Source organism: Metabacillus bambusae (genome assembly GCF_017497975.1).
Lineage (GTDB): Bacteria > Bacillota > Bacilli > Bacillales > Bacillaceae > Metabacillus > Metabacillus bambusae.
On record NZ_JAGDEL010000024.1, the window covers coordinates 57,672 to 115,267 of the forward strand.

Sequence of the window (57,596 nt, forward strand, 5' to 3'; positions counted from 1 at the left end):
GAATTAGAACTACTACACCCACTTAAAACCAAGGAAACTAGTAAGAAAAATGCCAGAATTACATGAACCTTTTTCATAAAATGAACCCTCCTTGTAGACTAGTTATTCTTTTTAACTTATTGACAACGCTTACAAAATTGTTTTATTAAACTGTTTTCTTCCCCCTCTTCATATTCTTGTTTATCAAGCAAATTCGAGATGTTTTAAATCTAACTAATGATCTCGAATCATACTTTCAATCAGTTTAAACGTTTAAGTAAAGTGTAACCCTTTCTAGAATATACTAGAAGAGGCCAGTAGGTGGGCAGACAGAATCTCTTTCAATTAATTCACAGCTTAAGGTGGTTTTTAATTTGTTACAATCAGTTGGACTTCCACTTATTAAATGATAAATCGTTTCAATAGCCAATAAGCCCATTCTACGTAGGGGCAGACTCATTGTTGTAAGCTTAGGAGAGTAGTAAGCACCAAATTCTCTATTATCAAATCCGATGATTGAAATATCATCTGGAACTCTATAACCTAAATCGTTGCAAGCACGTATAGCACCAATTGCCATCTGATCATTCATAGCAAGAATAGCTGTTGGGAGATCTTTTGTTTCAAGCAGCTCTTTAGTCAAGGAATACCCTGAATCAAATCGCCAATCCCCAGTCTTAATATAGGATGGATTAAATAAAAGATTATGTTTTTTGATCGATTTATAGTAACCTGAATACCTTGAATGAGAGGACATCGAGTCAATATGACCACTTATTAAGGCTATTTTTTTATGCCCCTTTGAAACAAAGTAATTCGTTGCTTCATAGGCTGCTTGCTCATCATTATAATTGATTGCGCAATGCTCTTGTTTTGTCGTATAACAGTATGTAAACAATATAGGAATATCTGTTTCTGGAATACTTTCAGTTACATCTCTTGGATGTAGGCCAACATAAATGATTCCATCCACTTTTTTACTCACCAATTCATCCATTATTTTTTTTATGATCGGTTTCACTAGATCTGGATCATTTGGGTTGTTGCTTACTCGCTTTTCTAAACGCATATTTGTTAATAAAATGGAAAGACCAAGTTTTTCGGCATTTTCATTTATTCCATCGATTATATTTGGAGCATTGAAAACTGTCATATCTTCAACAATAACTCCAATTGTATTTGTTTTTTTCATTTTTAAGCTTTTGGCAATTAGGTTTGGACGATAATTTAATTCCTTTATGACTTCTAACACTTTCTTTTTCGTATCCTCCCCTACGTTTCCGCTTTCATTAAGAACGTATGAAACAGTAGCTATCGAAACCTTTGCTCGCTCAGCAATATCCTTCATTGTTACCATCAACATCGCCTCTTCAGTTTAATCGTTTAAGTTAATTTGATCATAAACTACTAAAAGGAAAAAAACAATAATGTTTTCTGAATTTTCTCTCTACAATAATTGCACTCATAACCTCTATTTTTTAGTATCTTTTTTCTAATAGAATATAATTACTAGTTTAATGTGTTTGCATTCTAATACCTTGCAATGACAATCCTGAGAATTTTTTATTTCGGGAAAATAAGAAAATGACGTATTTTGTAGTTGAAATTGCAATTTATCTTTAGTTTAAAACTACAAAAAAATAGAGATGGAAAAATTCCATCTCTTATCCAACCTCAAGCATATTAAACTGGGCTTTAACAAGCTCATAATAAATCCCTCTTCGTTCCATTAATTCATCGTGATTTCCTTGTTCCATGATATTCCCATGATCAAGTACAATAATATTATCTGCCTCTCGAATTGTTGAAAGTCGATGGGCAATCATTATCGCTGTTCGCCCTTTTAATAATGTTTTCATCGCTTTTTGGATTTTGATTTCTGTCTCTGTATCAATGCTCGCTGTTGCTTCATCTAATATGATAATCGTTGGATTAGCAAGCAATGCCCTTGCAAATGAAATCAACTGGCGTTCACCTACAGATAGAACATTCCCTCTTTCCTCAACCTCTGTTAAGTATCCATTCGATAGGTTTTGAATAAAATCGTCTGCGCCTACTGCTTTTGCAGCTTCTACAACTTCTTGATCCGTCGCTGTTGGACGACCGAATCTGATATTATCAATAATCGTACCTGAGAAAATAAAGGTATCCTGTAGAACGACACTAATCTGTGCTCTCAGATCTTCAATTGAAAGGTCCTTAATCGGAATCCCGTCAACTTTCACCTCACCACGAGTCGCATCGTAAAAACGGCTAATTAAGTTTGCAATTGTCGTTTTTCCCGAACCTGTATGACCAACTAATGCTACAGTTTGCCCGGCTTCGATCGTAAGTGAGATATCGTTAAGTGCCTTTCTTGATGTATCATATGCAAATTCAACTGATTCAAACTCAATTTGGCCTTTCATATCAGACAAGAAAATTGGGTTTTTCGATTCTGCAACAAGCGGTTTTTCATCGATAAATTCGAATATTCTCTCTGACGAAGCCATCCCCATTAATAGCTGATTATATACCTGACCAAGTCTTGAAATTGGCTCCCAAAACATTCCTAAGTAAAAAGCAAAGGAAACAAATGTACCGATTGTTAATGACCCGTCAGCAATGAGTGTAGCTCCGTACCAGATTAAGATTGCTGTACCAATTGCATTGGTCATCTCCACCATCGGCGTAAACATCGCATTTCTTTTTGTCGCATTTCTCCATGATTGAAAATTTTCAGTATTAACACCATCAAAGAATTCAATGTTTTCTGCTTCTTGGGTGAAGGATTGTGTAACACGTATACCTTGGATGGACTCATTTAAATGGGAGTTTAGCTTAGACTGCTTTAGCCTTACTGTCTGCCACGAGCGACGAATTTTTTTCCTTAAGCTAGTCGAAATAAAAAACATAATCGGAACGATAACCAAAATTGCTAGTGTTAGCTCTGGACTCAAAGTAAACAATAGCACAACAACACCAATGAGCAAGAAAAAGTCCATTAATAAATTAATTACTCCACTCGTAAAAAGCTCTTGTAATGAATTTATATCGTTCATAATGCGAACTAATATTGATCCTGCAGATCGTTGATCAAAAAAACGATGTGACAGAGATTGAACATGAGTAAATAAATGTCTTCTAATATCATAAATAACATTTTGTCCAAGCAAATTCATCCACTTTATTCGAAACCTATTTGCAATATAGGATAAAATGTACATTGCAGCAATCGTTATGACGAGTATCGTTAATAGATTCATATCATTATTCTTAATTGCATGGTCAAGCGTATATTTTCCTATTAATATAGGAGCGGTTAATCTTACAACTGCCGATACAATAACGGCAAGAAAGGCCAATGGTAACACGTTTTTTGAATAAGGCTTTAAATAACTCAAAAGCCTCCACATCTGCTTCCAGTTAAAGGGCTTTTCGATGATTGTATCAGTCGAATATTGAAACCTTTCCTTAATAAGTACCTTCTTATCTTGATTTCCCATGATCACACCTACCCCACAGTAGACTGAAGTACAGCCTTCTGGTCTTTATATTGTATATCAAAGATTCTTTTATAATAGCCTTGCTTCGTCACTAACTCATCATGTGTTCCTCTTTCAACAATTGAGCCGTTTTCAAGTACGAGTATTTCATCAGCATGCTTTAACGAAGAAATTCGATGAGCAATAATGAAAGTTGTTCTTCCCTTCATGACTTCTTTTAACTCTTTTTGTATATTAAACTCTGTCGTCATATCAACAGCACTTGTTGAATCATCTAAGATTAAAATGCTGGGATTCATACAAATTGCCCGAGCAATGGAGATTCGTTGCTTTTGTCCTCCTGATAAACCCATACCTCGTTCACCAAGCATTGTATCGTAACCATTAGGAAGCTCCATAATGAATTCATGTGCTTGAGCTCTTTTTGCTGCATCAATAATTGTTTCCATTGTTGAGTCTGGTCGACCATAGGAAATATTTGCTCTAATCGTTGATGAAAACAGAAACGATTCCTGTAACACAACTCCCACATTAGACCGTAGTGTTTTTAAGGGATAATCGGTTATATCCCTACCATCAATAAAAATCTCTCCAGTAGTCGGAGTATAAAACCTTGTCATTAATTGGGTTAAACTAGTTTTTCCTGATCCCGTTGCCCCTATTAGCCCGATCGTTTTACCAGAGCATGCTGTAAATGACACGTTATTAAGTGCTAAGGCGTCTTCTTTTTGGTAGCGAAGACTAACATTCTTAAACGTTACATGACCTTCTAATGTTGGGACCGAGACAGTATTCTCCTTGTTTCTTATCGTTTCATCTGCTTCAAGAATCTCTAATAAGCGCTCACCAGAAGCCTTTGATTGCGAAAACAGATTTATAACAAAACCAAGGTGCATGATTGGCATCATCAAATACCAAACCAAACTAAAAAACGCGACAAGTTCACCTGGTTGTAGTCCTCCTCTCATAACGAGAACGCTTCCATATGCTAATAAAGCAACTACACAAATATTTCCTATTAACTCCATTAGTGGAAAATACTTCGCCCATACTAATGAAGTGGACAGATTCTTTTCTTTATAATGACCATTTGCGTCGTTGAATTTTGAAATTTCGAAACCCTCTCGCGAAAGAGCCTTAACAGTTTGTATCCCACTAATATTTTCTTGCACATTTGTATTCAATTTACCAAAAGACTCTCTTATTTTTCGAAAAGCAGGATGCACCCTTTTGTCAAATTGGTAAACGGCTATTGCTAAAAAAGGTAATGCTGCAATCGTAACCAACGTTAGTGGAATAGAGTAAATAAACATAACTGTTAATGTTCCACAGATTAATAAAAGAAACCGAACAAGCTCGGAGAAACCAAATGATAAGAAAAAGCGGAATCCCTCTACATCTGCAGTAAGCCTTGACATTAAATCTCCCGTTTTTGCATTGTCATAATACGAAAAAGGTAATCGCTGTAATTTTTCATACAATTCATTACGAAGCCGATAGACCGACTGAATTCCAAACATATCCCCTAAGTACTGATGAAAAAATGCAGACACTCCTTTTATCGCCATTAAGGATAAAAAACCAGTAACAATCCATGGAATGTATTCATATTGCTCTTTTAATACAATTTCATCAATAGTTAGCTGTAGAACAATTGGATAAATAACGGTAATCGCTGTAATAAATAAAACAAAGAACAATGACCAAAGGAAATATTTTTTATAAGGCAAATAAAAGGATTTCAACTTTTTAAAGGTATCCATATATACTCCTCCCAACCCAGAAAATAATTTGTTTAATTTTTACATTATCTATACTTATAGTGGCATACCTCTAAATATATCGGGAATCGAAATAATTTTCTAGTTATTTATTTCATTTTTCTAAAAAATCGAACCATTTGATGAAATGCACCTCCTTCTTCTTGATGAACGATCTACTACTTTAGGATGAGAAGAACAAAAGCGCACAACATATCTTGCTGTGGCTTTTCTTTTAAATGAATAAATAGATACAATGTTATACTTTCTTATCACCCAAAAAAGCAACCCTCAAAGCGTTTTTTCCATACCTGTTATCGATATGAAAATACGGCTTTTTTATGAGTTGCTTTTTATAGTTGCTGTTATTTAATTTTTTCTCTACGTGCTTTTTCTAATATTGATTGAATACAGCTTGTTTTTGCACTAGCATATTCATTTCCATTTTCCCATTTCTTTAACGATAGCTCTTGTTTGACTTTTTCATACAATTGACGATCTACAACTGAATTCCTTAAAAAGTCTCGGAATAATAGATGATCGTTCCACCAATCACTGTTATTAGGTACAACATGTATATGTGATTTTCGTTTTCCATGTGGAATTTCAATAAAATTTTCCTTTGTCAAAACGCTAGGAAATGTTTCTTTATCTATTGTTTTCAATCCAATAAAAAATCGGCGAAATGGTAGCGCTGTTCATTATAAATAGGCAAATAAACAAATGACGCCTCGGCCATTCTTGATGCAACAGTATCAAGCAGCGACTCTTCTTTTATACCGATCATGATATCGATAATCGGTTTCGCCGATAACCCACGAATTGATGTACTTCCGATATGTTCAATTAGTGGCTCTAAGTCTCCGATTATACCTGTTAGCTCCTTTTTTTCTTCTTCAAAATCTACTGGCCATTTCGGATTATAGCTAGATAATGTAATTTTCATACTTCTCCCCTTCTGTATTTACATTTTTCACAAACTTAAAATCTGATCTTGGCGATTAATACGTTATATAATAAGCCATCCTAAGGGTGAAACTTATTCACATTATGTATTAAGTTACACTTTCAGGAGATAATTAATAGGACTATATAAATAAAAGAGGACTTGTATGTACTTATTATTAGCTGGGACATTTTTCATCATAATTGCTATTTATTTTGTAGATTGGGCAATGTGGAAAGAATTTAATCCAACAATAAAATTCTACATTATCTGTAACCTACTATATAATTTTATCTTCTATAATCATACATTATGGTCTTACGATGCATCCTCCATAGTATGGATAAAGCATACGTTTATTGAAATTGTATTTTCATTTATTATCATACCAGTCATCATTATGATTTATCTTCGTTTTTTTCCTTCTGGTCGGAAAGGTATAGGTTATATATTTTTATGGATTTTCTGCTTTTGGCTTATTGAGGTTACTTTCAGTAAAATGGGGTATTTTGTTTATGATAATGGATGGAATGAATGGTGGTCACTCTTTTTTAACATGATTATGTTTCCGATCTTAAGATTACATAGTAAGAAACCTTTAATTGCTTTCATTTTATCTGTACCTATCATCCTAATTTTGCTGTTGTTCTTTCATCCTTCCTTAAATGAGATAAAATGACTACAGCACAATAAACCATTTAATAGTACGCAAAACTTATTACTTACTTTTCAAAATCGTTAAAATTAAAACCTAAAAAAAGAGGCAGACTTCTTAAAAAGTGTGGCCTCTATTCTGAGATTTTTTTTTTAGTCTACTTTAAATAATTCTAAGCACCTTTATATTCAGTAACTCCAAATGTGTCGTCTTTTGAGTATCCATTAAAATAAATGTCTAAGTCATGGAACAATCGGTGCAGTTTAATCATTGCGTCACGGTCATCAGATTCAATCACTTGTTTTGCAGTATTCTCGATGCTGATAAAATCCTCTGATAATCGTTTATCCTGTATTTTTACCCCTTTAAATGCTTCAACGATACTTAAAGCTGTTTCTTGTTGATCTTTATAGTCTGCTGTTACAACACGCCCCCAACATAAGGTAGTATTATAAAAATCATGAAACTCCTCTATAAAGTCATGTCCGTTTTCAAACTCACTTGCTGAAAATACGACGATATCCTCTTTTGTCGGTTCATTTACAACCTCTTCTGAGAAGTCCTCACTTTTTTCTTCTATTGTTGTTCCAGGATTAGAGGTTGTATCAGAATTCATTGGTTCAGCTGATTTTCCGGATGAAAACAGCGTCCAACTCACCCAACCTGCTAAAACAAAAAATAAGCATATTATGCTAGACAATAGAATCCATTTTTTATGTTTCATGTTCATTTCCTCCCTTATTGTCATCCAGTACTAATCACGGTAGCAAAAGTATTTCTAATACAATCTCCACCTTAGAAAATAATTCAAAAGGATGATGTGAAATTTTTCAAAAAAGACACTTGAGCTACATACGAAAAACAATAATAATTGCAAAACAGCCTTCAATAAAAATATGTATGCATGAATCTATCTATTATCAATGTTTTCCTACCCTTAATAGGAAATTATACCCAAAACCCCTTATATAAAGAATTGGTTTTCACAAAAAATAGTAAGTGGTTGACTCAAAATCAATGAGTCAGACCCCTGCAACATAAAATATAGCCTCTCGATGAGTTGAAAGATACTATATCCAAGTTGGATGGGTCTGACACTACTGAGTCAACCTCTTACTTTTCGCTTTGTCAGCCTATTTAGTTAAACAACAATTAAGATTGTGCTTCCTTTTGCTTGCGTCTTATTAAATAGATTACACCACCACTAGCAACTAAAACAAAACCAATTGTCATCATATTAAACATATTTGTTGCAGTGATTGGTAAAAAGTTTCCAGCTGAGTCTGTGTTAGAATTAGAACCACTATTCGATCCGTTTCCAGAATCAGAGTTATTTACATCTTCATCTAAACTATCATCATCATTCGACATATCATCACCTGGAACTTCATTTGGGTTTACACCTGGATTTTCTCCTGGGTTTTCTTCCGGTTCTGCTCCAATTGTAATTCTTCCTTCAACTTGAGTTTCAACTATACCTAATTCAGTTAAATATTCTTGAAACACATCATAGTCTGGTATAAACAACTCAGTCATACGTCCATCGTCTTTTGCAGCCTTGAAAGAAGTATATCCATCTCCACCGTCTGCAATGTATGCATTTGTAGCAACTGTGTAACTCTCGTCTAGATTAATTTGTTCGAAGCCTGATTCGGTTTGGACTTCAACACTGTGAACACGGCTACCAGCTGGTTGATCAGGATCATATCCAAATTTCAAGCCTGCTACTTGTGGGAAACGGCCAGCAATATCCTCAACCTGACTAACACCATTTTCTAGTGCATCAATTATTTCTTGACCAGTTAGATCTAGCGTTACTAATGTATTAGCAAATGGTAGTACTGTTAAGACTTCACCTAGAGAAATTTCACCTTGGTCAATTGAAGCCCGAATTCCTCCAGCATTTTGGATTGCAATTGTTGCACCAGTATTTTGTTCCTGTGCTCTCCATAGCATTCCGTCTGCGATCAAGTTGCCTAAGTTTGTTTCTTTCGTACGAACATCATCGCGTTCTCCATTTAAAAATACTGAGGATTCACCAACGATTACATTTTTCAACTCTTCAATCGGCTCTGCTAATTGTGCTAAACGTTCAGAAGCTACTGTATTCTCTTCTATCAAATAATTTCCGTTTTCATCTTGGGCATCTAGGTCAATAAGATTTTGATCCCATGATGTTAGAACACCATCTTTATCAAACGTTACATCAGCATTTCCTAAGAAGTAACTATATTCTTGCGCTGATAAAATAATTGTTGGCTCAACATCCTCATTATAAACAATAGGTTCTTCAAGTAAAGTATGACTGTGCCCACCAACAATTACATCAATACCTTCCACTGATTCTGCCAAAACCTTATCATAGTTATAACCAATATGTGTTAATGCAATAACTTTGTTAATTCCAGCATTTTCAAGCATTTCAACTGTTTCTTCTGCTTTTTCAATGTAGTTCTCAAACACAATGTTTTCACCTGGATTTGCAAGAATTGATGTGTCTTCAGTTGTTAAACCGAATACACCCACCTTCTGACCATTTACTTCCAAAATTGTTGCAGGATAGATATTTCCGTTTTCACCTGGATTTCCAATTTCATCTTTAAAAAGATTATTTATACTTGTATCCTTTGAATAATCAATATTTGCACTTACAATTGGAAATTCAGCTTTTTTGATAAAGTCTGCAAAAACACTTGGACCTTTATCAAATTCATGATTACCAGGTACCATGGCATCATATTTCATCATGTTCATAAACTCTAGATCAGCTTGTCCTAAATATTGATTAAAGAATAATGTACCCGAAAATACATCACCTGCATCAAGCAGGATTGAATTGTCAGCTTCCTCGCGAACCTGCTCAACAGCTGTTACACGACGAGCCACATTATCTAAATGTGCATGTGTGTCATTTGTATGCATTATGGTAAGATTCCAATTATCAGTACTAACATCCAAAGCATATTTGCTAAATCCAGTATCTAATGTTTCAACAAATTTAATGTTATCTGATTGATCAGCTAACGATTTAGCAGATGGTGAAGATTCAAAAGTTACATTAACATCGCCATAGATCGGAGCAATTGACCAGTTGTTATCTGCTGAAGGATTAACTTCGCCTTTTTCCATAATATAATTCATAACAGCTTGGCGATTTTCATCTGGATATTGCTCAATAATTTTAGATGAAAGGTTCCCAGGGAAATTTCCGCCACCAGACGCACGATAATTATTTGTTACGACTAAAAATTCTTGATCTAAGTCGATTGGTTTCCCATCATACATTAAGTCTTTAATTCGAGTTGATTCACTATTAACAACCGTACCTCTTGTATTATACTTTGCAGGCTTTGTTACATCGATTTGATATGTAACACCATCAATGACATCATAGTTATATGTTGGAAACTCTGTATTCACTAAATTTTGTTCTGCTTGAGAAGTAGGATCAATTTGATTAAATTGACCAGCTGACATTTCCAACCACTCTTTTACATCAGCACCTGTTATTTTAACGATTTGGACGGTATTATCATAAAGATAGAGATCTCCAACATTTTTAATAGCTAAATCTCCTTGAGGGATGTTCGTAAAATAATCAGCCCCATTACGCCCACCTGCTTTAAATGGTGCACCAACAGATAATAACGGCATTCCTTCATATTCTGTACCCTTTAGTTTTTCTTCTGCATACCATTTTTGGGCATCTGTCACGATTTGAATGGATGGATCATCTTGAACTAGGGCAAAGAAACTGTTGATAGGAGCTGACGTCGTACCAACACTTTTTCTTACATAGTCTAGAGTAGATTCATGGGCACCCTTAACCGCAGCAACCATCTCTTGATTTTGTTCGGTTACACCTGAAATTGACTCTGCTTTCGATTGAGAATCTACTACTTCCCATTCTTCGTCACCCTCAATGACAGCAGTTCGTTTTAATTCAAGATCAATCAAGCCTAAGTGACTACCCCAGTTTTTCGGCATAACAACTGGTACCCCATTAACAGTACCTTTTACATTATCAATATTTGCAACAGCATTAAATCTTGCATCACCTGGGAAAAGATTATGCTGGTGTCCAGATACAACTGCATCAATATCAGTAACCTGCTTTGTTAAATCAAAAACAGCATTTTCTGCTCCAGAAACACCCTCACTTGAATCTACACCTGTATGTGCCATAACAATGATTAAATCTGCTCCTTGCTCCTTCATTTCAGGAATGACATTTTTCGCAGATTCAACGATATCCTTAGTGACCACCTTGCCGTCTAAATGCTTTTTATCCCATACGTTAATTTGCGGTGGAACAAATCCAGTAAACCCAACCTTAACAGTATGAGTTTCACCATTATCATCAACGAATTCTTTTTCTACGATTTCATACGGTTTAAAATAATAGTCCTCCTGATTACCAGCATGAAACACGTTAGCGTTTACAACCGGATATTCAGCATCATCCATTGTTTCATTTAAAAAGTCTAATCCATAGTTGAATTCATGGTTTCCTAATGTTCCAGCATCATAATCTAATAGATTCATTGCAGATATAATTGGGTGGACTTGTCCATCACTTAAACCTTGCTTGTATACATATTCTCCCAATGGATTCCCTTGAATTAAATCACCATTATCAACTAAAATGCTATTTTCTACTTCAGCCTGGCGCTGCTTTAATAATGTAGAGGTTCGAACCAAACCAAAGTTCGTGACCGACTTGTCTCCGTAATAATCATAATCCATAATATGCGCATGAATATCTGTCGTTTCCAAGAGTCTTACTTTCATTGTTATAGGTGTTTCCTCAGCATTCGCAATGCTAGTTATTGATGAGAATGGTAATACACTAATTGCTAGAGTTGTTGCTAAAGCACCGTGAAATAATTTCCGCTTCATTATCCGTCTAATTCTTCTCCTCAAAACGTTTCCACCTTTCGGATCTTTTTTATTTTTTTCTAATACTTTCTTACTACAAAATCATTGTACTAATTTAATGTAAAGAAACTTGTAATTTTATGTACATTTTTTGTAAACTAATGGAAGCTTGTGTAATAATTTATGATATTTCCACGAAAAGCACAAGGGTCCTTCACACTAAAAAAAGAAAGAAGGATGACTAAATAGTGTTTTCAATACACTTTTTAGTCATCCTTCTATACTATTTATACTTTTGTATACCGTTCGTAAAGATCATTTAATGTTTCACAGCCTTTTTGATGAAGCTTATTAACATAAATACTCCAAAGCTGTGCTGTTAATTTCGCATCATTTAACGCATGATGTCTACCTTTTACTGTAATTCCGTTATACTCACAGCACTCCTCTAGCGTTATTAGCTTTGCATCAGGTTCTGCAATCCGATACAAAAAAGACATGTCAACTAAACGATGCTTAAATGGTGCACGATATAACTTCCATGAGGCATGCTGTAAAAATATTTTTTCATGATTTGCATGATGAGCGACTAGTGTATAGTCTTGAGCAAATTGAAAAAATTGAAAAAGAACCTCAGATAATGGAGGAGCATTTTGTAACTGTGTATCATAAAGACCAGTTAATTGACTAATCTCTTCTGATACGCTTTTTTCTGCTCTAACTAGGGAATAAAATGTCTCATTCTCAATTATCTTTTCACCTTTTACCTTAATGGCTCCAATTGAAATAATTTGATCACCTTGATCTGGATAAAAACCTGTTGTTTCTATATCAAATACAATGACATTTAATTCAGTTAGAGGAATGTTTAATGTTTCTTCAACTCTCATTTCACGCTGTAACTGCCTTAAATATGCTACTTGCTGCTGACTTTGTCCACCTTGAGATGCACCAATTTTCCCTTGGATGCCTTTCATAAAAAAAAACGGGTCAAATGTCATTTATAAACACCCTTTTTCAATAATCCCTTGAACATATTGATGTAGCTTTTTACCACCCTTCAATATGTTTTTTATTTCTCTTCGTTCATATTTTGCTAAATTCCTTATATTCAAGTAATGTACATCATCATAAGATTTGGCATTTGCAAACAAAAGTAGCCTATACTCAAGAAGCTTTTCAAAATTATGCTTATAAGGAGGCAGTTCTTTACAGTAGGCATCATTTTCACAGAGAATATCAATTCGTTTCAGCGTTGATGTCTCAACCAAACCCTCTTTTATCGCTAAAAGTCTAATCGCATTAACGTATGGAAGAAATGCAGCTTTTTTCATATCAATGCAACCTTCATATTTGCCACTAGGCTCAACGTATATTTGACCGAGTGGTCCAACAGATTGCTTAATATGCTGAATATTATCTAAAAACCGTTGTAATAGCTGATGATTTTGTACTTGATAAGAAAAAATAAATTGTTTTAGCTCATCCACATAATCACTTTCACCTATGAGACTGCGAGAATCATAGAAAATTTGCAAATAACGAATCGACTCCCAGCTTTTCTCTTCCATCCACTTAAAAAGCTGTTTCTTCCAATCAACAATTGATTTACACCATAAGGGATTTGAACTCATGATTTTTCCCTCACAATATGGATATCCAATATGATGTAGCCCTCTTGAAAGCTCTTCACCCAACTTTTCAAAATAATCGCTTGCTTTTTTACTGTGATCCTTATAGATTAGCCCATGATCTTGATCACTTATAATCCCTTGTTCTACACGGCCTCCACTTCCCATTACAAACCATGAAAATTCACATGGGGGTAAACCGTACGATTTTTCAAGATGAAAGAGTGCTAATTTACTAGCACTCCTCATCATCTCATCATGAAAATTATTTAATCTTTTTGTATCGAACTCAAATTGATGGATATGTTCATCTTTCCACTTTTTTATTGACTCATACGAATCAAATTCACCATGCATGAGAGACACTCCCTCACCATTTATCAGGTTGTACGTGCTAGACCAAGCTTCTTGCTTATGAGCCAACATTTTGATCTTTAGCTACAAACAACTCAGGATAACCATAACTGCCATGTTCACTCATATCTAATCCCATAATCTCTTCTTCTTCTGAAACACGTAATCCGTTCATAAGTTTTTTCGCAATAGCTAATATCACAAATGATACAACAAATGCGTATGCACCAGAAGCAGCTACTCCCATAAATTGTACGCCAAGTTGTGTAAATCCACCACCATAAAATAATCCTGGTAAGCCAACAGTTGCTAGTTCAGGTGTTGCAAAGAAACCTGTTGATAAAGTTCCCCAAACACCAGCAACACCATGAACTGATAATGCATAGATTGGATCATCAATTTTTCTCTTCTCAAAGAATCTAGCACTATAGAATACAAGAATTCCAGCTATAAAACCAATCACTACTGCTGCCCATGTGTCAACAAATGCACATGATGCCGTAATTGCTACCAATCCTGCTAAAGCTCCATTTAACATTGTTGGAATATCTGATTTACCTAGTACCATCCAAGAAATAATAAGTGCTGATACAGCTCCTGCTCCTGCTGCTAAGTTCGTATTTAGAGCAACAAAACCAAAGAATCCATCATCAACAGCTACAGTACTACCTGCATTAAATCCAAACCAACCAATCCATAAAATTAGGACACCTAAAGCAGTAAACACTTGGTTATGACCTTGAATATTATTTGCCGAACCATCTTTATTGTATTTACCAATACGTGGTTTTAAAAGAATCGTTGCTGCAAATGCCGCCATTGCACCAGTTAAATGGACAACTGTAGAACCAGCAAAGTCCTGTTTACCATGCTCTGCTAACCAACCGCCACCCCAAATCCAATGTGCAATTACCGGATAAATAAGAGCAGAGAATAAAACAGTAAAGACTAAGTAAACTGAAAGCTTAGCACGTTCTGCAAATCCACCTAAAGCGATTGTGATTGAAATACCTGCAAAAGCTAATTGGAATACGAAAAATACAGATGTTGCTAATCCCATATCTTCCACTTGATAACCAGAGTAAAAGAAATCTGATAAACCAACTAAGAAATTTCCATTACTACCAAAAATAAATCCATATCCTACAGCCCAGAAAACTAATGAAGCAAGACCAAAAGTGAAAATGGTTTTACCTGCAATGTGTCCAGCATTTTTCATTCGAGTTGAACCAGCCTCAAGTAAAATAAATCCACCTAACATAAAAATAACTAAAATTGCACCTAGCATGACCCATAAACTATTCATCAAAAACATTGTATCCATTGAACTTCCTCCCCGTGTAGTTTCATAACTTAAGATGTAAGAAAATATAACATCTCGTTCTTATTTACTATTTTATACGATAACAGCAAAGTGTCAACCCGTTTTCAGAAGTTTTTAAAAATTCTATGTTAGATTATCTAACATATTTTTATAAAACATCTTATTTTCTCGCTCAACATCCTTAGAAAAATGTTTTTCAACATAAAAAAAAGCATCCTGTAGGTAAGATACTTAAACTATTTACAATTATTTTGTTTTTTTCTTTAATTTCTTATTGTTTTTCATCTCTATAAAATCGAAAAGGACATCGTAATTAAAACAAACGTTAGCAGGAACGAACTTACAATAATCGCTGTTTGAATCACATTCAAACCAACAGAAAGCATTAGTACCAGTACCACTGCAGAATCTGCTGATGTAACAATAATTAACAAACCACAGTTAACTGAAGCTGTTAATAAATGAAGGCTCTTTTCTAAGAGATTGTTGCTTTTAAAACGAAAACGATTTAAGGTTGATTGGAGCGGAAGTGCGAGACTCCTGCGGGAGCATCTGAAGTGGAAATCAACCACACCGCATTACTTGGTAAATAGCAACAAAGTTAGCGAAAACAACCTAAATGAAAAACAACAATTCTCCAATTCCATTTGGATTGCATTACTAAAAAGGCTATAATAACAATGAATAAGAAGAAATGCTTTTGACATGCAGTTAAAAATACTTAGACAAGAACACTATTGATTTGTTATTATTCAAAAGGTTTCCAAGAAAAGAGGTAATTGAGAAATGAACATCATCGATTCAACAATTGAAAAACTAGAAGATCCATTTAGTATCCTTACAGGTGATCGATATGAAATCTTCCTTACATTAGAAATAGATGAGGAAGATGAGCTTTATAGTGAGCATGGCATTAGACTAAAGCTAATATTTGCAGTCGAAGGCGACAATGCTAAAATTGCCCAATATGATTTTATCGAAAAAACAACTGAACGTTTTTTAGACTTTGCATTGGAAGAGGAAGAAGAAAAGGAAGTCGAAGAATATTGTAAGCAGCTCATCGAACAATTATAGGGATTACATAACAAAAGCTCAGGGCGCCTTTATCAGAGATCTATGAGATAAAAGAAACACGAAGAGCACAAGCGTTCGATGTTGGCTTAGTATTAGGAGAGTGAAGTTGACTAGGCGCTGGTGCTGAATGTCAAAACACTCAACCTCTGTTCAAGAATTTTTTAATTTCATAAACGATAAGAAAAGGATTAACTTTATTAAAGATCCTCAATAAAGTTAATCCTTTTTTCTTTATTAAAATTAGATAGCTTTTTTAACATTAATCAGTTTTTTAACAAAAGACATTTGATTCTGCTTAGGCTGTTTTCTAACAATTAATATCAATTGAAAAACCAATAGAAATAATAATGATTTCTTATAAACAAGATATCGTGGCTTCCAATCTGTTGCAAATTTAGCCTTGTAGCTTCGTAATCCTTTAAAATTGTAAAATTTACAACCGTTCATAAAAGCGTACTTTGCCATTCTCTCTCGATATGGAGCGCCCTTATGTGTTCCTACATTCGATAATGGCGACATTCCTAAACTACAAGATATATACCCTTTTTCCTTCGCCCACAAAATCGTAGAAAGAAACACCATATCCATTGCTCCTGATGGACTATCATTCGTGTACCTCATCAAATCAATACTAAGCGTCTCTGAATCTTTATAATCAGAAGGTAAACTCGCAAAAGCAATCAGGCGTCCAGTTTGATCTCTCAAGGTCGAAATAGGAAAAAGCGCAATATAATCCTCCTGAAACGAACTAACAGAAAAACTTTTTTCTTTTCGATCAGCTAACCATTCATTTGAAACTGCTGTTAGCTCGTTTACAAACTCTGAACGAAATGGGGGATACTCAACAGAAAAAACATATCCCTCTCTTAAGAATTTATTTTTCGTTGTACGCATCTTCGCGCTCTTCTTTCCTTCAATTGAAAAGTTTTCTAAACTAACGTTGGCTTCTTCACCAACTTTAAAGAAATGATAACCGCGATCATGATAAAATGACATAAAACGATCACTCGCTTGATAAAAGATAGGAGTTACTCGTTTATCACTAGCAAATTGAATGAATTCGTCCAGAGCTGCTTCAAATTGAACTTCATCTCCAATTGGATCACCAAGCACAATATATTTATTACCTCTTTTTCTATAGGAAATCAATACAGAGTCATTTTGAGCAGAAAAAACTTGTTTATCCTGTAGAAAAAGGAGATGTGACAACGTGTTCCCACCATATTTTTTTATAAACGACAGTGCAAAGGTATCATCAAATGTTTTTTCATTTCCTTGTTTTTGGTTATTTACTACTAAAATGTAAAAACAAGCGCTGATACAAAGCAAGAAAATGAACATATTTAGCAAATAACTATCCCCCTTAAAACTTTCTACTTATACAAGATACCATAAGAATCACATTGAACAAATAAGTTTTTCTTACCTATTTCTACGTTCTCCTCGAATAGTTTCTTTGAAATTGGACATCGTAAAAGGAGACGTATGTAACGTGAAAGGAGGAGAGAATAAATGAATGTGAATAGAGCAAAAGAAATTTCACAATTAGGTGAGATGGTGAATGTCCACTATCAGAACGAAGGTATTTATATTCAATCTGTTGATGAAGAGCAGGGAACCGCTAGGATTTATCCACTGAATAATCCTCAAGAAGAAAAGAGTGTACCTGTCGACCATTTGATTGAAGGATAAATTCAATCTAAAGAACAAAAGCGCAAGCGCCTTGATCAGCCTCAGGCAAATAAGATGATTTAGAATAGAAGGCGTTCTTTGCCTTCAATTCTAAATTAGCTTATGACCTCAAGGGGCTAGGCGCTGGAGCTGGATGTCGCGCACTTATCCACAGTTTAAGAATTTTATAATTTCCTAAACGATAAAAAAGAGGCTAACCATTATTTAGGATAGCCTCTTATATGCTTATTATAATTTTACAACGTCTTCTGCTTGAGGACCACGGTTACCTTCAACGATGTTGAATTCAACTTTTTGTCCTTCTTCTAACGTTTTGAAACCTTCACCAGTGATAGCACTGAAGTGAACGAATACATCGTTTCCTTCTGCAACTTCGATAAATCCGAAACCTTTTTCTGAATTAAACCATTTTACAGTACCTGTAGTTTTCATGAGAGAAACCTCCAAAGATTTTTTAATATGTTACTTATATATTTACTCGGTAAATAAAATTCACATATTATAGAGAATATCAAAGTAAGGAGTAGATAATCTCTATAATATGTGAATTATATAGCTCCATATTTGGTAATTTGAAATAAACATACAATCTATTTATTTTTATCATTAATTATAGAAATTGCAAAACCTCAAAACAACGAAAGCCCTACCTCTCTTTCGTCCTTACGGCTCCTAGTCCGCGCCAGTGTGAATTGATAAATACGTATCTGTGACTTTTTAAAGACCTTGTATAGGTCACATCCAGAAACCATAGTATTCACATAGCACTATAAAAAGTGAAGCATTAAAAATAAGCACTTCTATTATTCTAAACGATTTATCATTTCTTGTCAATGTAAACACTTTTTTTGTAAAATACTTTTGAGGATTCTATCTATTATAGTAACCTAATATCCTTTCTTATTAAGCATTTGCACAAAGAATAATAAACTAGCAGAAATCAATATCATCGATCCCACCCATTGCCAAGCCATCTCCATATTTCCACTATCAATTGCCACATAGATAGCAGTAGAAACGGTTTGTGTTTTACCAGGAATATTGCCCGCAAACATAAGAGTTGCACCAAATTCTCCTAAAGCCCTTGTAAAACTTAATACAAAACCTGTAATGATATATTTTATTGTTAGTGGTAATGAAATGTAAAAGAAAACTGATGATTCACCTGCTCCATCTACCCGTGCAGCCTCTTCTATTCCAGAATCAACATGCTCAAACCCCGCTTTCGTCACTTGGTACATAAGTGGAAAAGCTACGACAACTGAGGCAATAACACCTGCCCACCACGTAAATATAATCGGGCCATTAAAAAGATCTTGTATCACATCACCAATCGGACTATTTGTTCCAAATATGACAATCAAGAAAAATCCGACAACAGATGGAGGTAAAACTAAGGGTAAAATAAGAATTGTCTCGATTAACATCTTTCCAATGAAATTGCTCTTAGCCATCAATCTCCCTATAAAAGTACCTAGGATCATAACAACGACACTCGCGATTACTGCTATTCTCAGTGATAATAAAATAGGATCCCAAAACTCAATATTCATCCTTACCCCTCAATCTACTACGTTAAACCCATATTTTTTAAAAATACTCATTGCATTTTCATCTTGCAGGAAATGATAAAAATCAATTGCTTCATTTTTATGTTTCGATGTATGGATCACACCAATTGGATAAACAATTGGTGTGTGTAAAGAAGAATCTATTGTTGAAATTCTTTTAATCTTATCCGATATGTAAGCATCTGTTTTATAAACGACTCCTGCAGAAACATTACCTGTTTCAACATATGATAAAACTTGACGAACATCCTTCGCAAAAATAACACCATTTTCAATTTGTTGCCAAAGCTCCAGATTTATAAAGGCTTCCTTTGCATATCTTCCAGCTGGTACCGTTTCTGGAATCCCTATCGCTAGTTTATCTACCTTTTTTATATCTTCGATAGAAGTCAATTTAGAACCTTTAGGCGCTATTAATACAAGCTCATTTTTTAAAAAGTGAATAGCTTCGTTTTTATAGATAAGATTTTTATTCACTAAATTTGTAAACGTTTCTTCATCCGCGGAAAGGAATATATCTACTGGTGCACCTTGCTCGATTTGCTTCCCCAATGTTCCAGATGCTGCAAAATTAAGATGAAGATTGACCTCATTTTCTTGTTCGTATTGTTTCTTAATTTCTTCTAATGCGTCCTTTAGACTTGCCGCTGCTGAAATCGTTAAATCAACTTTTTGTTCTTCAGTAGAAGTAGAAGAACAACCTAAGGTAAAAATAAAGCATACAAAACAGAGAAGATAATATTTCAATTTCATCCGATCATCCACCACTAACTGGGGGAATCAATGCCACAACATCACCTGAATGAATACTATCTTGATCAAGTGCATATTCTTCGTTTACAGCAACCATAACGTGTTCTAAAGAGCCTAATTCATAATTTGTTTCCATTATTTTTCTTAATTCTTTTACAGTTAAAGATGAGTACTCGATTTCTATTATTTCTCGACCTGCTTTATCCTGTAAATGTGCAAACAATAATACTTTAATCATTCGTTACAGCCCCTTAATTGGTTTCCCTTCTGGATAGTGTGTTTTTTCTAATTGATCACCAATCCAGGATTCTCCATTTTCCCATATTTCTTTTTTCCAGATTGGAACGATTTGTTTAATTCGTTCAATCGCATATTCGTTTGCTTCATATGCATCTTTCCGATGTGGTGTTGATACTGCAATAACAACAGCAATTTCTGAGATTTCTAATTTTCCTATTCGATGAGAGATGGCAACCTTTGCTCCATTCCACTTGTCATTTATTTCATTACCAATCTGCTCTAGCATTTTCACAGCCATCTTTTCATATGCTTGGTATTCTAAAGATAATGTTCGCTTCCCATATGTAAATTCCCGAACAGTCCCGACAAAGGTGGTAATTGCACCAGCTTCACTTCGAATAACCTTATTCGTTATTTTTTCAATTGAAATTGGATCCTTTACGATCTCAAACAAAGACTCATTCAATGAGTTCACCTACTTTATTTGTTAATAACCACTCTATGGTATCTCTAGTATTATGAAAGATTTTGTATTTTTTTGTTATATCGTTAGGAAGTTCAATAGTTGTAACGACACAACAGATATTCACGAGTCTATTAAGGATAGACACATCTTCAATTGATCTTATTAGCACGACCTTTGGATAACTTGCTGACTTGTACCCTTCAATAACAATGATATTTAATTGGAACTGATGATACATGAAAACCAACTGCTGGAGAGATAACGATATTTTTTCAGAAGTCATCACAAAGGAACCATTTCCTTCTACTACAGATACATAAGCACCAGCATGACGATGCAGTCCTGAGTCTTTTTGGTGATCATCAATCTTAACTGAGCCTTGATGGCCATGATGTTTAATCGTGCCTACTTTTAGACCTAGTTTGTCAGCTGCTTGAATATACTCAACAACAAAGGTTGTTTTTCCACTATTTTGATAACCAACTACTTGAATGACTCTGCCCATGAGGATTCACTTCCTGTTTGATCATCAATTAGCAATACATCTACATTATCTCCCGCCTTATATCCCCTAGTTCCCCCAGGTAATACGATAAATGCATTTGCATCAGCAAGTGATGTAACAACATTTGATTTGTCTAATCCAACAGGAGAAGCTATCACTTTCCCGGCGGTTAATGAGATCCGACCTCTAACAAAGCGAGTAAATGGGTTCGGCTTTAAAAAGTTCTCTCCTAAGACAGCAGTAACTCTCTGAAGATGAGCACGTTCAGAATTTAAAAACGTTCGAATGATCGGTCTAACAAATAACTCAAATCCAACAAAGCAAGCTGAGGGGTTACCTGAAAGACCAAACAATAATTTACCGTTCACCTCAGCAACTGTTGTGACACTACCAGGGCGCATCGCTACTTTATTAAATAATACATTGGCACCTAATCGTTTATATATTTCTGGTAAATAATCAAAGTCACCAACAGATACACCACCAGTAGTGATTAGAAAATCAACGTTTTCTAATGCGTTTTTTACTGCTTCATAGCATTCTTCAAGATCATCTACAAGCTTACCTAAATAGACAGGTTCTGCACCACTTCTCCTTGCTTGCGCTTCAATCATATATGAATTACTGTTTCTTATTTTTCCAGGTACGAGTGGTTCATCCACATCTAGCAGCTCACTACCAGTTGCAATGATTCCTATTTGTGGTTTTTTCATAACTGTTACTTTCGCATATCCAAAGGTCGCAAGCAGGGCAATAATGCCAGGTGAGATATATGCCCCTTTTTTTACTAATATACTGCCTTCTTGTGTATCCTCGCCTTTAAAAGAAATATTATCCCCTTTATTGAAGGACCTTTTCAAGGACATATAGTTTTGACCTGCCCTTTGAAAAACTTTGGTTAACTCTAGCATCACCACAGCATCACAACCACTTGGTATTTGTGCACCAGTCATAATTCGTACAGCTTGCATTTCCCCAATGGTAAACTCACTAACACTCCCTGCGCCAATCTCGTCGATGACTTCAAATTTAACAGGGTGATCTGCGCTAGCAAATTTTGTATCAACTGAACGGATTGCAAACCCATCATATGGCGAGCGGTCAAATGGAGGAACAGGATGGTCTGCAATAATATCAACAGCTAAAACCCTTCCGTAACTTTGTTGCAAATCAACTTGTTCACTTTCTCCATGAATCGAATACTCTAAAACTCTCTCAATCGCTTCCTTAACAGCTAATGGTTTTCTTTTCTCTACCATCCAATCACTCCGGTCTTATCATTGGTAATCTAGATCTATTTGTTTAGATTCTGATATTTTATCATTAGTTAGTAGCTGTTTGTAATCTTCTTGTGAATTAATGTTACTGAAAATCTTCTTATCAACACCAATTTCTTTTTCAGATACATATAAAACTTCGATTTTATCAAGGAGAGATATGATTCTGTACTCTTGTTTAGTCAACTGCTTTTCAACCAACGAAAAAACAGAACGATGATAAACACCTATTAACGGATGGAGCTTCCCGCTGACTTTAGGAATAACTGCTTTAAAAGTCGGATCCTTCAAGTCTAGCAAGCTGCGAATTAGACGATTCGTTATTAAGGGAACATCACAGGATAAGATAAAATACCATTCAGCTTTTTCATGGTTCATCGCTGTGTAAATTCCAGCTAAGGGCCCCTTACCTTTTACCTCAGCATCATCTTTAATCACCTGACAGGTTGCTGTTTCTTTCATCTTGTCTACTAAATCAGTTCGACTAATGACTAATTGCTGATCTGTTTCTACCTTCAACACTTCATATGAATGTTCCCAAAAAGATTTCCCTTTGTATTTTGCAAATGCCTTAGGCTGACCAAATCTTGAAGATTCTCCACCCGCTAATAACACACCAACTGTTTCATACAAAATTGCTTCCACCCTTTTATATTTATTTTACCTTTAATTAGCATTAGAAGATGTGACAATTTACACAATAGCCATCAAATGGGCTGACAAAAGCGATGTATTGCAAAAAAGCCAGTTACCATTCAAAAGGTAACCGGCTTTTTCTATCATACACTACATGATTATTTATTCAGTGTTTTCAAGCTCTGCTAAAACACGATTCACACGCTTTTCTAGCATTTTCATTCCACTTCCACCAGCCTGGAAGTGACGGAGCTTTCCTTCTTTATCGAAAACATAGTAAGCAGGTACATATTGATTTTCTAATGAATCGGTAAACTTATGCTCGTTGTCAACAAAGATTGGTTGACTAATATTATGCTCTGCTGCAACTTTTTTAATTTCATCAATATTTAAATCATCTTCAGAACGAGGCATATGAACAGCAACAACATTTAATTTATCTTTATATTGATCACGGAATTCATTCACTTGCGGCATTGCTTCTTTACATAAATGACAGCTAATTGACCAGAAATGAATTAGCGTTGGCTTGTCTCCAATTAATTGTTCTCTTGTAACTTCACCATTTAACCATTCAGTTGCACCTATTAACTCTGGCATTGGCTCACGTAATTTCATTGTCTTCCCCCCATATTTCAAAAAAGCTGCAACGCCCTGTCAATCCATTAGAGGGTGCTTGGTGCTGCTGCTTGATTTAAAAACTAAATACATTTTAAAAAAGGGGCTGACATTCTCTTTTGTCAGCCTCTTCCTAATAATTTTAGTATGCTACTTTTTAAAGTGTAGCTTGTCCAGGTTTCCAGTTCGCTGGGCAAAGACCACCAGTTTGAAGTGCTTGAAGTACACGAAGTGTTTCGTCTACGTCACGACCAATGTTATTGTGGTTAACTACAGAATATTGTAATTCACCTTCAGGATTAATGATAAATAAACCACGAAGTGCAATTCCATCTTCTTCAATTAATACGCCATAATCGCGAGAAACAGTATGGTTTGTATCAGCAGCTAAAGGATATTTCAAATCTCCTAGACCGTTGTCTTTACGATCTGTTTTAATCCATGCTAAATGAGTGTGGATTGTATCAGTAGATACACCGATTACTTCTGCATCTAAATCCTCAAATTCGTCAAAACGATCTGATAATGCAGTGATCTCAGTAGGACAAACGAATGTGAAATCCATTGGATAGAAGAAAAGTACTGTCCATTTGTCGTTTTTCATGTTTTCTTCTAAACTTACCTTACCAAATTCTTTGTTTGCGAATACTGCTTCCATTTCAAAGCGTGGTGCTTGTTTTCCTACCATACGTTCTGCCATTATGTATCCCTCCAAATATTTTTTCATTTTTAGGTTTTTCTAATTGAGAATAAATGAATGATTCTTTAGATAAATTTTTCTTGTCTAATACAGTGACCATTATAGGACAAGCATCCTTTTCAGTCAATATTAGATAATAATAATTTTAAGAATGTACACTTTCAAAATTCTCTTTAACAAAATACATTATTCCCTATCCTCCATGTAAAATTCAATTAATTTGCCTTGAGACTATGTACTTAAACTTAGGCTCTGTTAAACTTGGTTATTAATTTACTCTACAGGCGTTCGCTTTCCGTAGGCGGTCCCTGAGCCTCCCATAGGAGACTCACGTTTCCGTTCCAATCAACAAAGTTCCACAATCAACAATGAGCTTCTAAACTTAAAATAAAACAAGTCCCTTCATTTTTGTCTATTTTTTGTTTAACCTATTAGATAAAGGGTATATAAAATTGTTCTTTTTTTAGAGGTAAGATAATGAAGGTATTTTGAAAGAACTCTCAATTTAGAAAGGATGTTGTTATATGGATCTTCTTGAAGGAATAGATTGGTCATACCTTTTAACTAATGCTGGAATTATCATTTTAAAGTTAGTAGGTATTATCATTGCCTTTTTAATTGTTAAAGCAGTCGGGAGCAGAATTGTAAATAAAATGTTCCAACGTTTACAAGAGCGTGATAACATATCAGCTGGTCGAGCATTAACACTTCAAAGCTTATCATTGAACATTTTGTCTTATGTACTTATCTTTATGTTTGTTGTGATGGTATTTGAAGTCTTTAATTATGATGCAACAGCCTTATTAGCAGGTGCTGGAGTTATTGGACTTGCGATCGGGTTTGGTGCACAAGGTCTAGTTAGTGATGTGGTAACAGGTTTTTTCCTTTTATTAGAAAAACAAATCGATGTTGAAGACTATGTTACAGTAGCTAGTTTTGATGGAATTGTCGAGCAGGTTGGTCTTCGAACAACACAAATAAGAGGCTTTGATGGAACTCTTCATTATGTACCAAACAGGGAAATTACAAATGTAAGTAATCATTCGAGAGGTAACATGAGAGCACTAGTTGATATAGGGATATCATATGATGATGACATTGATCGGGCAATTGCGGTTTTGCAGACTGTTTGTGATAAATTTGCAGCTGAAGATGCGAGTATTGTCGATGGTCCAAATGTACTTGGTGTACAAGCACTTGGAGCATCAGATGTCGTCATCCGCATTCTTGCAAAAACGGAAAACATGAAGCAATGGGAGGTTGAACGAAATCTTCGTAAGGCAATGAAGGAAGCATTAGAGGCTAATGGGATAGAAATCCCCTTTCCACATCAAGTGTATGTTGAGAAAAAAATTCAATAATAAGTGCACTAGACATTAGTGCAAAAGTACTCATAAAAAGCGAAAAGAGCACTACTTGGTGCTCTTTTTCGTATGTAGCTTATCGATTTATTTTGCTTTCAACTTGTTGGCAAATTTCATCAGCTGATAAGCCACTTGCTTGAATAACCGATCCAGCAGTCACTGCATTACTAATACCCATCACATTTGCATCTTGTCCAGTAATTACACAACAGTCACAACCTTGTGCATCACTTTCATTGTTTAATTGGACAACATCATAGCCTTTTTGTTGCAGGGCAGCAGTTACGTCAGATAATGATTGTTCTACACCGATTTTTGGCATTGTTTATCCACCTCCTACATGTATTGTGTACATGGATGGATAATATATACATCATTTATTTTTGAGTTGCCTTAAATGTTATATAATTACTCATCAGTTTCACAGCTACATGTATAGCTTCTTCATCAGGCATTAACTTTGCATGATGTAAACCGTATGAAGAATCAACTCCAAGCCAAAACATAAAGCCAGGAATTTGATCAACCATATAACCGAAATCTTCTCCAGTCATTGCTTCTTTACATTCTCGAACAGTAAAATCAGTATTAGCAGAAGTGAATTCCATAAATTCCTTTGTTAACGATTCTTCATTAAAAACTTGGTGATACATAGAACCATAATCAATCGTCGCTTTACATGAGTAGCCGATCTCAACACCTCTAACAAGCGCCTCAATTCGCTCTTTCACTTTATCCATTGATTGTACTGAAAGAGTTCGAATTGTTCCTTCTAGCCTAGCGTTCTCTGCAATGATATTTTGAACGGTTCCACCCGTAATTTTACCGATTGTAATGACCGCACTATCTAGTGGATCTACATTACGCGCAACAACTGATTGGAGCTGAGTGACAAGTGAACATGCAGCAACAACCATATCATTTGTTGTATGTGGATATGCTGCATGACCACCTTTCCCTTTAAGATCAATAAATAATTCAGATGTATTGGCGAAAAGTAAACCTGGTTTTGTTGCGACTGTCCCAACTGGAAGCTCTGGTGATATATGAAGGGCTGTAATAATGTCAGGTTTCCATTCTTTGGCGATCTCACTATTTAGCATCGGTTCCGCACCACCAGGTCCTTCTTCAGCTGGCTGAAATAAAAACAAAACATGATCATCAACTGGATTTTCAACAAAGTGAGATAATATTCCCAAAGCAATAGTCATGTGAAAATCATGTCCACATGCATGCATGTAGCCAGGGTGCTCTGATTGAAAATCATAGTCTGTTTCCTCAGTAATTGGCAATCCATCGATATCTGCACGATATCCAATCGTTTTCTTTGGATTTAACCCTTTCACTAAAACAAATATTCCTGTTTTCCACGTCTTGATTTCAATTCGACCTTCAGGAAATTGGCTTAAAACATTTAATAAATATTGTTGTGTTTTAAATTCTTGAAACCCAATTTCAGGTATTCGATGAAGATCTCGACGAATTTGACCCAGTTTTTCTCTTATCATACTATCACCACCGTATACAGAAGGCGTGGATTTCCATCCACGCCTTCTGTATTATAATTGTCTTAACTCTTGCATGATTTCTGTTTTAGATTTTGTTTTATCATCAATATCTTTAATTTTTCGTGCTGGTGCTCCATAAACAACTGTATAAGGTTCTACATCTTTCGTAACAATTGAACCTGCACCTACTACAGCACCTTTACCTACTGTAACTCCTTCAAGAACTACTACGTTAGCTCCAATCATAACATCATCTTCTATCACAACAGGTTTTGCAGAAGGCGGCTCAATTACGCCAGCTAAAACAGATCCAGCACCCACGTGACAATTCTTACCAACTGTAGCTCGTCCACCAAGAGTAGCGTTCATATCAATCATAGTACCTTCGCCAATTACAGAACCAATATTGATTGATGCACCCATCATAATTACTGCATTATCGCCAATTTCCACTTGATCACGAATAATTGCGCCAGGCTCAATACGTGCCTTGATATTTTTAAGGTCAAGTAATGGAATTGCAGAATTACGACGATCATTTTCAATCACATAATCTTCGATCTTAGCTTTATTCGTTTCAATTGCATCTTGAATTTCAGCCCACTCACCAAACACTACACCAGTATTACCTGTTATAAATGTTTGTGCTGACTCACCAAAGTTAATACCTTCTAGATTTCCTTTTACATAAACCTTTACAGGTGTAGATTTTGTACTGTTTTGTATAAATGAGATAATCTCATTTGCATCCATCATTTTCATATGTATGTTTCCTCCTTGTACTAATTATTAATCAATCCTTACTGTATCAAAGGATGATACACTTGACAAGCTATGAATTTTAGAATTTTTAAACATATTGATCCTATTATCTATTTATGCTCTTTGACAATGTCTAAAAATGCTTTAACCTGTTTTAATTCAAACGACGATTCAATTCCAAGTAGCCAAGTATCTCGTTCAATCGGTTTGCCATTCTCATCAAGTAATGGAATTTTGAAAATATCCTGTTCATCCTCCTTTAATGTTACAGAAGGTAAAATCGCATAGCCAATTCCATTGAACGCCATTTGTTTACACGTTTCAATTTGATCAACAACAATTGTTCGCTTTGGGGAAGTTTGGAATTGATTATGCCACCAGTCTTGTATTTCTTGATAATAAGTTGAGTCACTCTTAAATTGTATAAATGGTCTTTCTGTATGTAAAACATCCTCTATTTTACTAATTTCTGTATCAACTAAATATAGTGTGTCAGTGAGAAGGTGTTCTTTGATCCCTTTCCATTCTGGATTTCCTCTGATTATTCCAATATGAACATGGTCTTCAAACATACTTTTTAAAATTTCACTACTCCACCCCGTTATAAGTGATATTTTTGCATGAGGATATTTATTAACATATTTTTTTAGTACTTCTGGCAACCAATGCTGGCCTATAATTGATGCAACGGCGAGCTTTAATGTTCCATGCACCTCACCCTCTAATTCAGAAATTTGTTCTCTAACCTTTTCTTCTTTATTTACTACCTCACGAGCAAAGGAAATAACCTTTTCTCCGGCAGGTGTTAATGTAAGACCCTTTTGTGAGCGAATAAAAATTTGGAACCCCCATGATTTCTCTATCGTTTGTAAGCGCTGTGATAAAGCTGGCTGTGAAACAAATAATCGTTCAGACGCTTTTCTCATATTCATTTCCTCTGATAAAACGACTAACATACGAAGTTCGGACGTTTGCATACCTATACACCTGCTTTTAATAAGTTTTACTTATATGTTTTGTTTAATATTTATTAATTTTTTTATGACCTTTTACAATGTATGATAAGGATATAAGTTTGCTTTGTAAATAATAATGTTCAAAAATTGGGAGGGTTTTTCATGAGTATAACGATCATTGGACTAGACCATATTCAGATTTGTGTCCCTATTGGTGAGGAGTCAACTGCACGTCACTTTTATCTTGATCTGCTCCATTTCACTGAAATCGAAAAGCCTGAAAACTTAAAGAAAAATGGAGGTTTTTGGTGTAAAGCGGATACAATCACTGTCCATATTGGGGTAGAGAAAATAGAAAAGTCAAAAAGCAAACGTCATCCCGCCTTTATTGTAAGCGATATTCAAGCAACTAGACGATATTTAGAAGAAAACGATGTTCCCATAAAAGAAGAAATACCTATTCCTGGAGTAAGCCGTTTCTCATGCTTCGATCCTTTTTTAAATCGAATTGAATTTTTAGAATATATGTAAGGTGACACTTCCATCAGAAATTTAATACTTCCAATTTTACACAACGAAAAAAGGCTAATTTTATTAATCAGCCTTTTCTTTCTTCGGTAAAAACACGATTAAAATAAAACTTAATAGAGCAAATCCAAAAACAACCCAATAAACATCATGCAATGCATACTCTAGACCCTGTTGAAGCAACTGCCTTGCTTCGTCAGTTAAACTACTTCGCTCACTATTATTAAGCAAGGTTGTTGCAGAATCCAAGTTCATTCCTTCACCAGCATCTTTACTTGATAAATAGCTAAGAAGCCTGCTGTTTAAGATTCCTCCTAGTAATGCTGCACCAATTGTACTCCCGACATTTCGCATAAACATATTTGTTGCTGTTGCCACACCTCTTTTATTCCAAGCGACTGTACTTTGTATTGATACAATAAAAGCTGTTGTAGTTAAGCCCATTCCAATCCCAATTAAAAATGAGCCTGAAGCTGCAAAAAGTGGGCTATCGCTTCCTGAGAGCATGACAAAAATAATACTTCCGCAAATTAATGAGATTCCTCCTAAAATAGAGGTCGTTCGAAAACCTATTGTTAAGATAGATCGTCCGGATATCATCGCAGCAATAGGCCAACCAATTGACATTGTTGTTAATGTTAAGCCTGCTACAATCGGTTTTTCCTCCATAACACCTTGTACAAACGTTGGTAAAAAGGTTGAAAGGCCGATTAATATTACACCAGTTGTTAAGGATGTAAGGTTAGCAATTAAAATCGACCGTTCACTCCAGAGTTCAAAAGGCATCATTGGTTCCTCTACCTTTCGCTCATATAAAACAAATCCGATTAAGCTAAAAAGAGCTAAACCACCTAATAAAAAGGTTGGCATTGATAGCCATTCAAAACGGACTCCCCCCTCAACGAGAATAAACATAAACAACGTTACCGATATTGTAAGAAGGATTGCTCCGATATAATCAATCTGCGGCTTTCTTTTTTCAATTTCCTCATGAAGAAACAGATATAAACCAATAATTGCAAGAATTCCTAACGGGATGTTGATCCAAAAAACAAATCTCCAGCTAACAAACTCAACAAGCAGTCCTCCAATCGCTGGACCCATAATGGCTGAAATCCCCCAAACACTTGATAAATATCCTTGAATTTTTGCTCGCTCTTCCTTTGTATAAATATCACCAACTATTGTCGATGCGATTGGCATAACTGCACCTGCACCAAATCCTTGGACAAACCTCGCGACAATGAGCCACTCCATAGTTGAAGCAAGACCACATAAGATCGACCCTATTAAAAAAATGATAATTCCAATTGTCAATACAGGCTTTCTGCCAAATAAATCGGATAATTTACCATAAATCAGTACTGTTACTGCATTCATCAGCAGATAAGAAGAAAATACCCAGCTATATAATGAAAAATCTCCTAACTCAGCTACTACAGCAGGCATAGCTGTTGCAACAATAGTAGCTTCAATTGCTGCCATAAACATCGCAAGCATGACTGTAGCTAGCACATATGGTCTTTTGGTTTTACTTGACCTCACCTTTGAATCTTTATGTACCATTGCCTGTCCCATTGCAAATACACCGCCTTAAAAAAACCTTGAATTTTATAATCTTTTAATAGTACTAGTATAAAAATGTAATGTAATTTAGAGATAATATGCATATACTCGAAAAGAAAACGATGCAATGAAGAATGCTTTCCATTTACATCGTTTCTAAAAAAATACTCGTTATTAACTTTTGTTTAAGTTATTCTTATGATTTTTTAATTGTTTTAATATTGCTCTTCTTGTAAATATACCTTCAAAGAGATTTTCTTCATTTTGAACACATACGAAGGAATGGTTCACAACAAGATCAAGTCCCTTTTCTAAGGTGTCATCTAAGTAGAGTCTAGGGATGTCAGTATTCATAACCTCTTCAACCTTCATATTTTCCAACTTTTCGAATTCAATCCGTTCTAGTCCAAAAATGTTATCCATAATTAAATTCATACCGATTAAGCCATGTAGCTTAAAGGTTGGGTCTAATACTGGAATGGCTGTATAGCCTGTTTTTGTTAGGACAAGTAGAGCATGCTCTAAATTATTGCCAAGTTGAACATGAGCAACTTTATCCCCTGGAATCATTAAATCTTTAACCTTTAAGTCCATAAAATCATTAGTTTCTATACGTATCATCGCTTTGTTCTTCCTCTCTAAAAAACTTTGTCTAAGCCCGCTTACTGTTTAAAGAGGTCTTGAAATATCCTATTCTATCATAACATAATGATTGCATGTATTTCCCTTAAAAAGCAACTTATTCTATACAAAAGTGACGGTTTCAAACGTGCAACTGTCACTTTTATTTTGGATAAAGATTTAATTAGAAAGACTTGACTTGTCCGAATGAACTTCATTGCGTAAGTTTTTTCTTATGTATCAGGATGAAAATTACAATCTGAATGTATAAAAAAAGGATACCCTTTATGAGTATCTTGTTAAACTTTTTCAGAAGAAATTTTTTGTTTTTCTCACTCTTTATGTAGTCTTTTATTTTATTCTCAGCAGTTCATAAAGGGAGACCAAGCGATTGTATGTTACATCATCTGTGCTCTTATCCCCTGCTTCAATATCATTTAATTCACTACTTACAATTTCAATTGCATATTGTTGACGAATTAAAATTTCTACTAATAATTTTTGATCATCAGATGTTAGTTTTTTCAATGTTGTTTCCATAATAACCCCCTACTTACAAATTCAAATAAAGATAAAACTTTTTATTTTCTTCACCAATTTTCAATAGTAAAAATCTACTTGGTATACCGATTAGCATAGCTGAATGCAGTATATGACTCAGGTTTTATTTTTGCTTCAACCCCCATCGCTTCAATTCTCCCAGTCATTTCTTGAATTAATTCTTTTGTTATGCCCTTACGTCCAATATCAAGATGGATTTCAAATAGTAAATCGGCACCTTCATCAGCAAATGGGATTAATATGTCTGTTAAATCAACTAAATATTTCGTAGTAAAAGAATAAGCCACCTCTTGACTTAGTGCAGTTTCCATAGAGATTTTTTCTCGGACACTAACTATTGGGCGTTTTACACTATAAGTCTTTAAGCAGCCCCATGCACCTTTTCCGACGCGATGAAGATGTATGGCTGTAATAAATTTTGTCTCATTTTGATGAACGTGTGAATCCGAACCAATTGACAGTACATACTCCGAACGTGGATCTTTAAGCATAAATCCTTTTATACGCTCAATTACTGTTTGGAAAGACATTTGTTTTTCTGAGACATTATAAAAGGTGAAAGATTCGTTCATGTCACATCTCCTCGTCAATAGTCTCTTTCGATTCCTAATCAGCTATCAAAAATCTTTCTAAAGCCTCCTTTTAAAATATATGTCTTATACAAACTGAAATATGAACATTAATGCATAAAAAAATAGTCATGCCTTGTAGGCATGACTATTCTCCCTTATTCGTCTCAATGTTTCGTATCGTTTCATGGCAGCGAGCGCACGTAAAGATAACATTTTGATTAGATTGTGCTGTTAATGTTCTGGTCATTGGCTGCTGATCTTGACAAACCGGACAAATAACTGTTGGCTCTTTTCTCATATTGCCTCCTATCACACATTAACTGGCAGTAATTCCTTACTAGCCATTAGTTTGGATCATAATTGTTTTTTCTATTATGAAACTACCAGTAAATGTCCGATAAGTTCAACTAACCATCAGTTAAAACCAACTGATGGAAGTTTCACTTTCCCCACATTAACTGGCAGTAATTCCTTACTTAGCCATAGTTCGGATCATAATTATTTTTTCTATTATGAAAACTGCCTGTAAATGTCCGATAAGTTCAACTAACCATCAGTTAAAACCAACTGATGGAAGTTTCACTTATTGAAGTAGATCAAAGATTTCCATTGCGATCATATCAATGTTATCAAATTGATATGATTGAGGTTTATCTCCTTTTTGATAAACCTCTAATTCGAACGTGTTGCTCTTATCGAAGTATTTCACACTGCAACGCTTTTCTCCTTCAACCTCGAAAAAACGTTGTAAAGGTTCACCAGAACCCGCATTTTCTTGTAAATTTTGTAGTCTTGTAATAATACCTAATAGCTGTGACACTAGATATCCCCCTTCCGGAAGAGTTAACGTATAACTGATTCCTAATATTTAATATTGTCTTACTCTACCATACATTCTATCCACTAAACAACGATTCAATAATCTGTATCTTTACTTTGTGCCTTATCAATTTTACACTATGTATGATGGGATTACCAAAGGAATCCTAAACTCACCCTTGTTTGACTGTCAAAAAAGGAACCTCCTATGTCAAAACATAAAAGAATACACTAACAAAGGGAGTTAACCTTGGCATACATAACATCAGATGATGAAAGAATTCCAATTATTGGTTGCTTCGTATTAGAAATGCAAGGTTGAACAAGTAGCTATGTTCTTTTTAGAAGAACTGATTGTCCTCTTTGAATCAACAGCAAATCCCTCTATATCAGATATAATAGAAGGTTTATCAACGCTCAACATTCCCTTAGAGAAAATAGCCTTTATTATTGTAACACATATTCAATTAGATCATGCCGGTTGAGAAGGATTACTTTTAGAAAAATGTTAAAATGCTAAATTAACATGTTTTAATGAGCTAAGTAAGCAAACTATTTCAAAGAATATACATATTTATGATATGTTACCTTTTGACTTATCAATTTGTGCTATGGGACTAGCCAATTATTTTCATAAAGGAAGGAAAACAAGCATAATTGTGCTCCTTAGCGTTTGAAGATTGCATTTACTAATAAATAGGTGATGGGAGAGAGTTCATAATGAAAAAAGAAGTCACAGTCTATTCACAACCAAGTTGTCCACCCTGCCAAGTTGTGAAACAATTTTTAGATTATCATAAAGTATCATATATTGAGAAAGACATAAGTGTAGATACAGATGCTCGAGATAAATTAGTTAATGAGCTTCTATCAACCTCAACCCCTACCATTACTGTCGATGATCAAGTTGTGGCTGGTTTTGATTTAAAAAAGCTTGAAGAGCTCTTAGACCTTCAAGAATAAGGAAAAATACGCAGAAAAAAAGCTTGGTGACCAGCCAAGCTTTTTCTGTTCTATTAAAAGGGGTTTGGGGAAAATCGAGAGTTTCATGACTAATCAAATTCCTTGTGAAAAAGAACTTTATTGATTATCTTTCTCATTTATAATGAGAATGATTATCAGTTTCATTGTCAACTACTTTCAGCATATATTTTTAATTTTTTTTTGGACGTTATTCAATTAATAGTAAAGTAGTTAAAAAGCGCTAGAAAATCCACCTTTACTCCATCATTTCATAGAATATTCATTAAGAAAATTTCTTGTTTGCATATAATTCCAGCTTAAAAAATATATGTTATATAAATCTTTAAAAGACTGATTAAAAAATGTTGCTGTATCATCAATATCTAATGGATTGGGTATATTTAATTGATTGCTTGTATCCTTATTTGGTAATTGATATTCTGTCCCAGTAGTTTGTAAGACAACATCATTTTCTACTTTGTCCACTGTTGAAGTTATTTGATCTTCTATCATTACAGGTTCATTTGTTTCATTTTCAATCGAATATATCTTCCAACCTTCATTTGTTTTATGCATTTTCACCACTTCATAATGTTCATCATATTCAACTGGTCCATCTTTAGAAGCAGGGAAAAATTCATAAATGATACGCTCGTCTCCTTGTTCTATTACCTTCGTTTTTACATCATACGTAAAAAAAGGAATTGTATAGATCGGGAAGTCTGTTCCATACACGATAAATTGACCTTCTAACGGATGAACATTTTCATTTATATAGTTTTCAATCAATTCACCCTCGAAATAGGTTGATAAAATTTGTTTGATTTCCTCTTTTGACCTAATCTTTTCTGTTAGAGAGATTTGCGCATCAAATGCATTTTGGAGGTAAGTCAGTACCTCATCTCGAGATGATCCTTCAAGTTCCTTCGCTAATGTTTGCTGGGAAAATGGCAAAATGACAATAAAAAGGATAATACAACAGAACAATCGATTTTGTCTCAAAGAACTCATCCTTTCTTTTATTTCCAACATTGGACAACCATTTCTTGATCTCAACTCATTTTAACAATTATTATCAATAAAATGCTGTGCAACCGTTCGTAAAATAATCTAAAAAAGCGACAAAATTTGTAGACTCCAGGAATTTTTCATCTAGAATGAGCTATTATTTATCTACCCAATTAGACGATTTACTAACCTGTGTTGTTTCACATCTTTACTAATTAGTTGTATAAATGCTCATTTTAAGCAACAAAAAACAGCGGACATGTCCGCTGTTACCAAGAAGTCGTATAGGCTAAATAAAAAATATAGGCTAGTGAAACTAATCCTGCGATTACATATGCCAAAAAAACTGGGTTACGCATATATGGATGATCTTGAATTTTCTCATTAATTTGGGTATCCAAATTTGATTTCCTCACACTAACAAGCCTTCCTACCCTAAATGTATAGATTAAACTTGTTGCTAAAACCAATAAAGCAACTACACCAAGAACCATCGTTAAATAGCTCATCTTCGTGTCACCCCTTCTATGTATAGGATGACTCAAAAAGTTGCAAATATGCTTTTGGTTTACTTTACCGATTTTCTTCTCGGAAATTATAAATTTCTTGTACTGTGGATAACTCTTTGACATCCAGCTCCAGCGCTAAAGCAGAAGTGAACTTCACACTCCTTCTAAGTCTCGATATCCATTAGATAACCCACTGTTGGGATTCGCTTTATCTTATACAGAGTGCCCCAGTTCATACGACGCTAAACTAGTGCCCTGACCTTTAGTTCTAAGCATTAAAGTAAACCCTCTTGGTCATATAAAAACTCATAGGATAAATCTATAAAAAGATAAAGATCCTTGTTTAATGGGTACGAGAATGTACGGATCAAATCTCCTTTTTCAATATCACTATACACATCACTTAGAAAGCCTTTTTTATCATAGCGCATTTTCATTATATTTGCTAAAAAATACGGTCGCCAGCTCCAATTATTCAAATAATATTGGGGTTGAATTTCCCAGCCATTTTTTTTATATATATTCACCGATTGCTGGAAGCCATCCTCATCACATATGTAGATTCTAAAACAGCAATCATCTAATTGAATGGAAAGCTCCTTCAACAATTGATTATAATCGTCATATTGCTTTCCTATTTTCGATATAAGCTGATGAATTCGTTGATGGAAGCTTTCTGTAAAGTGATATAGTCTTTCAAGCTTCTTTTTTTCAGCAGAAATATAATATTGAAATTCTTGTTTCAATCTGTCTTTACATTCATCTCGATTAGTAAAAGGTCTCTTTGGCTTATCTAAAAAATATCCTTGATAATACCTACCACCATTTTTCCATGCATATTGAAGCTGAAAATTAACTTCTATATCCTCATATAAAAGGGTAGCACCAATTTTTCTCGCTAAAATTGAAATTGAATAGAGTACATCATAATAAGATTGGGAAGGTGATGTTAATCTTAATGGCTGTAAATCAATTTTTAAAATATCAGGAGACAGCATACCAATTCGATCTAAGTTGCTACTTGCCTTTCCAATATTATCAATCGCAATTTTTATGCCATATGTTCTGTAATATGTTAAAAGGTGGTATAATTGCTCCGTATCACCATTAAAATTATGCTCGGTAATTTCAAGAACTATTTGCTTAAGATTTAATCCAGAATCTTGCATTTCTAATAAAATTTGAAGAAAGCTTTCACCATGATCAATCATCAGTAAATTTGCGTCACGATTAATAAAGAGTAGAAGTTCAGGGTCCTTCAACTTTAAAAATTCGTCAATCGCAGAATGTACTATATAGTCGTCAATTTCAATTCGATATTCATCTGGAACATTTTCATCTTGAAAAAATGGTCCTAAACTTTGAATATTTCCATTATGCTCGATTCTGCCTAACACTTCATAGCCGATTACTCGTTGTTCATCCGCACTGAAAATTGCCTGGTAATATGGAATAACCTTATCTAAATTCGTCAGTACATCTAATGGATCCATTACAATCCCCTCACCTATATCTATATAGAGTATGTATGATTATACCATAAAACAGGCAAGTTAGTTGGATTAAACTACGTTTCCCCCCAAACGATTAACTACTTATCATCTCATAAATTCTTAGCATTTTTCTCCATAAAAAAAGAAACAGGCAGCGAACCTATTTCTTATCTCTATATTAAAAAGGAAATTGATTCAACCATTGTCCACCATCCATCGTGATACATTCTCCATTGATGTACGCAGCATCCTCTGATAAAAGAAACGTGGCAAGGGCGGCAATTTCTTCAGGTGTACCAAGTCGTCCAAGTGGTACACTATTAAGAGTTCTTTTTGCAGCTTTCTCTGACTCCCATAATTTATCAGCTCCACCAGTCCTCTCGATTGGCCCAGGTGCTATAGCATTTACTCTTATACCATATTTTCTCCCCCATTCAACTGCTAAGGTTCTCGTTATAGACAGAACACCAGCTTTTGCAGCCGCTGAGTGGATTACTCCTGCCCCTGCATTCCATGCATATGTAGCAACCATATTCAAAATGGCACCTTTCATTTGTTTTTCTACCCAATATTTCCCAATTGCAGAACTGCAATAAAATGTCCCATTTAACACAATATCAATGACTGACCTCCACCCATTATTCGATAGATTTTCAGCTGGACAAATAAAATTCCCAGCGGCATTATTAACGAGAGCATCAATTCTACCATATTTTTTATCAACTAACGTAATCATTTCAGAAACCTTTTCATCATCACGAACATCCAGCTGATATTGGAATACTTGTCCTTCATACAATTCAATTTCTTTTTTTGCTGCTTCCAGCTTTTCTAATGTTCTACCGATAATAACAACCTTTGCTCCATCAGCAGCAAAACGTTTTGCCATTCCTTTCCCCATCCCATTTGATCCACCAGTAACAATGATGACTTTATCCTTCACCATAATACCCCCCAATAAAAATGAATGACCATTCATTTTTATTTTACCATATTTTATCTCCTTATTCTATTAATAAAAAGTCAATTAGATGACAGTTCAGATTTTGAATAGAAGTCTTAATTTAAACCGTGATATACTTATATCTATACTAGTACGTATTAAGGAAAGTTGTAACTATGAACAAATGCGCTTATCCTCAATACAATTTTATAAACATATAAAAAATTGAGGCATACTCAATTCTTAGATAAAAACTATGGAGAATGGTTGGTAATCATGACAAAACAATATTCAAGGAGATCTTTTTTAAAAGGTCTTCTTTCCTTTTCCTTTGCTGGCATTTTCACGTCAGCTGGAGGTTATACATATGCTCGTTATATTGAACCATCCTTATTAGATATTACAAAATATTCGATCAAACATAAAAAAATCCCTAATGCGTTTAATGGCTTTAAAATTGTCCAGTTTAGCGATACTCATTTAAGTGATTTCTTTACATTAGACAGGTTAGAGACAATTGTAAAAAAGATTAACCATCTGTCTCCTGATATTTTATTTTTTACAGGTGATCTGATGGATGAACCAAACCAATATACAGAAATTAATAAAATAGTACCTATCCTAGAAAAATTGAATGCTCCCTTTGGAAAATACGCAGTTTATGGAAATCACGATCACGGTGGTTATGGAACTGAGATTTATAAAAATGTTATTACTATGTCCGGCTTTACCCTTTTACAAAACGAGGTAACAAATGTATCGATGATTGATGGTAGTAAAATCGGAGTTGCAGGTATTGATGATTTAATGTTAGGGAAACCCAGTTATGAAGGTACACTAGGCAATTTAAACAAAGATCTCTTCAACATCTTATTAGCGCATGAACCTGATGCAGCATTAGAAGCTAAGAGATTTAATGTGAATTTCCAATTATCTGGACATAGTCATGGTGGGCAAATACAAGTTCCATTTTATGGACCTCTTATTACACCTCCGTATGCATCCGTTTATCCCGAGGGTATGTATAATGTGGATGAAATGAAGCTATATGTAAATCGTGGCTTAGGAACGACAAGACTTCCGTTTAGATTTTTTTCCGTTCCTGAAATATCGCAATTCACACTCTATTCAGAGTGATTTATCGTTCATAGAATCTTTATACCAATTAAGGATTGAATAACAAAAGTTATGAATTGAAACTCATGTTTAGTTAAATTAAATGCAAAAAAGCTGACAAACAGTCAGCTTTTTTGATTCTCCCTATTTAAAACTTCAGGATGGACAGGTCTGCTAAATAAGTAACCTTGCCCTTTTTGACAATTCATCCTTGAAAGAAACTCAAGCTGTTCCAGAGTTTCAATACCTTCTGCAACAACAGAGAGATCTAAATGATGGGCAAGATGCAAAATCGTCGTTACAATTGCTTCATCCTTTTTGTCATTCAGTACATCCTTAATAAATGATTGATCAATTTTTAGGGAATCAATTGGGAACTGCTTTAAGTACATGAGTGAAGAAAAGCCTGTTCCAAAATCATCGACAGAAATCATGACACCTAGATTTTTCAGTCTCTGTATCATCACTAATGCTTCCTCAGCATTTTGCAATGCACCCTCAGTAATTTCAAATTCAATTTGTGAGGGGGTGATTGAATAAGTATTAAATAAGGATTCGATCATATCCACTAAATGTGGCTGCTGGAATTGTTTTGCCGATAGATTTATGGCCACAACTGTTTCCGAAACACCAGCTTCATTCCAATTCCAAAGTTGCTTACAAACTTCCTCTATTACCCATTCACCTATTGGAATAATTAGTCCTGATTCTTCAGCAATTGGAATAAACTTTGCAGGTGACACAATCCCAAGTTCAGGATGTTTCCATCTTAGTAAGGCCTCATAGCTTACAATTTCACCTGAAGCTAGATCAATTTGCGGCTGATAATACAATACAAGTTCATCATGTTCAACCGCTCTCCGAAGTGCTGTCTCTATCAAAAGTAGCTCATTTGTGTTTTTTTCCATTTCTTTTGCATACAACTGATAGTCTGCTCGACTCCTTTGCTTTACAACATATAAAGCCTTGTCTGCATTAGTTATTAAGACATCTTCACTTTCACTATCATCAGGAAAAATACTAATGCCAATACTTAAGGAAATAAAGTAAAGAATTTCATCTATATAAAAGGGCTCCTTAAACATTTGCGTCATCTGTTCAGCTACACATACAGCACCCTCACGACTAGTATTTAGTAATACAACAATGAACTCATCACCACCATGTCGATACACATTAAAATCTTTGTGATTGATTTGTTCAAGTCTTTTACTAACCTCAATTAATAGCTTATCTCCACTATTATGCCCAAGCGTATCATTCATCATTTTGAAACGATCTAAATCCATAAACATTAAGGCTAATGGATGATTGTTTTGTTTACAAAGAGCAAGAAATTCTTTTAAATCTTTTTTTAATGCACTTCGGTTTAATAAGCCCGTTAATGGATCATGGTATGCCATATGCTCAATTACTGCTGCCTGCTTTGTCTTTTCTGTAATATCTCTAAGAAGTAAAAAGATACCACTTACCTCTTCATTTGTAATTATAGGTACTGTTTTGTAATGAACATTAATATTTTTTTCAGCAAAAATTATGTTGGTTTCTCCCTCTGAAGCTATGCCTTTAATGGTATTGTCAAATGAATTGTTAAGAACGCTTTGGAATTCATGCTGAAATAAATCAAAGATACTTAAGCCGATTAAGCTATCCTTTATATTCATCATTGAAATGGCTGATGGGTTTACAGATCGTATTTGTCCTTCTAAATCAAGTGAAAAGACCGCATCCATGTTATGATCGACAAGTGATTTATACATTTGCTGACTCTCAACTAGCAAACCTTTCTCAATCATTCGTTCTGTTATATCTCTTGTTACACCAATAATATAGACAACTTCTTCTTGCTCATTTAAGATCGGTGTTAAAATTGTTTCCCCGTAAGTAAAAGTATCTTTTACAACTTCTAATTTATCTTGAAAAGAATATGGCTGTTTTTGCACACGTGCAAAAGAGTACTTTTCATGTAGATGATCCGCAATTGCTTTTGGCTGCAGATCGTGAAATGTTTTCCCATTGTAATCAGATTCAAACTTTGCATGTAAAATCCCAATATCATTCACAAACAAATAAGTAAACGAATCATCAATTTCAACCTTCATTATAAAAATTAAATCTTTAATATGCTTTAGAATGATCTCAAAAATGAATGATTTAATTTCAGTAAACTTTTTATCATTATGAAAATCCCTTTTTATTAAGTTAAGAAAATTGTCCATCCTTCTTCATCCTATATCTTTCTACGATTTATGTTTTTAGTATCTTATTTTTATGCTTAATTTATAGTATCACATAGAAAGATCCAATTGATAAGAATTTATTATGATTAAGTAGCTAGTAGTTTCCCAATAAAAACACCTAAAATTCCTCCGCTTATCGTTAATAAAATATATAGTAGAAACATTAGATATTGTTTTTTCTGAATGAGTTGAACTGCCTCAACACTAAATGTCGAAAAAGTTGTAAATCCTCCACAAAAGCCTGTAGCAAAAAATAATAAAAGTTGTTCATTGCTTACTGTTGTTACGCAAAAACCAAGCAAAAGAGCACCGATTATATTAATGCTAACAATAGAAAGTGGCAACTTAACATTTTTAGTTATTGTAAGCAAAAGCTCTCCCAATAAATATCTTGCGACAGCACCTACTGCACCACCTAAAAGTACACTAACCATTACTCAAACCCCATTTTTTGACAATATCAGTAGCGATTTTCATACCCAAAAAGGCAACAAGGAGACTTAATATAATGGAGCATAACATATAAATAACTGCTTGCCCCACCGGTAAAAGAGTCAATTCTAAGCTAAAAGTTGACATCGTCGTAAATCCTCCACAAAAGCCTGTACCGAGCAGTAACTTTAACCATTCCTTTTCTTTTCGTTCTATTAAAAAGGCTGTAATAACACCGAGTAAAAAACTCCCTAAAATGTTTACAAACAAAGTAGAAAAAGGCCCAAAAGGATGCACAAAAGAAATGATATATCTCAATAAAGATCCGCAAGCACCACCCATTGCCACATAAAAGCTATTGATCAATTTTTTCAACATAATTTAACTGCCTCATTTCCTTTACACAATGATAAATCCATTATGATTATCTCAAAGTTACGATATTTTTCAATATGTTAAATAAAGGCTGTTTTCGCAAACTTTGTTGCTATTTACCAAGTAATGCGGTTTGGTTGATTTCTGTTCCTTTAAAAAAGAACGAATAAAAGAAGCAGACATCCTTAACCTAAAGGAGTCTGCTTAAACTATGTAAATACAATTATTCTTCATCATCCATGACCTGATATGCTTTTCCAAACAATAATAATTGACTATCAATCACAGGTTCTTCAATGTTTTTTTTCACATAATGATAATTACCCTTTTCATCCTGCTCTCTAGCTTTTACATTGTCAGATAATGCACTTGCTAAAATACTATTTATGCGCATTTTAATATCACCATCAAATATCGGAAATAATATTTCTACTCGTTTTTCCATATTTCTAGTCATCATGTCAGCAGATGAAAGAAAGGTTTTTTCTTCACCATTATGATGGAAGAAGTAAATACGACTATGCTCTAAAAATCTACCTACAATACTTCGTACTTTTATGTTTTCACTTACCCCTTTAATACCAGGGCGCAAGCAGCATGTTCCACGAATAATTAGTTCGATTTTCACACCAGCATTTGATGCCTCATAGAGTTTCATGATAATGACTTTATCTGTTAATGAATTCATTTTTGCTATGATTCGACCATTAGCAAATCTTTTGTGAAAGTTAATTTCCTCATCAATAAAACGGATAAAGTCTTTTCGTATGTCAAAAGGTGCAACTGATAAATGATGAAAATCAGGTTTTTCCGTATATCCACTTAAATAATTAAAGAAATTTGTAGCATCAATTCCAAACTTTCTTTTGGATGTGAGTAAGCCCATATCTGTGTAAATTTTAGCTGTTTGATCATTATAGTTCCCAGTACCTAAATGAACGAAACGTTCAATTCGATTATTCTTTCTTCGGACTACAAGTGTAATTTTACTATGTGTTTTCAGGTACGTCATACCATAAATAACGTGACATCCTGCCTTTTCAAGCTCTTTAGCCCATTGAACGTTATTTTCTTCATCAAATCGAGCTTTGAGCTCAACTAAAACTGTTACTTGTTTGCCCTTTTCGGCTGCTCTTTTTAATGCATCAATAACAGGTGAATCACCACTTACACGATAAAGAGTTTGTTTTATCGCTAATACGTCAGGATCATCAGCTGCTTCAGCAACAAAGTCAACAACAGGTTCAAATGATTCATATGGATGATGCAAAAATACGTCCTGTTCTGAAACTTTCTCAAAAATATCTTCATCTGAAGCTATGTCACGAGGGGGTTGGGGAATTAATGTTTCATATATTAAATGCTCTCGAATTCTAGCCATTTCCTTATAGAAACCAAATAATATCGTCAAGTCTAAAGGTCCATCAATTTCATATACATCTTTTTCGTGGACTTCAAGTTCTTCAGTTAAATATCGTAAAATATTTTGATCAAAACCGTTTTGTTGAATCTCAAGACGAACTGCGGCACCCCATTTTCTCTTCTTCAATTCCTTTTCTATCTCTTTAAGTAAATCACGGGCACCCTCTTCATGGATCGTCATATCTGCATTTCTAGTAATCCGGAAAACTGAGACAGAAACGACCTTATATCCTTTAAATAATTTATAGATAAAATAACTTATAACGTCTTCTAATTGAATAAACTGCACTTTATTATTAGATGTTTCTAATCGGACAAATCGATTTAAAACAGCTGGTACCTGGACAATTGCAGTTTTCAAGCGATTTTCTACAAATTCATCATAATCTTCAATAACGATTGCAAGATTTAAGCTTTTATTTAACAGCATTGGAAATGGACGATATGCATCCACAGCCATCGGGGTTAGGACAGGAAAAATATGTTCATCAAAATAATCTTCTATATTTTCGAGTTGTTCCTTTGTTAAGTTTTCCATCTTAAGAAATTCAATATTCTCTACAATAAGCTTTGGTAATAGTACTTTATTATATGTTTCATATTGAAGCTCTACTAGATTGTGAGTTTTGATGGCAATTTCATTTAATTGTTGTTTAGGAGTCATTCCCGCTTTATTTTCAGGTTTATTAAACCCTGCCTTGACTTGATCCTTGAGTCCTGCAACACGTACCATAAAAAACTCATCTAGATTCGCGCTAAATATCGACAAAAATTTCAATCGCTCTAACAAAGGGTTTCGCTCGTCAAGAGCTTCTTCTAATACACGTTCATTAAAAGCAAGCCAGCTAAGTTCTCTATTGTTGTAATACATTGGACTATTAAGTTCCATCGCATTTTTATTTATTGTTTTCATTCTCTATGCCACCCTTTTATTCGACAATAACCTACAATTACATAATATCATTTACTTATATTTCAATTGTAAATTTATTGTAAACTTTTTGTTATTATTTTGTAAAAAAGAATATTCCGAATATTTTAAAAATAACCCATTCGAATTTAGCTAGCTATTATTGCTAAGTTACGAATAAGTCACTTTCAGGATGAAGTACGTTATTTATTTTATTAAAAATTGCACATTAATAGACTTTTTTATTTGTTTTTCCAAATGCTTTTTTTGTTTTTCTACTTGATAATGCTCAGGTTTCCAATCCTTATTACACGTAATTTCTAATAAAAGCTCTTCACCTTTTGCTTCTAATCCAATATGATCGATGATATTTCGTTTTGTTGCATGTAAACTATAGGCGAACTTTATGATAGCTCCTAATAAACGGTATTTAGTTAGCTCTTCCTTTGTAAACCACTGACTATATAGTGTTACATTTCTCTTGAAAGCTGCCTTACTTGTAAAAGATGCTATAAGAGCTATGATCAAACGTTCCTTATGAAGTAACCCATCTATTGTTCTGTTTGCTAATAAATAAAAAGTATGTTGACTGCTAGATTCAGAATCTATGTATGATCCGAGATTATAAACAAAGACACCACGTTTTATAAGTTTTGCATCCTCTTTGTTAATTGAAGAAAATCCAGCCTTGTTCAATAATTGTGCGATCATCATAGCACTTTCTGTTACATTGAATACGTGATTAATATTAATATTATAGTCTGTAGCTAAATCATAAAAGCTTTCCTCAATGACATTTGGAAAAATAGATAGTCCAAATTCTTTTGTTAGCTCTTCATAAAATACACCGTCTCTTAAACCTTTTCTACTTAGTGCAAACTTGTCAGTATCCACACACTCCATTAAGCAATTAAATACTTCCACAGCTGGAATAATGATGTCTGCACGATCCTTTGATAGTCCTTCAACACGCTGCATCTCAGAAAAAGTAATTGATTGTAAAAAATGATTGATTTCGTTAACATCTTGTTTACTCATCATATATTGATGAACACCTGCAAGTGGATAGCCTGTATACTCTTGATGGATTTGCACCATATTTCTTGCACTTCCGCCTATTCCAATAATCGGAAGTTTTTTATTCAAGATCCAGTCTAGTGTTTTAAATTGATTGATTAGAAACACTCTAAGTGAATTCAGCTCTTCCACTGTTGGAGTTTCGCCTTTTACAAATTGTTTTTTTAAAGACAGTGCACCAAAAGGAAAGCTATGATAGCTTATTAATTTTCGATCCTCAAAATAGGTGAGTTCTGTACTTCCTCCACCAATATCAATGGTGATTCCGCTTTCAAATGGAGTTGAATTAACTACTGCTAAGTAACCAAAGTATGCCTCCTCAAACTCAGATAATATCCGCATCGAGAAATCTGTTTCTTTCTTGACTCTTTCAAGAACATCGTTTTGATTTTTAGCTTGTCGAATCGTTGCGGTTGCGACACATTTTACTTCTTCTAGTTGATGATGTCTTGTTACTTCTTGGAAGCTTTGCAATGTATTTATTAAAATGTCGATTCCTTTATCCTCTAAAAAGGCCGCTTCTGTTAAATAATTTCGAAGTCGTGCAACAGCCTTTACATTTTGAATTTCTTTTAATCTACCACTTTTATCCCGTAAATAAATGACAAGCCTCATCGTATTTGAGCCAATATCAACAATTGCATACTTTTCTTGGTTCACTTTCAACACTCACACCCTAACTCGATAAAATAAGGTACATTATACCACATTCAAACATAAGGTATACTGTGTTTTTTAACCACAACAAAAAAAACATTATTAGACATACGAATGCTTTATGAATCCATCATTTTAGGAGGGCTTCTATGATTCATATAGTTAAGGCAAGGGAATCACTTGCTATTATTGCCGCGAATTATCGAATATCTTTAAATCAATTAATAGCAGTAAATAATATAAGTAATCCAAATATTATTTATATAGGACAAAAGATAAACATACCATCCTTACCTAATCCCGACTCCATTCCTTTTTCAATTCAAATTTCAGTTTCTACTAAACGTTTAATTTTAAAAAGAGAAGGACAAGTTGTAAAGGAGTATCCTATTGCGGTTGGTAAAATCGTTACTGCTACACCTGTAGGAGATTTTGTCATTGTTAATCGGGAACCAAATCCAGGAGGACCTTTTGGTGTGATGTGGTTAAGTTTATCGAAAATCCATTATGGAATTCATGGAACAAATAATCCAGCTTCAATAGGAAAAGCAGTATCACTTGGCTGTATTAGAATGTACAACAATGATGTATTAGAGCTAGCATCTATAGTACCTAATGGCACTAGAGTTTTAATTAGACCTTAAGATTTTATTAATATTTTGTAAGTTGCGTATTCAAACTGTATAAAATCCCTTATAATGACAAATGAAGTAATAGTTCAAAACGGTAGTGCCTTAGTTCAGCCCCGAAAAGCACTATAGGGGCCAAGCAACCGACTCTTCTCAAAGTCTTACTGCTGGAGCTAAACGATATAGCAATGTAAGGAGCAAACAAATGAAAATTTTTCGTAATCGGAATTTCGTTAGATTATTTTATGCAGCTCTTTTCTCACAAATGGGGACCACAATAGGAAATATGGCATTTGCCTTTTATCTACTTGACCACTTTAGTCATCAACCTTCCTACGCAACATTGGCAGAGCTTATGTATTCATTGCCAACCATTTTAGTGTTTTTTATTGTGGGAGTTGTTGCAGATCGCTTTGATCGTAAAAAAGTTGCAGAAAACTGCGATTGGATTAGAGCAGCACTGACAATTGTTTTATTTGGTGCTTTGTTCTTAAACTCTGTTCCGCTTGTATTTCTTATTTTATTTTTACGTAGTGCTGTTACAAAATTCTTTTTCCCAGCAGAAAATAGTCTTGTCCAAGGGATTTTAAACAAAGAACAATACGCACAAGCTGCTGGTTTAAATCAAATGCTTTTTAGTATATTTATGGTTTTTGGTGTTGGAATCGGTGCAGCAATTTATAAAACGATTGGGATTCATGGAGCTGTAGCTGTAGATTTTGCAAGCTTCGTTATCTCCGGATTATTAATTCGTTCCTGTAAAATCCCTACATCTGCGAGACTTCCAAATGGGAAACTTGAATGGAAGGATATAAGCCTCAAATCGTCTCTAAGTGACTTTAAAGCTGGTATTGCATATATAATAAAAAACCGTTTGTTAGCCGTTTTAGTTTTCGGGTTTTTCATCTTCGGCATCGTTAATGGTGCATTTGCAATTTTACCAATGTTTACAATGAAATATGAACTAACACCTGATAATTATGAATGGTATGCATCATTTTTTGCCATATCACTTGGATTGGGTTTATTAGCTGGTAGCGGAATTGGTACTCTTTTCGCTTCAAAATTCAAACCATACCAATTAATGGTGTTTCCGATATTTGTTACAAGCTTGCTCATTTTCTTTTTAGGGTTAACCAATAATGTATCAATCTTTTTAATTATTGTCTTCGTTATTGGTACGTGCCTAGGACCAATTAATATAGCAATTGGCGGATGGATGCCAAAAATTGTCCATCCAAAGTTAATGGGAAGAGTAAGTGGTTGGATCGATCCTCTAATGATGCTAGCACAGTCAATTACATTAGGACTTATTGCATTTCTTTTCCCAAAAATAATTGTAACAATTGATTATTTGTATTATGGAATGGCAATCATCATTCTTTTAGTTTCACTCTTCTATGCATTTACGTTACCAAGATTAAGCGATGCATTTGAAGCAAAAGAAAAAAGAATCCAACATAATCAAAGAACAAAACCTGGTCCAAATATTAATTCGATTTAAAGAAGCTGAGGTCTTACTATCAGCTTCTTTTTTTAATCACTAAATTCCCTCAACATTTACCGATATGGAATGCAAGTTCAAAAAGCACTTTCGATTATTGAAGTAGGAAAAGGAACACAGTGGGTCGCTATTTTGTTCAGCTATTTATTGATTTTATGAACGAAAATAATAATAGGAATTTCCTATTAAATGACTATAAAGGAAGCAGATGAAGTATCAATCGTAATTTTTTCAAACATCAGGATATTATTTAATTCTTGTACTGTAGATAACAATTTGACATCCAACTCCACACTATAAATCAGATGTGAAATTCACACTCCTTATACCTAAATCACCATCGAACACTCGTGCTCAATGTGTTTCCTTTGTGCACATTAACAAGTGATGGCGACTGTTCAGGTCTGACAAGCAAGACGAGCAGATGATTCTTGTGTTTTTTTCTTATACAGTTGATTGGCTTATGACTTGAAGAGCTAGGAGCCGCAGCTAGAGAGGAGTACTCTTTTTTATCTTTGCTAAACGGGCGCCCTTAGCTTTTGTTCTTATATATAGAAATAGAAAACACTTTGGGCATAATACATACATGTGTATGCCCTTTACAAATTAATATTAATCCCTACTCATTTGATTTTCCCACTTAGAAGTAAAAATTAGATTGAAAATCAGATTTTAAAGATTTTTTACAATTCATGCCTAATTACTTGTTGCAATTTACTATTCTCGAAGTATAATTTAAGTAAGAATGGCTCAAACTGAAAGTGTTCAAGAAAAGGAGAGAAACAATGGACGATCATATTCGACTCGATCCTACAAAACAACCAACAACCGAAAACCTCGCACGTGCTATTTATGTAGTTAACCGTCATGCAAAAACCGCACCAAATCCTAAATTTCTTTATGGATTAAAAAAGAATGCCTTGATAAAACTTGTCCATGAAGGAAAAGCGAAAAAAGAAGGACTTCATTTTTCTAACAATCCAAAATATAGTAAGCAACAATCTGACGTATTAGTATCAGCTGGAGAGTATTACTTTCATATGCCTCCTACAAAAGATGACTTCGATCAACTTCCACATTTAGGATCCTTGAATCAAACATATCGTAATCCCAAAACACATATGTCACTATCAAAGGCAAAAATCCTTTTACAAAATTATGTAGGAATGAAAGAAGACAAACAACCACCTAAATCATTCCAGTCTAAAAAAACACGTACATACGAAAAACCAGTGTTCAAAAGACTTGGGGAAAGTTATAGGTAATAATTAAAAGCGGAAGCATCCTTGATCAGGTCCCACAAGCATAAGACGCTTCATAATAGAAGGCGTTCTTTGCCTTCAATTATAGAGTGACTTATGACTTGAGGACCTAGTCGCTAGAGCTAGACACGTAAACTAGTTCCCCATCATGATACTTCTTATCCCTAATAACCCCGGAAGCGACTTGTTCAGTCCTGTAAAGCATAAGAAGATCCTGAATAGAAGGTGTTCTTTACCTTCAATTCAGGATCTTCTTATGCTCGAAGTGCTAGGCGCTTGTGCTAGATATATTATTGAGTCCAACGATACATTAATACTAGTGATCAAATGCCACCGAACAATTTTTCAATATTTCTTTTAACATCCATAAAATAACTTGGTACATTAGAATCTTCCAAACCATGATAAAGTGCCTCTAAAAGATTTTGATAATACCAAGCTTGCTTATCAAAGCCACGATTAAAATAACTCCAAACGTTGTCACCATGAAGTCTATATTGTTTCAACAAATCAGAAGTGTTATCTAACTTATCTGCTGCAATCAATGCCTTTATTTCCAATGATGCTGTTTTCGCTTTTTCTATTGTTTCGGTTTTGCGATCTTCCCATTCTAACGATTTATTTTCTGAATTTGCTAAAACAAGCTCCACTACCTCGTTGCCAAATAAATTCGAAATTTGCAACTTTGTTACTTTCGTATCCTCAATAATATCATGCAAATAGCCTGCAGCTACTACTTTATTTGAAAAGCCTGAATTGTATAATGTTAAAGCTACATTCTCAAGATGCGTAAAATATGGAGCTCCACTAATTTTCCGCAGTTGACCTTGGTGAGCCGTTTCAGCAAATTTTTTTGCTTTTGTAATGATCATTCTTTCACCCCAGAAAAAGCCACAAGAACGATTATCCCAAGTGGCTTAAAAAATTTTATTCATATGACGAATTCTCTATAAGATTAATTCATCAATTTTAGATATGAGCTCACCTATTTCTGGTTTACTTATTTGTGCATTTGCCCCTACAACTTCACCTTTATGGCGCAAATCATTAGTTATAAGAGATGAGAAAATGATAATAGGCAAAATAACTAACGATTGATCTTCTTTTATCCGTTTCGTAAGATGATGTCCATCCATTTGCGGCATTTCAATGTCTGTTATAACAAGCTGTACCTCATCTTCTATTGCTTTTCCTGATTCAATAATTGAAAGTAAATATGATAAAGCATCTTTACCATTCTCAAAGAACTCAATATTTTGGAACCCTGCTTCGTTTAATGTCTCTTGTAACAACTTTCGTAATAATGGTGAATCTTCAGCAACGATGAGCTTTTTGACAGAGCGTTCTCTAGTCCCTAACTTTTTTACTTGCTCAACATTAATACTAGATTCAGGATTAATATCAACAACGATTTTCTCAAAGTCTAACATTAACACCATTTCATCATGGATTTTGACTACACCTGTGATTTGACTCTCTAGGCCTTGATACATGCCTGATGGTTTTTCGATTTTATCCCATGAAATACGATGTATTTGTGTAACTGAATGAACATGAAAAACAATCTTTGTTTTATTAAATTCAGTTATAATGAATTTATCATTTTTCGGATCATCACTTGGACTGTATCCAAGTGCGTTTGCAACATTTACAACAGGTAAAATCTCTCCACGGATTTCAATTATTCCTTCTACATTAGGATGAGAATGAGGAATTTTAGTAATCTTAACAGGCTGGATGATTTCTTTTACTTTTATTACATTGATCCCAAAATTATTTTTACCTATACTAAATTCTACGATTTCTAATTCATTTGTTCCACTTTCAAGTAAAATTCCTTTTTGTTGGACCATCTTTTTCTTCCTTCCATGTAATCAACTTTTGTACTGTTTATATCGGCTTATATTTTCGAAACTAAAGTATAATTTTAAAGTCGAGTGAGTTAAATAATAATTGATTTGCATGTCCACTCTAATAAACGAACATAACGCACTAAACATTTTATGTATAGTTTAATGAAAATAAAGCTTGGAAACAAATCCAAGCTCCATTAATACAAATAATTTAATACTCTTTCATCAGCAAGGTTTGTGTCAATTGGACATTTTTTTGCATCACGTCCATATTGCCATAACCATACATTTGCTTTACAGTTTGGCTTCGCTGGATTATATCTTGGTGCCTTTCGTTCTGAAGTGGCTCCAGTTTCAGGTTCTGCACTCCAAAGGATTCCTTGAACAGCAACTTCATTATTTTGTTGAACAGCCTGACAATAAGCTTGTGAAAAATCTCCCTTCACTGGATCATGATAAAAACCGGAACGATAGCCTGAAGGTAAAAGTGTTTCTACCCATCCTGTGATCCAAGCTGCATCTACTTTAAAAAAATGCTCAACATTAGCAAATAAAGCAATATTTTTTGGTAATCCTAATCTCCTAGCATGGTAAACTGCATTTCTTGCTGCTACTCTTGCCTCTTCATAACCTACAGCTTCCGTAATGACATTGTAAATTGGAAGTAACATAATACCTTTACTTCTTATAAAATTAATTTCTTCTTTAGTTAGCCCACTCGAAACATTTACTCTTTCAGTTAAATATCTTCCCCAAAATTTAGGTGAACCAAGTTGATTTTTCACACATTCATATAATTCTTGATCAACCGGATTACTCGAGTCAACTCCCCATACCTTTCGTGCCAGAGACCTCACACCCTTTCTCTCTAAGCTCTACTCATATATATGAAATATAGGGTTGTCTCAAACATATTACGTTACAAAGTTTGATTAATTTTTCATTGATTTAGAAAAATATCAAAAAATTCTGTTAGGAACTTTTATCACCAAACTCTTTTCCGCTACTTTCTGCATGATAATAAAAAATTTATGCATGATAAAAAGAAACATATCTTAAAAATTTGGGTCTGTTAATCTTGGCTGTTGATTTCCACTCCAAGCGTTCGCTTTCAGCGGGCGGTCCATGAGCCACCCGCTGGAGTTTCACATATCCGTTCCAATCAACAAAATGCCTAAAACAACAGCGAGCTTTAACAGAGCCTTAAATTTAAAAGAAAAATAATGCATAAATGTGATTCTCTTGTTATAATCCTTTTTGTGAATCGTATGTACGATTATACGGGATGGGCTGAGGGTTACACTTAAGGAAGGTAAACATTGGATAAATTTTTTCAACTAAAAGCCAACAAAACAACTATTAAAACAGAAATACTTGCAGGAACGGTTTCCTTTTTTACTATTGTTTATATTGTCGTCGTTAATGCTTCAATTTTATCTGATGCAGGTATTCCGTTAGAAGCAGGAATAATCGCGACTGTGTTAACCTCAATTGCAGGCTGTTTTATCATGGGGTTCTATGGAAATACCCCGATTATCCTTGTACCTGGTATGGGAGTAAACGCATTATTTACCTATACGATCGTTTTAGGGATGGGTTTATCTTGGCAAGAAGGTTTAGCTGTTGTTTTTATATCGGGTATATTATTTACTGTTATTGCATTTACAAAGCTAGCATCGATTATTTCAGAATCGATCCCCCATTCCTTAAAAGAGGCCATTACAGTAGGTATTGGTTTATTTCTTACTTTTATAGGATTACAAAAGGGTGGAATTGTCGTTTTAAATAAAGAAACATACGTATCATTAGGTGACTTTAGTGATCCATCAGTTATGTTAACGCTAGTTACGCTATTAATAACAATTGCGTTGTTTGCAAGGCAGATTCCTGGAAATTTCTTAATAAGCATCCTGCTTGGTACACTTTTAGCTGGATTTAGTGGTCAGCTATCATTTGAATCTGCTACACGTCCAGAAAATGCCATACATGCTTATAAAGATGTAATTGCCGCCATGTCTTTCGAACGAATTGCTGATTTAACATTTTGGACAGCTACATTCTCATTAACAATGGTCATTGTTTTTGAGAATATCGGACTTGTGTTTGGTCAAGTTCATATGATTGATCGACCAAACACGTACAAACGTTCATTACAAGCCAATGCATTGTCAACAATTACATCTGGTTTATTTGGTTCAAGTCCAACTGTAAGTACCGTTGAAACAGCAGCAGGAATTACTGCTGGAGGACGTACAGGCTTAACCTCTGTTACAACTGGGGTTTTGTTTTTAAGTTCATTATTATTTTTACCCTTTATCAAAGTCATACCTGATAGCGCTATTGCACCTATCTTACTCTTAATTGGAAGCCTAATGATTCAAAATATACAGCATATTGATTTAAATGACTTTAGTGAAAGCTTCCCTTCTTTTTTAATTATCGCGTTAATTCCATTCACATATAGTATTGTAGATGGAATGGCATTTGGATTTATTATGTATCCATTTTTAAAGGTTCTATTAAATAGAAGGAAAGAAGTAAAACCACCTCTTTATTTTATTGCAGGGTTATTTTTACTTAATTTCATCTTTCATGCTCTTCATTAATTTACTAAGGCAGACCAAAAATGGTCTGTCTTTAGTCATTTTTTTAAGGTTATTTATTTCCCATAGTTTCTTTAAATAAGGCATTTTTCGCAAACTTTGTTGCTATATAACAAGTATTGGGAATGGTTGACTTTCTCTCCAATCAACCTAAAACGGGTTTTATTCAAGAAACTATTAAAAAACAACAATCTTTAAAAAAAGAGCCTTGAATAAAAACACTCGACTATTTACAGAATATATAGAGTGAAGATGTTTACTATAGAAGGTAACTGACATTGTGAGGTGTGTGATGAAAAATTTAGTGGTATTTATATTCCTATTAGCCTGTACTGCCTGTAATACAGTTAATAATGGTGAAGCATTAAATGAAGGCAATACTGAAGAAAAAGGCTTGCTACAAACTGGTAATGACAAAATAAGAACGAACGATGACTTATTAGTTGAATCAAGAGAAGAATTTAATCTAGATAATGAACACGATCCATTACACCCAACAAAAGCCGAAGAGCTTGTAAGAGAAAAACTTGATTTGCAGGAAAATGAAGATCTGATTGTTCAATATGATCACTTAGAAAAAGGTAATTATATTATTCATGTTTATTCAGTTGATGGCTTACAAGAAAAAAGTGAAGCTTGGTATATGGTTGATTTAGAAACAAAGGTTGTAGAACCTCTTGAGCGTTAAAAAGTGGATGACTCAAAGTATAATCTTTGCGTCATCTTCTTTTTTTTTACTTTAAAACAACTAGGTATATAATACTATTCGATAAAGCCATATAAAATAAGCGATTCAGGTAAATTCCCTTTGAAAATTTACACTAACTTAACAAATTAAATGTGAGCTATATAGTAAAATAGGAGTAAATCAAAGCCTGTAAAATAATAGGAGTCGTGAGTATATGTTAACCATAGGGGATATTTCAGAGAAGGTACCCGTTGTTTCTTTAACTACCAAAAGTGCTGAAGTGAACTTACTTTTTGAAGTTAATCCCGATCTCGAAGGAATACTTGTTGTTGAAGATGATAAACCTGCCGGATTGGTTATGAAATCGCAATTTTATCGTAAAATTTCAACAAAATATGGCTTTGATCTCTTTATGGGTAGGCCGATAAATCTTGTCATGGATACAAATCCATTGATCGTAGAATTCTTCGATCCAATCACATTAGTTAGTTCAAAAGCAATGGCCAGAAGCCAAAAAAATCTTTATGATTATGTTGTTGTCATACAAAATGAACGTTTACATGGAATTGTTAGCATTAAAAACTTACTTATTAAGCTAGCTGAAATCCAAGTAAACCAGGCTATGTATACAAATCCTTTATCAGGACTACCAGGTAATGTTCTAATCGAGGAAAAAATGCTTGAATACATACAAAATGGAACAAAGCCTTTTTCTCTCTTATATTTAGATCTAGATCATTTTAAGGAATACAATGATACATATGGTTTCAAAAAAGGCGATTTACTAATTAAAGAAGTTTCTAATCTTCTAAGTAAATATGTTCTGTTAAATAATCTTGAGGACTCCTTTGTTGGTCATATCGGGGGAGATGATTTTGTGGCTATTCTACCAAATCATAACTTTGAGCCAACATGTCAAGCAATCATGCATGAATTTAGAAATCGTATAAAAGAGTACTATGATGACAATGATTGGAAAAATAAATATGTGTTTACAAAAGACCGTAATGGAAATTTTGGTAATATCCCTCTTGTGACTCTTTCTATAGCGGTTGTAACAAACGAACATCACACCTACAAATCGATCGATGAAATTAGTAAGATAGCTTCTGATGTCAAAAAACAATGTAAGTTATATGATGATAGTTGCTATATTCATTTTGAAAATAAGGATAGTAATTTAATCGAACAAACGAATTGTAGTTGTACATAATTTATGCATTTTAGACAACTCAGTTATAACAAAAATCTATTTTGTCGGTAATCTTCTTTTTCAATTCATTCTAGCTGCCACCTGATCTCACAGTAACGATATTTAATTCTAGGGTTAAGTAATAGCACAAACAGGATGTATACATAATCAACGTTCATAGATAGACGTTCACCTATTGCTTCCCCCCTGCATATCGTAACCTTGAAGGTTCATGTGAGAGGAGAAAAATTTAGAATGTATCCATATCATCGTCAATTTACAATTCAAATCCCTGGATTCCCACAAATGGGTGGTCAAGGAGGGTCTCCATCTGTTGGCCCTCCAGGTGGTTTTGGTCCTGGTCAGCCACCATTTGGTCCTCCTGGTGGCGGTGTTCCAGGTCAAGGTGGTCCCCCTCCAGGTCCACCACCAAGTACAATTCCTCAAGATCAGGGTCAAGGACAATTTGGAGTTTTTGCGGTTGATCCTGGTGGAATTCGTGGATGTCTCTACCGTTATACGTACATTCGCTTAAATAATGGTCGTGCATTTTGGTACTTCCCAACATTTGTAGGCAGAAACTCTGTAGCAGGCTGGCGTTGGCGCAGAAATCAGTATCGTTGGGAATATTTCGGCATTGATTTAGATCGTATTCGTTCGTTCAGTTGTAGGTAAGAACTAATCGCAAGAGCCCTTTCTCATTAACTGCACTAGCATTTCCTCAAAGGGTTCGCTCCATTGCTAGAATCAAAACAAAATACAAAAACTTTTTTTAAAAAGGAACCAGTAATTTGTTATTATCCCCTTATAGTGGACAGTAAAAAGAAAGGATTGTACTGTCTTCTATGGAGGGGATTTTTTCATGGGGAAAATTAGAACAACCTATACAAAAGAAATTAAGCTAAAAGCGATTAATTTA

General features: G+C 34.4%; 58 protein-coding genes (1 of these 58 only partly in view). 14 read left to right on the forward strand and 44 right to left on the reverse strand.

The window, feature by feature from the left end:
* The 6 genes from I7822_RS23365 to I7822_RS23390 form a co-directional block, all read right to left on the reverse strand.
* Nucleotides 1–77: the 5' portion of an ABC transporter substrate-binding protein gene (locus I7822_RS23365; RefSeq protein WP_207981479.1), read on the reverse strand. 1,237 nt of this gene lie to the left of the window's left edge; only the first 77 of its 1,314 coding nucleotides appear in the window; it begins with the start codon at nt 75–77; its stop codon lies off the left edge, out of view.
* Nucleotides 78–283: 206 nt separating this feature from the next.
* Nucleotides 284–1,336, reverse strand: a complete 1,053-nt coding sequence (locus I7822_RS23370) for a LacI family DNA-binding transcriptional regulator (RefSeq protein WP_243459641.1) — start codon at nt 1,334–1,336, stop codon at nt 284–286.
* 307 nt (nt 1,337–1,643) lie between these two features.
* Entirely contained in the window at nt 1,644–3,464 is a 1,821-nt protein-coding gene (locus I7822_RS23375; RefSeq protein WP_207981481.1) for an ABC transporter ATP-binding protein, read from the reverse strand.
* Nucleotides 3,465–3,472: 8 nt separating this feature from the next.
* Nucleotides 3,473–5,227, reverse strand: coding sequence for an ABC transporter ATP-binding protein (locus tag I7822_RS23380; protein ID WP_207981482.1), 1,755 nt, complete (start codon nt 5,225–5,227; stop codon nt 3,473–3,475).
* Between the two features lie 362 nt (nt 5,228–5,589).
* Nucleotides 5,590–5,853: a GrpB family protein gene (locus I7822_RS23385; protein ID WP_207981483.1), complete on the reverse strand. Its 264-nt coding sequence runs from the start codon at nt 5,851–5,853 to the stop codon at nt 5,590–5,592.
* Between the two features lie 32 nt (nt 5,854–5,885).
* Entirely contained in the window at nt 5,886–6,170 is a 285-nt protein-coding gene (locus I7822_RS23390) for a GrpB family protein (protein ID WP_207981484.1), read from the reverse strand.
* Between the two features lie 166 nt (nt 6,171–6,336).
* On the opposite strand from I7822_RS23390, the gene I7822_RS23395 reads away from it, so the two are divergent.
* Entirely contained in the window at nt 6,337–6,849 is a 513-nt protein-coding gene (locus tag I7822_RS23395; protein ID WP_207981485.1) for a CBO0543 family protein, read from the forward strand.
* 148 nt (nt 6,850–6,997) lie between these two features.
* Here I7822_RS23395 and I7822_RS23400 read toward each other — a convergent pair whose 3' ends face one another.
* From I7822_RS23400 to I7822_RS23420, 5 genes are all read right to left on the reverse strand, one after another.
* Complete coding sequence (locus I7822_RS23400) at nt 6,998–7,549, reverse strand: hypothetical protein (protein WP_207981486.1); 552 nt, start codon at nt 7,547–7,549, stop codon at nt 6,998–7,000.
* 428 nt (nt 7,550–7,977) lie between these two features.
* Entirely contained in the window at nt 7,978–11,748 is a 3,771-nt protein-coding gene (locus tag I7822_RS23405) for a bifunctional 2',3'-cyclic-nucleotide 2'-phosphodiesterase/3'-nucleotidase (protein WP_207981487.1), read from the reverse strand.
* A gap of 242 nt (nt 11,749–11,990) precedes the next feature.
* Entirely contained in the window at nt 11,991–12,704 is a 714-nt protein-coding gene (locus I7822_RS23410) for an exonuclease domain-containing protein (RefSeq protein ID WP_207981488.1), read from the reverse strand.
* Nucleotides 12,705–13,691, reverse strand: coding sequence for a DUF294 nucleotidyltransferase-like domain-containing protein (locus tag I7822_RS23415; RefSeq protein WP_207981489.1), 987 nt, complete (start codon nt 13,689–13,691; stop codon nt 12,705–12,707).
* 55 nt (nt 13,692–13,746) lie between these two features.
* On the reverse strand, nt 13,747–15,012 hold the full coding sequence (locus tag I7822_RS23420) for an ammonium transporter (protein ID WP_207981490.1): 1,266 nt from the start codon (nt 15,010–15,012) through the stop codon (nt 13,747–13,749).
* A 786-nt stretch (nt 15,013–15,798) separates the two neighbouring features.
* Here I7822_RS23420 and I7822_RS23425 point away from each other — a divergent pair.
* The gene (locus I7822_RS23425; protein WP_207981491.1) at nt 15,799–16,086 is read left to right on the forward strand and encodes a DUF6509 family protein; all 288 of its coding nucleotides are present in this window, start codon (nt 15,799–15,801) and stop codon (nt 16,084–16,086) included.
* A 240-nt stretch (nt 16,087–16,326) separates the two neighbouring features.
* On the opposite strand, the gene I7822_RS23430 is transcribed toward I7822_RS23425, so the two are convergent.
* Entirely contained in the window at nt 16,327–17,427 is a 1,101-nt protein-coding gene (locus tag I7822_RS23430; protein WP_243459649.1) for a phosphatidylglycerol lysyltransferase domain-containing protein, read from the reverse strand.
* A 171-nt stretch (nt 17,428–17,598) separates the two neighbouring features.
* Between I7822_RS23430 and I7822_RS23435 the strand changes: the two genes are divergently transcribed.
* Entirely contained in the window at nt 17,599–17,778 is a 180-nt protein-coding gene (locus I7822_RS23435) for an H-type small acid-soluble spore protein (protein WP_207981493.1), read from the forward strand.
* A gap of 228 nt (nt 17,779–18,006) precedes the next feature.
* Here I7822_RS23435 and I7822_RS23440 read toward each other — a convergent pair whose 3' ends face one another.
* From I7822_RS23440 to I7822_RS23485, 10 genes are all read right to left on the reverse strand, one after another.
* Entirely contained in the window at nt 18,007–18,210 is a 204-nt protein-coding gene (locus tag I7822_RS23440) for a cold-shock protein (protein WP_066330721.1), read from the reverse strand.
* Nucleotides 18,211–18,665: 455 nt separating this feature from the next.
* Nucleotides 18,666–19,331, reverse strand: coding sequence for a molybdate ABC transporter permease subunit (modB, locus tag I7822_RS23445; RefSeq protein ID WP_207981494.1), 666 nt, complete (start codon nt 19,329–19,331; stop codon nt 18,666–18,668).
* Between the two features lie 9 nt (nt 19,332–19,340).
* Nucleotides 19,341–20,102 carry a molybdate ABC transporter substrate-binding protein gene (gene modA / locus I7822_RS23450; RefSeq protein ID WP_207981495.1) on the reverse strand — a complete coding sequence of 254 codons (762 nt, stop codon included), beginning with the start codon at nt 20,100–20,102 and terminating at the stop codon, nt 19,341–19,343.
* 4 nt (nt 20,103–20,106) lie between these two features.
* Nucleotides 20,107–20,340 carry a molybdopterin converting factor subunit 1 gene (gene moaD, locus I7822_RS23455; protein ID WP_207981496.1) on the reverse strand — a complete coding sequence of 78 codons (234 nt, stop codon included), beginning with the start codon at nt 20,338–20,340 and terminating at the stop codon, nt 20,107–20,109.
* Between the two features lie 3 nt (nt 20,341–20,343).
* Entirely contained in the window at nt 20,344–20,808 is a 465-nt protein-coding gene (locus I7822_RS23460; protein WP_207981497.1) for a molybdenum cofactor biosynthesis protein MoaE, read from the reverse strand.
* Nucleotides 20,801–21,313, reverse strand: coding sequence for a molybdopterin-guanine dinucleotide biosynthesis protein B (gene mobB, locus I7822_RS23465; RefSeq protein WP_207981498.1), 513 nt, complete (start codon nt 21,311–21,313; stop codon nt 20,801–20,803). Before mobB ends, I7822_RS23460 begins: the two co-directional genes overlap by 8 nt.
* The gene (locus I7822_RS23470) at nt 21,292–22,572 is read right to left on the reverse strand and encodes a molybdopterin molybdotransferase MoeA (RefSeq protein ID WP_207981499.1); all 1,281 of its coding nucleotides are present in this window, start codon (nt 22,570–22,572) and stop codon (nt 21,292–21,294) included. The genes mobB and I7822_RS23470 overlap by 22 nt, the downstream gene beginning before the upstream one ends.
* Nucleotides 22,573–22,590: 18 nt before the next feature.
* Complete coding sequence (locus tag I7822_RS23475; RefSeq protein ID WP_207981500.1) at nt 22,591–23,223, reverse strand: molybdenum cofactor guanylyltransferase; 633 nt, start codon at nt 23,221–23,223, stop codon at nt 22,591–22,593.
* A gap of 165 nt (nt 23,224–23,388) precedes the next feature.
* On the reverse strand, nt 23,389–23,844 hold the full coding sequence (locus tag I7822_RS23480; RefSeq protein ID WP_207981501.1) for a TlpA family protein disulfide reductase: 456 nt from the start codon (nt 23,842–23,844) through the stop codon (nt 23,389–23,391).
* 157 nt (nt 23,845–24,001) lie between these two features.
* The gene (locus I7822_RS23485; protein WP_207981502.1) at nt 24,002–24,544 is read right to left on the reverse strand and encodes a peroxiredoxin; all 543 of its coding nucleotides are present in this window, start codon (nt 24,542–24,544) and stop codon (nt 24,002–24,004) included.
* Between the two features lie 524 nt (nt 24,545–25,068).
* Here I7822_RS23485 and I7822_RS23490 point away from each other — a divergent pair.
* Nucleotides 25,069–25,905 carry a mechanosensitive ion channel family protein gene (locus tag I7822_RS23490; RefSeq protein ID WP_207981503.1) on the forward strand — a complete coding sequence of 279 codons (837 nt, stop codon included), beginning with the start codon at nt 25,069–25,071 and terminating at the stop codon, nt 25,903–25,905.
* A gap of 79 nt (nt 25,906–25,984) precedes the next feature.
* Here I7822_RS23490 and I7822_RS23495 read toward each other — a convergent pair whose 3' ends face one another.
* The 4 genes from I7822_RS23495 to ccpC all read right to left on the reverse strand — a co-directional run bounded on the left by I7822_RS23495 (nt 25,985) and on the right by ccpC (nt 29,155).
* Nucleotides 25,985–26,230 (reverse strand): YkuS family protein, encoded by a 246-nt coding sequence (locus I7822_RS23495; protein WP_207981504.1) that lies wholly within the window; start codon nt 26,228–26,230, stop codon nt 25,985–25,987.
* A gap of 55 nt (nt 26,231–26,285) precedes the next feature.
* Nucleotides 26,286–27,416: an N-acetyldiaminopimelate deacetylase gene (locus I7822_RS23500; protein WP_207981505.1), complete on the reverse strand. Its 1,131-nt coding sequence runs from the start codon at nt 27,414–27,416 to the stop codon at nt 26,286–26,288.
* A gap of 51 nt (nt 27,417–27,467) precedes the next feature.
* Nucleotides 27,468–28,178, reverse strand: coding sequence for a 2,3,4,5-tetrahydropyridine-2,6-dicarboxylate N-acetyltransferase (gene dapD / locus I7822_RS23505; RefSeq protein WP_207981506.1), 711 nt, complete (start codon nt 28,176–28,178; stop codon nt 27,468–27,470).
* A 110-nt stretch (nt 28,179–28,288) separates the two neighbouring features.
* Nucleotides 28,289–29,155, reverse strand: a complete 867-nt coding sequence (gene ccpC, locus I7822_RS23510; protein ID WP_207981507.1) for a transcriptional regulator CcpC — start codon at nt 29,153–29,155, stop codon at nt 28,289–28,291.
* Between the two features lie 141 nt (nt 29,156–29,296).
* Between ccpC and I7822_RS23515 the strand changes: the two genes are divergently transcribed.
* Nucleotides 29,297–29,665 (forward strand): VOC family protein, encoded by a 369-nt coding sequence (locus tag I7822_RS23515; protein ID WP_207981508.1) that lies wholly within the window; start codon nt 29,297–29,299, stop codon nt 29,663–29,665.
* 63 nt (nt 29,666–29,728) lie between these two features.
* Here the strand turns inward: I7822_RS23515 and I7822_RS23520 are convergent, their stop codons facing one another.
* The 6 genes from I7822_RS23520 to I7822_RS23545 all read right to left on the reverse strand — a co-directional run bounded on the left by I7822_RS23520 (nt 29,729) and on the right by I7822_RS23545 (nt 33,802).
* Complete coding sequence (locus I7822_RS23520; protein WP_207981509.1) at nt 29,729–31,240, reverse strand: MDR family MFS transporter; 1,512 nt, start codon at nt 31,238–31,240, stop codon at nt 29,729–29,731.
* A gap of 162 nt (nt 31,241–31,402) precedes the next feature.
* A complete protein-coding gene (cbpB, locus tag I7822_RS23525; protein WP_207981510.1) occupies nt 31,403–31,849 on the reverse strand; it encodes a cyclic-di-AMP-binding protein CbpB in 447 nt (148 codons plus the stop codon).
* Between the two features lie 351 nt (nt 31,850–32,200).
* Nucleotides 32,201–32,389 (reverse strand): antirepressor AbbA, encoded by a 189-nt coding sequence (gene abbA / locus I7822_RS23530; protein ID WP_207981511.1) that lies wholly within the window; start codon nt 32,387–32,389, stop codon nt 32,201–32,203.
* 74 nt (nt 32,390–32,463) lie between these two features.
* Entirely contained in the window at nt 32,464–32,982 is a 519-nt protein-coding gene (locus I7822_RS23535) for a ribonuclease H-like YkuK family protein (protein WP_207981512.1), read from the reverse strand.
* 145 nt (nt 32,983–33,127) lie between these two features.
* Nucleotides 33,128–33,280 (reverse strand): hypothetical protein, encoded by a 153-nt coding sequence (locus I7822_RS23540; protein WP_207981513.1) that lies wholly within the window; start codon nt 33,278–33,280, stop codon nt 33,128–33,130.
* 285 nt (nt 33,281–33,565) lie between these two features.
* On the reverse strand, nt 33,566–33,802 hold the full coding sequence (locus tag I7822_RS23545; RefSeq protein WP_066330793.1) for a YkuJ family protein: 237 nt from the start codon (nt 33,800–33,802) through the stop codon (nt 33,566–33,568).
* Between the two features lie 719 nt (nt 33,803–34,521).
* Between I7822_RS23545 and I7822_RS23550 the strand changes: the two genes are divergently transcribed.
* Nucleotides 34,522–34,764: a glutaredoxin family protein gene (locus tag I7822_RS23550; RefSeq protein ID WP_207981514.1), complete on the forward strand. Its 243-nt coding sequence runs from the start codon at nt 34,522–34,524 to the stop codon at nt 34,762–34,764.
* Between the two features lie 264 nt (nt 34,765–35,028).
* On the opposite strand, the gene I7822_RS23555 is transcribed toward I7822_RS23550, so the two are convergent.
* The 4 genes from I7822_RS23555 to fadH all read right to left on the reverse strand — a co-directional run bounded on the left by I7822_RS23555 (nt 35,029) and on the right by fadH (nt 38,717).
* Nucleotides 35,029–35,766, reverse strand: coding sequence for a DUF3993 domain-containing protein (locus I7822_RS23555; protein WP_207981515.1), 738 nt, complete (start codon nt 35,764–35,766; stop codon nt 35,029–35,031).
* 275 nt (nt 35,767–36,041) lie between these two features.
* Nucleotides 36,042–36,281 (reverse strand): hypothetical protein, encoded by a 240-nt coding sequence (locus I7822_RS23560; RefSeq protein WP_207981516.1) that lies wholly within the window; start codon nt 36,279–36,281, stop codon nt 36,042–36,044.
* Between the two features lie 275 nt (nt 36,282–36,556).
* A complete protein-coding gene (locus I7822_RS23565) occupies nt 36,557–37,774 on the reverse strand; it encodes an EAL-associated domain-containing protein (RefSeq protein ID WP_207981517.1) in 1,218 nt (405 codons plus the stop codon).
* Between the two features lie 178 nt (nt 37,775–37,952).
* Nucleotides 37,953–38,717, reverse strand: coding sequence for a 2,4-dienoyl-CoA reductase (gene fadH, locus I7822_RS23570; protein WP_207981533.1), 765 nt, complete (start codon nt 38,715–38,717; stop codon nt 37,953–37,955).
* Nucleotides 38,718–38,993: 276 nt separating this feature from the next.
* Between fadH and I7822_RS23575 the strand changes: the two genes are divergently transcribed.
* Entirely contained in the window at nt 38,994–39,854 is an 861-nt protein-coding gene (locus I7822_RS23575; protein ID WP_207981518.1) for a metallophosphoesterase, read from the forward strand.
* Between the two features lie 104 nt (nt 39,855–39,958).
* Here I7822_RS23575 and I7822_RS23580 read toward each other — a convergent pair whose 3' ends face one another.
* From I7822_RS23580 to I7822_RS23600, 5 genes are all read right to left on the reverse strand, one after another.
* A complete protein-coding gene (locus I7822_RS23580; protein ID WP_207981519.1) occupies nt 39,959–42,052 on the reverse strand; it encodes a sensor domain-containing protein in 2,094 nt (697 codons plus the stop codon).
* Between the two features lie 107 nt (nt 42,053–42,159).
* Nucleotides 42,160–42,507, reverse strand: coding sequence for a fluoride efflux transporter CrcB (gene crcB / locus I7822_RS23585; protein ID WP_207981520.1), 348 nt, complete (start codon nt 42,505–42,507; stop codon nt 42,160–42,162).
* Nucleotides 42,500–42,883, reverse strand: a complete 384-nt coding sequence (locus I7822_RS23590) for a fluoride efflux transporter FluC (RefSeq protein ID WP_207981521.1) — start codon at nt 42,881–42,883, stop codon at nt 42,500–42,502. The genes crcB and I7822_RS23590 overlap by 8 nt, the downstream gene beginning before the upstream one ends.
* A 220-nt stretch (nt 42,884–43,103) precedes the next feature.
* Entirely contained in the window at nt 43,104–45,191 is a 2,088-nt protein-coding gene (locus I7822_RS23595; protein WP_207981534.1) for an RNA degradosome polyphosphate kinase, read from the reverse strand.
* Nucleotides 45,192–45,419: 228 nt separating this feature from the next.
* Nucleotides 45,420–46,949, reverse strand: a complete 1,530-nt coding sequence (locus tag I7822_RS23600) for a Ppx/GppA family phosphatase (RefSeq protein ID WP_207981535.1) — start codon at nt 46,947–46,949, stop codon at nt 45,420–45,422.
* A gap of 146 nt (nt 46,950–47,095) precedes the next feature.
* On the opposite strand from I7822_RS23600, the gene I7822_RS23605 reads away from it, so the two are divergent.
* The 3 genes from I7822_RS23605 (at nt 47,096) to I7822_RS23615 (ending at nt 50,344) form a co-directional block, all read left to right on the forward strand.
* Complete coding sequence (locus tag I7822_RS23605) at nt 47,096–47,590, forward strand: L,D-transpeptidase family protein (RefSeq protein WP_207981522.1); 495 nt, start codon at nt 47,096–47,098, stop codon at nt 47,588–47,590.
* Nucleotides 47,591–47,780: 190 nt separating this feature from the next.
* Entirely contained in the window at nt 47,781–49,079 is a 1,299-nt protein-coding gene (locus I7822_RS23610; RefSeq protein ID WP_207981523.1) for a Mef(A)/Tet(V) family efflux MFS transporter, read from the forward strand.
* A 785-nt stretch (nt 49,080–49,864) separates the two neighbouring features.
* Complete coding sequence (locus I7822_RS23615) at nt 49,865–50,344, forward strand: YkyB family protein (RefSeq protein WP_207981524.1); 480 nt, start codon at nt 49,865–49,867, stop codon at nt 50,342–50,344.
* 320 nt (nt 50,345–50,664) lie between these two features.
* On the opposite strand, the gene I7822_RS23620 is transcribed toward I7822_RS23615, so the two are convergent.
* From I7822_RS23620 to I7822_RS23630, 3 genes are all read right to left on the reverse strand, one after another.
* Nucleotides 50,665–51,213: an HD domain-containing protein gene (locus I7822_RS23620; protein WP_207981525.1), complete on the reverse strand. Its 549-nt coding sequence runs from the start codon at nt 51,211–51,213 to the stop codon at nt 50,665–50,667.
* A gap of 75 nt (nt 51,214–51,288) precedes the next feature.
* A complete protein-coding gene (locus I7822_RS23625) occupies nt 51,289–52,194 on the reverse strand; it encodes a chemotaxis protein (RefSeq protein ID WP_207981526.1) in 906 nt (301 codons plus the stop codon).
* Nucleotides 52,195–52,391: 197 nt separating this feature from the next.
* Complete coding sequence (locus tag I7822_RS23630) at nt 52,392–53,042, reverse strand: glycoside hydrolase domain-containing protein (protein ID WP_207981536.1); 651 nt, start codon at nt 53,040–53,042, stop codon at nt 52,392–52,394.
* Between the two features lie 471 nt (nt 53,043–53,513).
* Between I7822_RS23630 and I7822_RS23635 the strand changes: the two genes are divergently transcribed.
* The 4 genes from I7822_RS23635 (at nt 53,514) to I7822_RS23650 (ending at nt 57,352) form a co-directional block, all read left to right on the forward strand.
* Nucleotides 53,514–54,800 carry an NCS2 family permease gene (locus I7822_RS23635; RefSeq protein ID WP_207981527.1) on the forward strand — a complete coding sequence of 429 codons (1,287 nt, stop codon included), beginning with the start codon at nt 53,514–53,516 and terminating at the stop codon, nt 54,798–54,800.
* A gap of 289 nt (nt 54,801–55,089) precedes the next feature.
* A complete protein-coding gene (locus tag I7822_RS23640; RefSeq protein WP_207981528.1) occupies nt 55,090–55,485 on the forward strand; it encodes a hypothetical protein in 396 nt (131 codons plus the stop codon).
* A gap of 214 nt (nt 55,486–55,699) precedes the next feature.
* Nucleotides 55,700–56,698: a GGDEF domain-containing protein gene (locus I7822_RS23645; protein WP_207981529.1), complete on the forward strand. Its 999-nt coding sequence runs from the start codon at nt 55,700–55,702 to the stop codon at nt 56,696–56,698.
* A gap of 234 nt (nt 56,699–56,932) precedes the next feature.
* Complete coding sequence (locus I7822_RS23650) at nt 56,933–57,352, forward strand: transporter (protein ID WP_207981530.1); 420 nt, start codon at nt 56,933–56,935, stop codon at nt 57,350–57,352.
* Nucleotides 57,353–57,596: the final 244 nt, after the last annotated feature.

What these genes read in the sequence shown, in the direction of transcription:
- I7822_RS23520 (WP_207981509.1), bottom strand. Translation starts at nt 31,240, where the DNA reads ATGGGACAGGCAATGGTACATAAAGATTCAAAGGTGAGGTCAAGTAAA.
- I7822_RS23550 (WP_207981514.1), top strand. Translation starts at nt 34,522, where the DNA reads ATGAAAAAAGAAGTCACAGTCTATTCACAACCAAGTTGTCCACCCTGC.
- modB (WP_207981494.1), bottom strand. Translation starts at nt 19,331, where the DNA reads ATGAATATTGAGTTTTGGGATCCTATTTTATTATCACTGAGAATAGCA.
- I7822_RS23430 (WP_243459649.1), bottom strand. Translation starts at nt 17,427, where the DNA reads ATGTTCATTTTCTTGCTTTGTATCAGCGCTTGTTTTTACATTTTAGTA.
- I7822_RS23495 (WP_207981504.1), bottom strand. Translation starts at nt 26,230, where the DNA reads ATGCCAAAAATCGGTGTAGAACAATCATTATCTGACGTAACTGCTGCC.
- I7822_RS23395 (WP_207981485.1), top strand. Translation starts at nt 6,337, where the DNA reads ATGTACTTATTATTAGCTGGGACATTTTTCATCATAATTGCTATTTAT.
- cbpB (WP_207981510.1), bottom strand. Translation starts at nt 31,849, where the DNA reads ATGATACGTATAGAAACTAATGATTTTATGGACTTAAAGGTTAAAGAT.
- I7822_RS23375 (WP_207981481.1), bottom strand. Translation starts at nt 3,464, where the DNA reads ATGGGAAATCAAGATAAGAAGGTACTTATTAAGGAAAGGTTTCAATAT.
- I7822_RS23410 (WP_207981488.1), bottom strand. Translation starts at nt 12,704, where the DNA reads ATGACATTTGACCCGTTTTTTTTTATGAAAGGCATCCAAGGGAAAATT.
- I7822_RS23595 (WP_207981534.1), bottom strand. Translation starts at nt 45,191, where the DNA reads ATGGAACTTAATAGTCCAATGTATTACAACAATAGAGAACTTAGCTGG.
- I7822_RS23565 (WP_207981517.1), bottom strand. Translation starts at nt 37,774, where the DNA reads ATGGATCCATTAGATGTACTGACGAATTTAGATAAGGTTATTCCATAT.
- I7822_RS23425 (WP_207981491.1), top strand. Translation starts at nt 15,799, where the DNA reads ATGAACATCATCGATTCAACAATTGAAAAACTAGAAGATCCATTTAGT.
- I7822_RS23400 (WP_207981486.1), bottom strand. Translation starts at nt 7,549, where the DNA reads ATGAAACATAAAAAATGGATTCTATTGTCTAGCATAATATGCTTATTT.
- I7822_RS23500 (WP_207981505.1), bottom strand. Translation starts at nt 27,416, where the DNA reads ATGATAAGAGAAAAACTGGGTCAAATTCGTCGAGATCTTCATCGAATA.
- I7822_RS23490 (WP_207981503.1), top strand. Translation starts at nt 25,069, where the DNA reads ATGGATCTTCTTGAAGGAATAGATTGGTCATACCTTTTAACTAATGCT.
- I7822_RS23420 (WP_207981490.1), bottom strand. Translation starts at nt 15,012, where the DNA reads ATGGATACAATGTTTTTGATGAATAGTTTATGGGTCATGCTAGGTGCA.
- ccpC (WP_207981507.1), bottom strand. Translation starts at nt 29,155, where the DNA reads ATGCAAACGTCCGAACTTCGTATGTTAGTCGTTTTATCAGAGGAAATG.
- I7822_RS23370 (WP_243459641.1), bottom strand. Translation starts at nt 1,336, where the DNA reads ATGGTAACAATGAAGGATATTGCTGAGCGAGCAAAGGTTTCGATAGCT.
- mobB (WP_207981498.1), bottom strand. Translation starts at nt 21,313, where the DNA reads ATGGGCAGAGTCATTCAAGTAGTTGGTTATCAAAATAGTGGAAAAACA.
- I7822_RS23540 (WP_207981513.1), bottom strand. Translation starts at nt 33,280, where the DNA reads ATGAGAAAAGAGCCAACAGTTATTTGTCCGGTTTGTCAAGATCAGCAG.
- I7822_RS23575 (WP_207981518.1), top strand. Translation starts at nt 38,994, where the DNA reads ATGACAAAACAATATTCAAGGAGATCTTTTTTAAAAGGTCTTCTTTCC.
- I7822_RS23645 (WP_207981529.1), top strand. Translation starts at nt 55,700, where the DNA reads ATGTTAACCATAGGGGATATTTCAGAGAAGGTACCCGTTGTTTCTTTA.
- I7822_RS23470 (WP_207981499.1), bottom strand. Translation starts at nt 22,572, where the DNA reads ATGGTAGAGAAAAGAAAACCATTAGCTGTTAAGGAAGCGATTGAGAGA.
- I7822_RS23515 (WP_207981508.1), top strand. Translation starts at nt 29,297, where the DNA reads ATGAGTATAACGATCATTGGACTAGACCATATTCAGATTTGTGTCCCT.
- crcB (WP_207981520.1), bottom strand. Translation starts at nt 42,507, where the DNA reads ATGGTTAGTGTACTTTTAGGTGGTGCAGTAGGTGCTGTCGCAAGATAT.
- I7822_RS23580 (WP_207981519.1), bottom strand. Translation starts at nt 42,052, where the DNA reads ATGGACAATTTTCTTAACTTAATAAAAAGGGATTTTCATAATGATAAA.
- I7822_RS23610 (WP_207981523.1), top strand. Translation starts at nt 47,781, where the DNA reads ATGAAAATTTTTCGTAATCGGAATTTCGTTAGATTATTTTATGCAGCT.
- I7822_RS23590 (WP_207981521.1), bottom strand. Translation starts at nt 42,883, where the DNA reads ATGTTGAAAAAATTGATCAATAGCTTTTATGTGGCAATGGGTGGTGCT.
- I7822_RS23615 (WP_207981524.1), top strand. Translation starts at nt 49,865, where the DNA reads ATGGACGATCATATTCGACTCGATCCTACAAAACAACCAACAACCGAA.
- I7822_RS23435 (WP_207981493.1), top strand. Translation starts at nt 17,599, where the DNA reads ATGAATGTGAATAGAGCAAAAGAAATTTCACAATTAGGTGAGATGGTG.
- I7822_RS23560 (WP_207981516.1), bottom strand. Translation starts at nt 36,281, where the DNA reads ATGAGCTATTTAACGATGGTTCTTGGTGTAGTTGCTTTATTGGTTTTA.
- I7822_RS23650 (WP_207981530.1), top strand. Translation starts at nt 56,933, where the DNA reads ATGTATCCATATCATCGTCAATTTACAATTCAAATCCCTGGATTCCCA.
- I7822_RS23605 (WP_207981522.1), top strand. Translation starts at nt 47,096, where the DNA reads ATGATTCATATAGTTAAGGCAAGGGAATCACTTGCTATTATTGCCGCG.
- I7822_RS23440 (WP_066330721.1), bottom strand. Translation starts at nt 18,210, where the DNA reads ATGAAAACTACAGGTACTGTAAAATGGTTTAATTCAGAAAAAGGTTTC.
- modA (WP_207981495.1), bottom strand. Translation starts at nt 20,102, where the DNA reads ATGAAATTGAAATATTATCTTCTCTGTTTTGTATGCTTTATTTTTACC.
- moaD (WP_207981496.1), bottom strand. Translation starts at nt 20,340, where the DNA reads ATGATTAAAGTATTATTGTTTGCACATTTACAGGATAAAGCAGGTCGA.
- I7822_RS23620 (WP_207981525.1), bottom strand. Translation starts at nt 51,213, where the DNA reads ATGATCATTACAAAAGCAAAAAAATTTGCTGAAACGGCTCACCAAGGT.
- I7822_RS23415 (WP_207981489.1), bottom strand. Translation starts at nt 13,691, where the DNA reads ATGCATGGTGAATTTGATTCGTATGAGTCAATAAAAAAGTGGAAAGAT.
- dapD (WP_207981506.1), bottom strand. Translation starts at nt 28,178, where the DNA reads ATGAAAATGATGGATGCAAATGAGATTATCTCATTTATACAAAACAGT.
- I7822_RS23380 (WP_207981482.1), bottom strand. Translation starts at nt 5,227, where the DNA reads ATGGATACCTTTAAAAAGTTGAAATCCTTTTATTTGCCTTATAAAAAA.
- abbA (WP_207981511.1), bottom strand. Translation starts at nt 32,389, where the DNA reads ATGGAAACAACATTGAAAAAACTAACATCTGATGATCAAAAATTATTA.
- I7822_RS23390 (WP_207981484.1), bottom strand. Translation starts at nt 6,170, where the DNA reads ATGAAAATTACATTATCTAGCTATAATCCGAAATGGCCAGTAGATTTT.
- I7822_RS23535 (WP_207981512.1), bottom strand. Translation starts at nt 32,982, where the DNA reads ATGAACGAATCTTTCACCTTTTATAATGTCTCAGAAAAACAAATGTCT.
- I7822_RS23485 (WP_207981502.1), bottom strand. Translation starts at nt 24,544, where the DNA reads ATGGCAGAACGTATGGTAGGAAAACAAGCACCACGCTTTGAAATGGAA.
- I7822_RS23625 (WP_207981526.1), bottom strand. Translation starts at nt 52,194, where the DNA reads ATGGTCCAACAAAAAGGAATTTTACTTGAAAGTGGAACAAATGAATTA.
- I7822_RS23480 (WP_207981501.1), bottom strand. Translation starts at nt 23,844, where the DNA reads ATGAAATTACGTGAGCCAATGCCAGAGTTAATAGGTGCAACTGAATGG.
- I7822_RS23640 (WP_207981528.1), top strand. Translation starts at nt 55,090, where the DNA reads ATGAAAAATTTAGTGGTATTTATATTCCTATTAGCCTGTACTGCCTGT.